Origin of the sequence: Bradyrhizobium sp. CCBAU 53340 (assembly GCF_015291645.1) — a bacterium.
Lineage (GTDB): Bacteria > Pseudomonadota > Alphaproteobacteria > Rhizobiales > Xanthobacteraceae > Bradyrhizobium.
On record NZ_CP030055.1, the window covers coordinates 228,752 to 284,490 of the forward strand.

The 55,739-nt window shown below is 63.8% G+C and carries 60 protein-coding genes (2 of these 60 running past the window's edge); 23 read left to right on the forward strand and 37 right to left on the reverse strand.

What is annotated here, in order from left to right; all coding sequences use genetic code 11:
- On the reverse strand, positions 1-57 hold the 5' end (the start) of the coding sequence (rsmI, locus tag XH89_RS01040; RefSeq protein ID WP_194465310.1) for a 16S rRNA (cytidine(1402)-2'-O)-methyltransferase. It extends 894 nt beyond the left edge of the window; only the first 57 of its 951 coding nucleotides appear in the window; the start codon lies at positions 55-57; the stop codon falls past the left edge of the window.
- 358 nt (positions 58-415) lie between these two features.
- On the opposite strand from rsmI, the gene XH89_RS01045 reads away from it, so the two are divergent.
- Entirely contained in the window at positions 416-1,648 is a 1,233-nt protein-coding gene (locus XH89_RS01045) for a penicillin-binding protein activator (RefSeq protein ID WP_194465311.1), read from the forward strand.
- A gap of 104 nt (positions 1,649-1,752) precedes the next feature.
- On the opposite strand, the gene coaA is transcribed toward XH89_RS01045, so the two are convergent.
- From coaA to hisB, 7 genes are all read right to left on the reverse strand, one after another.
- Positions 1,753-2,709, reverse strand: coding sequence for a type I pantothenate kinase (gene coaA, locus XH89_RS01050; protein ID WP_194465312.1), 957 nt, complete (start codon positions 2,707-2,709; stop codon positions 1,753-1,755).
- A 37-nt stretch (positions 2,710-2,746) separates the two neighbouring features.
- A complete protein-coding gene (locus XH89_RS01055; RefSeq protein ID WP_194465313.1) occupies positions 2,747-3,070 on the reverse strand; it encodes a phosphoribosyl-ATP diphosphatase in 324 nt (107 codons plus the stop codon).
- A 78-nt stretch (positions 3,071-3,148) separates the two neighbouring features.
- Complete coding sequence (gene hisF / locus XH89_RS01060) at positions 3,149-3,922, reverse strand: imidazole glycerol phosphate synthase subunit HisF (RefSeq protein ID WP_057752035.1); 774 nt, start codon at positions 3,920-3,922, stop codon at positions 3,149-3,151.
- 3 nt (positions 3,923-3,925) lie between these two features.
- Positions 3,926-4,663 carry a 1-(5-phosphoribosyl)-5-[(5-phosphoribosylamino)methylideneamino]imidazole-4-carboxamide isomerase gene (gene hisA, locus XH89_RS01065; protein WP_194465314.1) on the reverse strand — a complete coding sequence of 246 codons (738 nt, stop codon included), beginning with the start codon at positions 4,661-4,663 and terminating at the stop codon, positions 3,926-3,928.
- Positions 4,664-4,823: 160 nt separating this feature from the next.
- Positions 4,824-5,474 carry an imidazole glycerol phosphate synthase subunit HisH gene (gene hisH / locus XH89_RS01070; RefSeq protein ID WP_194465315.1) on the reverse strand — a complete coding sequence of 217 codons (651 nt, stop codon included), beginning with the start codon at positions 5,472-5,474 and terminating at the stop codon, positions 4,824-4,826.
- Entirely contained in the window at positions 5,471-6,004 is a 534-nt protein-coding gene (locus tag XH89_RS01075; protein ID WP_194465316.1) for a DUF2628 domain-containing protein, read from the reverse strand. Before XH89_RS01075 ends, hisH begins: the two co-directional genes overlap by 4 nt.
- Positions 6,005-6,074: 70 nt before the next feature.
- Positions 6,075-6,668, reverse strand: a complete 594-nt coding sequence (hisB, locus tag XH89_RS01080) for an imidazoleglycerol-phosphate dehydratase HisB (RefSeq protein ID WP_194465317.1) — start codon at positions 6,666-6,668, stop codon at positions 6,075-6,077.
- A 254-nt stretch (positions 6,669-6,922) separates the two neighbouring features.
- Here hisB and hslV point away from each other — a divergent pair, with 254 nt between their 5' ends.
- The 5 genes from hslV to XH89_RS01105 all read left to right on the forward strand — a co-directional run bounded on the left by hslV (position 6,923) and on the right by XH89_RS01105 (position 11,259).
- Positions 6,923-7,483, forward strand: a complete 561-nt coding sequence (hslV, locus tag XH89_RS01085) for an ATP-dependent protease subunit HslV (protein WP_194465318.1) — start codon at positions 6,923-6,925, stop codon at positions 7,481-7,483.
- Between the two features lie 3 nt (positions 7,484-7,486).
- Positions 7,487-7,972: a GNAT family N-acetyltransferase gene (locus XH89_RS01090; protein WP_194465319.1), complete on the forward strand. Its 486-nt coding sequence runs from the start codon at positions 7,487-7,489 to the stop codon at positions 7,970-7,972.
- On the forward strand, positions 7,969-8,589 hold the full coding sequence (locus tag XH89_RS01095; protein ID WP_194465320.1) for a DUF2585 domain-containing protein: 621 nt from the start codon (positions 7,969-7,971) through the stop codon (positions 8,587-8,589). The genes XH89_RS01090 and XH89_RS01095 overlap by 4 nt, the downstream gene beginning before the upstream one ends.
- A gap of 52 nt (positions 8,590-8,641) precedes the next feature.
- Entirely contained in the window at positions 8,642-9,946 is a 1,305-nt protein-coding gene (hslU, locus tag XH89_RS01100; protein ID WP_194465321.1) for an ATP-dependent protease ATPase subunit HslU, read from the forward strand.
- A gap of 188 nt (positions 9,947-10,134) precedes the next feature.
- Positions 10,135-11,259: a hypothetical protein gene (locus tag XH89_RS01105; protein ID WP_194468328.1), complete on the forward strand. Its 1,125-nt coding sequence runs from the start codon at positions 10,135-10,137 to the stop codon at positions 11,257-11,259.
- Here XH89_RS01105 and XH89_RS01110 read toward each other — a convergent pair.
- From XH89_RS01110 to XH89_RS01120, 3 genes are read right to left on the reverse strand one after another with little or no spacing between them, the layout of a single operon-like run.
- Complete coding sequence (locus tag XH89_RS01110) at positions 11,256-11,846, reverse strand: Smr/MutS family protein (protein WP_194465322.1); 591 nt, start codon at positions 11,844-11,846, stop codon at positions 11,256-11,258. The two genes, XH89_RS01105 and XH89_RS01110, sit on opposite strands and share 4 nt — an antisense overlap.
- Positions 11,843-13,372 (reverse strand): murein transglycosylase A, encoded by a 1,530-nt coding sequence (locus XH89_RS01115; protein WP_194465323.1) that lies wholly within the window; start codon positions 13,370-13,372, stop codon positions 11,843-11,845. The genes XH89_RS01110 and XH89_RS01115 overlap by 4 nt, the downstream gene beginning before the upstream one ends.
- Positions 13,350-14,054 (reverse strand): Tim44/TimA family putative adaptor protein, encoded by a 705-nt coding sequence (locus XH89_RS01120; RefSeq protein ID WP_194465324.1) that lies wholly within the window; start codon positions 14,052-14,054, stop codon positions 13,350-13,352. Before XH89_RS01120 ends, XH89_RS01115 begins: the two co-directional genes overlap by 23 nt.
- Positions 14,055-14,464: 410 nt before the next feature.
- Between XH89_RS01120 and secB the strand changes: the two genes are divergently transcribed.
- Complete coding sequence (gene secB, locus XH89_RS01125; RefSeq protein ID WP_194465325.1) at positions 14,465-14,950, forward strand: protein-export chaperone SecB; 486 nt, start codon at positions 14,465-14,467, stop codon at positions 14,948-14,950.
- Between the two features lie 9 nt (positions 14,951-14,959).
- On the opposite strand, the gene dnaQ is transcribed toward secB, so the two are convergent.
- From dnaQ to XH89_RS01145, 4 genes are read right to left on the reverse strand one after another with little or no spacing between them, the layout of a single operon-like run.
- Positions 14,960-15,676, reverse strand: coding sequence for a DNA polymerase III subunit epsilon (dnaQ, locus tag XH89_RS01130; RefSeq protein ID WP_194465326.1), 717 nt, complete (start codon positions 15,674-15,676; stop codon positions 14,960-14,962).
- A gap of 41 nt (positions 15,677-15,717) precedes the next feature.
- Positions 15,718-16,317, reverse strand: a complete 600-nt coding sequence (coaE, locus tag XH89_RS01135; protein ID WP_194465327.1) for a dephospho-CoA kinase — start codon at positions 16,315-16,317, stop codon at positions 15,718-15,720.
- A 25-nt stretch (positions 16,318-16,342) separates the two neighbouring features.
- A complete protein-coding gene (locus XH89_RS01140) occupies positions 16,343-16,951 on the reverse strand; it encodes a Maf family protein (RefSeq protein WP_194465328.1) in 609 nt (202 codons plus the stop codon).
- The gene (locus tag XH89_RS01145) at positions 16,952-17,797 is read right to left on the reverse strand and encodes a pyruvate, water dikinase regulatory protein (RefSeq protein WP_188106956.1); all 846 of its coding nucleotides are present in this window, start codon (positions 17,795-17,797) and stop codon (positions 16,952-16,954) included. It abuts the gene before it with no gap.
- A gap of 460 nt (positions 17,798-18,257) precedes the next feature.
- Between XH89_RS01145 and hemJ the strand changes: the two genes are divergently transcribed.
- Positions 18,258-18,692, forward strand: coding sequence for a protoporphyrinogen oxidase HemJ (gene hemJ, locus XH89_RS01150; protein ID WP_194465329.1), 435 nt, complete (start codon positions 18,258-18,260; stop codon positions 18,690-18,692).
- Positions 18,693-18,939: 247 nt separating this feature from the next.
- Positions 18,940-20,205 (forward strand): transcription termination factor Rho, encoded by a 1,266-nt coding sequence (gene rho, locus XH89_RS01155; protein ID WP_008133567.1) that lies wholly within the window; start codon positions 18,940-18,942, stop codon positions 20,203-20,205.
- A gap of 107 nt (positions 20,206-20,312) precedes the next feature.
- Here the strand turns inward: rho and XH89_RS01160 are convergent, their stop codons facing one another.
- On the reverse strand, positions 20,313-20,579 hold the full coding sequence (locus XH89_RS01160; protein WP_194468747.1) for a hypothetical protein: 267 nt from the start codon (positions 20,577-20,579) through the stop codon (positions 20,313-20,315).
- Here XH89_RS01160 and mnmE point away from each other — a divergent pair.
- The 5 genes from mnmE (at position 20,521) to XH89_RS01185 (ending at position 26,869) form a co-directional block, all read left to right on the forward strand.
- Positions 20,521-21,879, forward strand: a complete 1,359-nt coding sequence (mnmE, locus tag XH89_RS01165) for a tRNA uridine-5-carboxymethylaminomethyl(34) synthesis GTPase MnmE (RefSeq protein WP_194465330.1) — start codon at positions 20,521-20,523, stop codon at positions 21,877-21,879. The genes XH89_RS01160 and mnmE overlap by 59 nt on opposite strands.
- A 406-nt stretch (positions 21,880-22,285) precedes the next feature.
- Positions 22,286-24,166, forward strand: a complete 1,881-nt coding sequence (gene mnmG / locus XH89_RS01170; protein ID WP_194465331.1) for a tRNA uridine-5-carboxymethylaminomethyl(34) synthesis enzyme MnmG — start codon at positions 22,286-22,288, stop codon at positions 24,164-24,166.
- Between the two features lie 150 nt (positions 24,167-24,316).
- Positions 24,317-24,949, forward strand: coding sequence for a 16S rRNA (guanine(527)-N(7))-methyltransferase RsmG (rsmG, locus tag XH89_RS01175; RefSeq protein WP_194468329.1), 633 nt, complete (start codon positions 24,317-24,319; stop codon positions 24,947-24,949).
- Positions 24,950-24,979: 30 nt separating this feature from the next.
- A complete protein-coding gene (locus tag XH89_RS01180; protein ID WP_194465332.1) occupies positions 24,980-25,834 on the forward strand; it encodes a ParA family protein in 855 nt (284 codons plus the stop codon).
- A 144-nt stretch (positions 25,835-25,978) separates the two neighbouring features.
- Entirely contained in the window at positions 25,979-26,869 is an 891-nt protein-coding gene (locus XH89_RS01185; RefSeq protein WP_194465333.1) for a ParB/RepB/Spo0J family partition protein, read from the forward strand.
- 319 nt (positions 26,870-27,188) lie between these two features.
- Here XH89_RS01185 and holA read toward each other — a convergent pair whose 3' ends face one another.
- From holA to leuS, 3 genes are all read right to left on the reverse strand, one after another.
- On the reverse strand, positions 27,189-28,217 hold the full coding sequence (holA, locus tag XH89_RS01190; RefSeq protein ID WP_194465334.1) for a DNA polymerase III subunit delta: 1,029 nt from the start codon (positions 28,215-28,217) through the stop codon (positions 27,189-27,191).
- Positions 28,218-28,279: 62 nt separating this feature from the next.
- Positions 28,280-28,831 carry an LPS assembly lipoprotein LptE gene (locus XH89_RS01195; protein ID WP_194465335.1) on the reverse strand — a complete coding sequence of 184 codons (552 nt, stop codon included), beginning with the start codon at positions 28,829-28,831 and terminating at the stop codon, positions 28,280-28,282.
- Positions 28,818-31,442 (reverse strand): leucine--tRNA ligase, encoded by a 2,625-nt coding sequence (leuS, locus tag XH89_RS01200; protein WP_194465336.1) that lies wholly within the window; start codon positions 31,440-31,442, stop codon positions 28,818-28,820. Before leuS ends, XH89_RS01195 begins: the two co-directional genes overlap by 14 nt.
- Before the next feature lie 194 nt (positions 31,443-31,636).
- Between leuS and XH89_RS01205 the strand changes: the two genes are divergently transcribed.
- Positions 31,637-32,671 (forward strand): diguanylate cyclase, encoded by a 1,035-nt coding sequence (locus tag XH89_RS01205; RefSeq protein ID WP_194465337.1) that lies wholly within the window; start codon positions 31,637-31,639, stop codon positions 32,669-32,671.
- A gap of 79 nt (positions 32,672-32,750) precedes the next feature.
- Here the strand turns inward: XH89_RS01205 and XH89_RS01210 are convergent, their stop codons facing one another.
- Positions 32,751-34,454 (reverse strand): diguanylate cyclase domain-containing protein, encoded by a 1,704-nt coding sequence (locus tag XH89_RS01210; protein WP_194465338.1) that lies wholly within the window; start codon positions 34,452-34,454, stop codon positions 32,751-32,753.
- A gap of 111 nt (positions 34,455-34,565) precedes the next feature.
- Between XH89_RS01210 and XH89_RS01215 the strand changes: the two genes are divergently transcribed.
- Positions 34,566-35,255, forward strand: coding sequence for a YggS family pyridoxal phosphate-dependent enzyme (locus XH89_RS01215; protein ID WP_194465339.1), 690 nt, complete (start codon positions 34,566-34,568; stop codon positions 35,253-35,255).
- 157 nt (positions 35,256-35,412) lie between these two features.
- On the opposite strand, the gene XH89_RS01220 is transcribed toward XH89_RS01215, so the two are convergent.
- Both XH89_RS01220 and XH89_RS01225 read right to left on the reverse strand, forming a co-directional pair.
- Complete coding sequence (locus XH89_RS01220) at positions 35,413-36,198, reverse strand: 2-keto-4-pentenoate hydratase (protein WP_194465340.1); 786 nt, start codon at positions 36,196-36,198, stop codon at positions 35,413-35,415.
- A gap of 6 nt (positions 36,199-36,204) precedes the next feature.
- Positions 36,205-36,774 (reverse strand): L,D-transpeptidase, encoded by a 570-nt coding sequence (locus tag XH89_RS01225; RefSeq protein WP_246767712.1) that lies wholly within the window; start codon positions 36,772-36,774, stop codon positions 36,205-36,207.
- Positions 36,775-36,976: 202 nt separating this feature from the next.
- On the opposite strand from XH89_RS01225, the gene XH89_RS01230 reads away from it, so the two are divergent.
- The gene (locus tag XH89_RS01230) at positions 36,977-37,663 is read left to right on the forward strand and encodes a response regulator transcription factor (protein ID WP_007598630.1); all 687 of its coding nucleotides are present in this window, start codon (positions 36,977-36,979) and stop codon (positions 37,661-37,663) included.
- Positions 37,664-37,723: 60 nt separating this feature from the next.
- The gene (locus XH89_RS01235) at positions 37,724-38,167 is read left to right on the forward strand and encodes a cyclic nucleotide-binding domain-containing protein (protein WP_194465342.1); all 444 of its coding nucleotides are present in this window, start codon (positions 37,724-37,726) and stop codon (positions 38,165-38,167) included.
- Positions 38,168-38,200: 33 nt separating this feature from the next.
- On the opposite strand, the gene xth is transcribed toward XH89_RS01235, so the two are convergent.
- The 12 genes from xth to XH89_RS01295 form a co-directional block, all read right to left on the reverse strand.
- Positions 38,201-39,016 carry an exodeoxyribonuclease III gene (gene xth / locus XH89_RS01240; protein WP_194465343.1) on the reverse strand — a complete coding sequence of 272 codons (816 nt, stop codon included), beginning with the start codon at positions 39,014-39,016 and terminating at the stop codon, positions 38,201-38,203.
- A gap of 223 nt (positions 39,017-39,239) precedes the next feature.
- Positions 39,240-39,995: an outer membrane lipoprotein carrier protein LolA gene (locus XH89_RS01245; protein WP_194468330.1), complete on the reverse strand. Its 756-nt coding sequence runs from the start codon at positions 39,993-39,995 to the stop codon at positions 39,240-39,242.
- A 153-nt stretch (positions 39,996-40,148) separates the two neighbouring features.
- A complete protein-coding gene (locus tag XH89_RS01250; protein ID WP_194465344.1) occupies positions 40,149-42,632 on the reverse strand; it encodes a DNA translocase FtsK in 2,484 nt (827 codons plus the stop codon).
- 9 nt (positions 42,633-42,641) lie between these two features.
- Complete coding sequence (locus XH89_RS01255) at positions 42,642-43,856, reverse strand: aminotransferase class I/II-fold pyridoxal phosphate-dependent enzyme (RefSeq protein ID WP_194465345.1); 1,215 nt, start codon at positions 43,854-43,856, stop codon at positions 42,642-42,644.
- A gap of 318 nt (positions 43,857-44,174) precedes the next feature.
- Entirely contained in the window at positions 44,175-44,579 is a 405-nt protein-coding gene (locus XH89_RS01260) for a GFA family protein (RefSeq protein ID WP_194465346.1), read from the reverse strand.
- A gap of 206 nt (positions 44,580-44,785) precedes the next feature.
- Complete coding sequence (locus tag XH89_RS01265; RefSeq protein ID WP_194465347.1) at positions 44,786-46,234, reverse strand: ammonium transporter; 1,449 nt, start codon at positions 46,232-46,234, stop codon at positions 44,786-44,788.
- A 38-nt stretch (positions 46,235-46,272) separates the two neighbouring features.
- Positions 46,273-46,611: a P-II family nitrogen regulator gene (locus XH89_RS01270; RefSeq protein WP_027535364.1), complete on the reverse strand. Its 339-nt coding sequence runs from the start codon at positions 46,609-46,611 to the stop codon at positions 46,273-46,275.
- A 416-nt stretch (positions 46,612-47,027) separates the two neighbouring features.
- Entirely contained in the window at positions 47,028-47,630 is a 603-nt protein-coding gene (locus XH89_RS01275; protein ID WP_194465348.1) for an ATP-dependent Clp protease proteolytic subunit, read from the reverse strand.
- Positions 47,631-47,673: 43 nt separating this feature from the next.
- The gene (locus XH89_RS01280; RefSeq protein ID WP_194465349.1) at positions 47,674-48,030 is read right to left on the reverse strand and encodes an SRPBCC domain-containing protein; all 357 of its coding nucleotides are present in this window, start codon (positions 48,028-48,030) and stop codon (positions 47,674-47,676) included.
- 11 nt (positions 48,031-48,041) lie between these two features.
- Positions 48,042-48,356, reverse strand: coding sequence for a helix-turn-helix transcriptional regulator (locus XH89_RS01285; RefSeq protein WP_194465350.1), 315 nt, complete (start codon positions 48,354-48,356; stop codon positions 48,042-48,044).
- A 39-nt stretch (positions 48,357-48,395) separates the two neighbouring features.
- Positions 48,396-49,709, reverse strand: a complete 1,314-nt coding sequence (locus tag XH89_RS01290; protein ID WP_194465351.1) for an ammonium transporter — start codon at positions 49,707-49,709, stop codon at positions 48,396-48,398.
- A 132-nt stretch (positions 49,710-49,841) separates the two neighbouring features.
- Entirely contained in the window at positions 49,842-50,180 is a 339-nt protein-coding gene (locus XH89_RS01295) for a P-II family nitrogen regulator (RefSeq protein ID WP_028176997.1), read from the reverse strand.
- A 245-nt stretch (positions 50,181-50,425) separates the two neighbouring features.
- Between XH89_RS01295 and XH89_RS01300 the strand changes: the two genes are divergently transcribed.
- Entirely contained in the window at positions 50,426-51,316 is an 891-nt protein-coding gene (locus tag XH89_RS01300; protein WP_194465352.1) for a DUF4339 domain-containing protein, read from the forward strand.
- Positions 51,317-51,364: 48 nt separating this feature from the next.
- Here the strand turns inward: XH89_RS01300 and tesB are convergent, their stop codons facing one another.
- Complete coding sequence (tesB, locus tag XH89_RS01305) at positions 51,365-52,228, reverse strand: acyl-CoA thioesterase II (RefSeq protein WP_194465353.1); 864 nt, start codon at positions 52,226-52,228, stop codon at positions 51,365-51,367.
- A gap of 163 nt (positions 52,229-52,391) precedes the next feature.
- On the opposite strand from tesB, the gene XH89_RS01310 reads away from it, so the two are divergent.
- A complete protein-coding gene (locus XH89_RS01310; protein ID WP_194465354.1) occupies positions 52,392-53,612 on the forward strand; it encodes a ubiquinone biosynthesis hydroxylase in 1,221 nt (406 codons plus the stop codon).
- A 207-nt stretch (positions 53,613-53,819) separates the two neighbouring features.
- Here XH89_RS01310 and XH89_RS01315 read toward each other — a convergent pair whose 3' ends face one another.
- Positions 53,820-54,017 (reverse strand): Trm112 family protein, encoded by a 198-nt coding sequence (locus XH89_RS01315; protein ID WP_194465355.1) that lies wholly within the window; start codon positions 54,015-54,017, stop codon positions 53,820-53,822.
- Positions 54,018-54,074: 57 nt separating this feature from the next.
- Positions 54,075-54,605 (reverse strand): TetR/AcrR family transcriptional regulator, encoded by a 531-nt coding sequence (locus XH89_RS01320; protein ID WP_194465356.1) that lies wholly within the window; start codon positions 54,603-54,605, stop codon positions 54,075-54,077.
- A 105-nt stretch (positions 54,606-54,710) separates the two neighbouring features.
- On the opposite strand from XH89_RS01320, the gene XH89_RS01325 reads away from it, so the two are divergent.
- From XH89_RS01325 to XH89_RS01335, 3 genes are all read left to right on the forward strand, one after another.
- Positions 54,711-55,061 (forward strand): hypothetical protein, encoded by a 351-nt coding sequence (locus tag XH89_RS01325; RefSeq protein ID WP_194465357.1) that lies wholly within the window; start codon positions 54,711-54,713, stop codon positions 55,059-55,061.
- A gap of 207 nt (positions 55,062-55,268) precedes the next feature.
- Positions 55,269-55,559, forward strand: coding sequence for a PepSY domain-containing protein (locus tag XH89_RS01330; protein WP_194465358.1), 291 nt, complete (start codon positions 55,269-55,271; stop codon positions 55,557-55,559).
- Positions 55,560-55,563: 4 nt separating this feature from the next.
- A protein-coding gene (locus XH89_RS01335; protein WP_194465359.1) for a cytochrome b/b6 domain-containing protein crosses the window boundary here: on the forward strand, positions 55,564-55,739 show its 5' end (the start). It continues 352 nt past the right edge of the window; only the first 176 of its 528 coding nucleotides appear in the window; its start codon is at positions 55,564-55,566; its stop codon lies beyond the right edge, outside the window.

A 55,739-nucleotide genomic window follows, 5' to 3' on the forward strand; every position in this document is an offset into this window, starting at 1 on the left:
ACGCGAGGCGGCGTCTAGGGCTTCAGGCGTATTTATCGGGGCCGGCTTTGCGCGCATAATGAGTTCAACTTAGGCACGATCCGAAGGGCTGGGAACCGGTCCTCCGAAAAAGATCGTGCTGAGGCCAAGGGGTGAGGCAAGGGTGAAGAAGGACGAGAATGTGATCCAGTAGGGATCACATTCGAGAGGGAATGAAGCGCTCACGCCATATTCGCGGCGGAAACGCCGCCTTGATGCTGCGGTACGGACGGCCGGTGGCTGGCCAGGACGGGAGGAGCGAGGTGCTAAGCGGTCATTATCCTTTTGTTTTGGTTAACTATTTGCCGACAATATGCCTGAATCCGCGGCTTGTGTCGCGGCAAGCGTCAAGAGTGTCGTGACGGGCTGGCAACGGCCGGTCAGAAGAGAAGCTGCCATGCTGGGCCCGCGTGATCCAAAGTCTCCCGTTCCGGGGCCCCGTTTATCCGGGGCGACCCGGCGAAGCGCGCTTGGCCTGCTGCTCGGCACGCCCCTGCTGTCGGCCTGCGCCGGCGTGCAGCAGAGCCTCAGCCAGTTTTCCAACCCGTTCTCCAGCTCCTCGCCGCCGGCCCAACCGGCCGGTCCGCCGCAGCAGGCGACGACCGCGGGCACTGGCGGGGTCAAGGTCGGAGTGATCCTGCCGCTTTCGGCCGCCGGCAACGCCGGTCTCGCCGCGCAATCCATGCGCAACGCCGCCGAGATGGCGCTGGCCGAGTTCCAGAACCCGAACATCCAACTCCTGATCAAGGACGACAATGGCAGCCCGCAGGGCGCGCAAGCCGGCGCGCAGCAGGCGGTCGACGAAGGCGCCGAGATCATTCTGGGGCCGCTGTTCGCGCAGTCCGTGCCGGCGGTGGCGCAGGTCGCGCGCGCTCGCGGCATCTCGGTGATGGCGTTCTCGACCGATTCGAGCATCGCCGGTCGCGGCGTCTATCTCTTGAGCTTCCTGCCGGAGTCCGACGTCAACCGCATTGTCGAATATTCCGCCGGCATCGGAAAGCACTCCGTCGCCGTGCTGGTGCCCGACAATGCCTATGGCAACGTTGTCGAAGCGACCGTGAAATCGGCGGTGCCACGGCGCGGCGGCCGCATCGTCGCGTTCGAGAAATACGGCGCCGACCGCGCCACGCCGGCACGCAACGTCGCGCAAGCGCTCGGCAGCGCGGATGCGCTGTTCATCGCCGATGACGGCGATGCGGTCGTTGCGGTCGCGGATGCGATGACCGTAGCGGGCGCAAACCTGCGCAACATCCAACTGCTCGGCACCGGCCTGTGGGACAATCCGCGCGTCTATGCCAGCCCTGCCCTGCAGGGCGGTCTCTACGCCGCGCCGGATCCGGCAGGTTTTCGTGCTTTCTCCGGCCGCTACCGCACCAAATACGGCGCCGAGCCGATCCGGACCGCGACCCTCGCCTACGATGCGGTCGCCCTCGTTGCCGCGCTTGCGCGCACGCAGGGCACCGCGCGTTTCTCTCCCGACGTGCTCACCAATCCATCGGGTTTCGCCGGCATTGATGGCCTGTTCCGCTTCCGCGCCGACGGCACAAATGAGCGCGGGCTTGCGGTGATGAAGGTGACGACCGGTGGCGGTGTGGCCGTTGCCGGCTCGCCGAAGAGCTTTGGCGCGTAACGAGTTGCCGCCCAAGCGTTCCGCTTCCGGCAATCACTTTGGACAATGCAGATAGTCGGTGGGCTCGGCGCCATGCGCCTTTGCCCACCCGACGACATCACGATTCACAGCCGCCTGAGCGCCACGCTCTCCACGGCATGATCCGCCCCCTTCTTCAGGATCAGCGTCGCGCGGGGGCGGGTGGGTAGAATGTTGTCCTCGAGATTGGCGAGGTTGGTGCGCTCCCAGATCGCGGTGGCGGTGGCGATCGCCTCCTCGTCGGACAGCAACGCGTAGCGGTTGAAATAGGACTTTGGATTGGTGAACGCGGTGTCGCGCAGCGCCAGGAAGCGCTTGATGTACCATTGCCGCAGCGCCTCCTCCTCCGCGTCGATATAGACCGAGAAGTCGAAGAAGTCGGAGACGACGGGCACCGCCTTGCCGTCGCGCGGCAGCTTGCCGGTCTGCAGCACGTTGACGCCCTCGACGATCAGGATGTCGGGCTGGTCGACCTCGGCCCATTCGTTCGGCACGATGTCATAGGTCAGATGCGAATAAACAGGCGAGCGCACATGGCGGCGGCCCGACTTGATATCGGACAGGAAGCTGAGCAGCAGCGGCAGGTCGTAGCTCTCCGGAAAGCCCTTCTTCTGCAGGATGCCTTGCTGCTCGAGCAGCGCCTTCGGATAGAGGAAACCGTCGGTGGTGATCAGCTCGACCTTCGGACGCGGCGACCAGCGCGCCAGCAAGGCCTGGAGCACGCGGGCCGTGGTGGACTTGCCGACCGCGACGGAACCCGCGACCCCGATGATGTAGGGCACCTTGCGGTCCCTGATATTGAGGAATTGGCGCTCGGCGTAATACAGGCGCTGCATCGCATCGACATAGATCGACAGCAGGCGCGACAGCGGAAGGTAGATGTCCTCGACTTCCTTGAGATCGAGGCGATCGTGCAGCGAACGCAGCCGGTCGAACTCGCCCGGCTCCAGCGTCATCGGCGTATCGTCACGCAGCCGCGCCCACTCTTCGCGCGTATAGACGCGGTAGGGGTTATATTGCTGCTCGGGTGCGCGGATATCCATGTCGCCGCCTTCTCCGTTGCGATCTGATCGGCCTGATCTAGCCGCCTTTGCGCGAAGCTTTCTCTTCCAACCCTGACATATTCGTGCGCTTGTCCAGCGCCGCTTCCACCTCTTCCAGCTTTACGCCGCGGGCCTTGAGCAGCACAAGGAAATGGTAGAGCAGGTCGGCACTTTCGGCGATCAGATGCGCGCGATCGTTTTCGACTGCTGCGATTACGGTTTCGACTGCCTCCTCACCGAACTTCTTGGCGCAATGCTCGGCGCCCTTGTCGAGAAGCTTGCGGGTATAGGAGCCCTCGCCACCGGAGGCCGCGCGGGCATCGATGGTCTCGGCGAGGTCGTGGATAGTGAAACGCGGCATACGGAATACTCAGAAACACATCCGGCCAGACAGGCCATTTCCCACCGGCCTGTTTAGCATTTTTATCAACGGGAGTCGTCAGGCATCCATGCGCATGGGCAAGCCCCGCCGCGCCATGTGCTCCTTGGCTTCGCGGATGGTGAATTCCCCGAAATGGAAGATGGAGGCAGCCAGCACGGCGGTGGCGTGCCCGTCGCGGATACCATCGACGAGGTGGTCGAGATTGCCGACGCCGCCCGAGGCGATCACGGGAACGGGAACGCTGTCGGCGATCGCCCGCGTCAGCGGGATGTCAAAACCCTGCCTGGTGCCGTCGCGGTCCATCGAGGTGAGCAGGATTTCGCCAGCCCCGAGCGAGACCACCTCCTGGGCATATTCGATGGCGTCGATGCCGGTCGAGTTGCGCCCGCCATGGGTGAAGATCTCCCAGCGGTCGCCGCCCGGGCGCTTGACCCGCTTGGCGTCGATCGCGACCACGACGCATTGCTCGCCGAACTTTTCGGCGGCTTCCTTGACGAACTCGCGCCGCGACACCGCAGCGCTGTTGATCGAGACCTTGTCCGCGCCGGCGCGCAGCAGTGTCTTGATATCGTTGACCTCGCGCACGCCGCCACCGACGGTGACGGGCATGAAGCAGGCCTCCGCCGTGCGCCTGACGACATCGAGCATGATGCCGCGGTTCTCATGGGTCGCGGTGATGTCGAGAAAGGTCAGCTCGTCGGCGCCGGCGGCGTCGTAGGCAATCGCGGCCTCGACGGGATCGCCGGCATCGCGCAGATCGACGAAGTTGACGCCCTTGACGACCCGGCCGTCCTTGACGTCGAGGCAGGGGATCACACGCACCTTGAACATGTGTCAGCTCCTGCGCGCGTCGCGGATCAGGGTGAGGGCGGCAGCGGGATCGAGCCGGCCGTCATAGAGCGCGCGGCCGGCGATCGCACCGGCGAGCTTTTTCGCGCGCGGCGCCAGCATCGCCTTGACGTCCTCGATCGAGGCGAGACCGCCCGAGGCGATCACCGGGATCGAGATCGCGTCGGCAAGAGCAATGGTCGCATCCAGGTTCAGCCCTTTGAGCAGGCCGTCGCGCGCGATGTCGGTGAAGATGATGGCGGCAACGCCGGCATCCTCGAAGCGCTGTGCGATCTCCAGCACCGTCACCTGCGAGGTCTCGGCCCAGCCTTCGACCGCGACCTTGCCGTCGCGGGCATCGAGGCCAACAGCAACGCGGCCGGGGAATTTTTTCGCCGCGGCTTTCACCAGCTCAGGATCGCGCACCGCCGCGGTGCCGATGATGACGCGGGTGATGCCCTTGTCGAGCCAGGCTTCGACGGTCTTGAGATCGCGAATGCCGCCGCCGAGCTGCACCGGGATCTTGATCGTCTTCAGCATCGCCTCGACGGCCTGCGCATTGACAGGCTTGCCGGCAAAGGCGCCGTCGAGATCGACGACGTGGAGATACTCAAAACCCTGCGCAACGAAGCTCTGCGCTTGAGCTGCGGGATCGAGGTTGAACACGGTGGCGCGCGCCATGTCGCCTTGCTCGAGGCGCACGCACTGGCCGTTCTTGAGATCGATGGCAGGAAAGAGAATCATGTCAGACCTTCTGCCGTCCCGCGCTTGGGGACGGAACTGTCACCTATGCACTCCGTCATTGCGAGAAGCGAAGCGACGAAGCAATCCAGGCTGCCGCCGCGGAAAGATTCTGGATTGCTTCGCTGCGCTCGCAATGACGAGGTGGAAACCGAAGCGACCATCACGGTTTCCATCGCAAAAAGTTCGAGATCAGGGCCAGCCCAAAGCGCTGGCTCTTCTCGGGGTGAAACTGCGTGCCGATGGCGGTGTCCTTGCCGACGATCGCGGTGACGGGACCGCCGTAATCGGCGCGCGCGAGGACATCAGCCTCATTGGCCGCGTTGAGGTGATAGGAGTGCACGAAATAAGCGTGCTGGCCCTTGGGACCGAGCGGCAGCTTGTTCAGCACCGGATGCTCCTGCAGCAGCTCGAGCGTATTCCAGCCCATGTGCGGGATCTTCAGGCTCTCGTCACGCGGCGTGATCTTCTCGACGTCGCCGCCGATCCAGTTCAGGCCTTCGGTGATGACATGCTCCTTGCCGCGGCTCGCCATCAGCTGCATGCCGACGCAGATGCCGAAGAACGGCCGCGCCTTGACACGCACGGCTTCGGTGATCGCCTCGACCATGCCGTTGACGGCATCGAGGCCGCGCCGGCAATCGGCGAAGGCGCCGACACCCGGCAGCACCAGGCGGTCAGCCTCATAGGCTTGATCCGGATCGCTGGTGACGAAGACCTTCTGCGGATTTTCCAGGCTGCGCGCGGCGCGCTCGAACGCCTTGGCGGCGGAATGCAAATTCCCGGAACCGTAATCGATGATGGCGACGCTCATCTTGATGACCCTCCCGGTTCTGGAAACAATCCAATGATGCCGCCGGCCGGAATCGGCGGCGGGTTCGAAAATGGCTGACCCGGCACGCTGCGGGTCGGTGGCGGACCGCCGCGATCGACGGCCCATTGATCGTTGACGATGCCGCGCTGCTTTTCGCTCCAGCGCTCGAAGAAACGCCGCTCGGCGGTGTCGTGGTCGTCGGCGACGACGATGTCGAGCTGCCGCCACTTGCCGCGCGACAGGGTCCAGCGGCGCAGGCTCGAGGCTTCAAAACCCATCAGCAGCGCGACGATGATGTTGGCGAGGAAGATCGAGCGGCGACCGACCCCGAGGCTATGCAGTCCGGCATCGAACGCGGCGAGAAAGATGATCCAGCCGATCAGCGCCAGCCAGAGCCTGTTCCAGGCCAGCCAAAGCGGGCCAAAGATCATCGCCCAGAAATGGAATCCGTCGCGCACGAACACGAACTTGTCGGTCGCGCGCAGATCGGCCCCGCCTGGGGTGGGAGCATGAACTGTGTAGACAGGCATTTTCGATGCCCCGTTCTCGAGAATTGAAGTCAATGCCGGCGGCAGCGCTTGGCCACCGAGACGACAGATATCAGCCGCCAAGCGAGCCCTTGGTGGACGGGATTTCGCCCGCCGCCTTCGGGTCGATCGCGACCGCCGTGCGCAGCGCCCGCGCCAGGCCCTTGAAGCAGGACTCGGCGATATGGTGGCTATTATCGCCATATAGGGTCTCGACGTGGAGAGTCACGCCGGCGTTCATGGCGAAGGCCTGGAACCACTCGCGCACCAGCTCGGTGTCGAACTCACCGATCTTGTCGCGGGGGAAGTCGGCCTTGAACACCAGGAACGGGCGTCCCGAGATGTCGATGACCACGCGCGTCAGCGTCTCGTCCATGGGCATGTGCACGCCGGCATAGCGGGTGATGCCCGCCATGTTGCCGAGCGCCTGCTTGACCGCCTGGCCGAGCGCGATGCCGGTGTCTTCGGTGGTATGGTGATAATCAATGTGCAGGTCGCCCACCGCCTTGACCGTGAGGTCGATGCGGGAATGGCGGGCGAGGAGATCGAGCATATGGTCGAAAAAGCCGATGCCGGTCGCGATATTGGCCACGCCTGATCCATCGAGGTTCACGGAGACCTCGATGTCGGTTTCCTTGGTCTTGCGCTTGATCGTCGCGGTGCGCATTGAAAGCTGGCTTTCGCTTCGTTTTGAGCATGATCTGACCCGGAAAATCGGTACCCACTTTTCCGGATCATGCTCGGGGCCCGAAAACGCCAGTCTCTTAACAGCCAAATGACGCCTTCGCTACTGCGGGAACGGCCGGCCGGGCCTTTACTTCTGCCTATGGTGAGCGAAATTCGGCCCGGAACGGCCCGTTGTGCCCCTGTTGTCGCCTTGCCCCCGACCGCCTAAATCAGGCCGGACAACGAGGATCATTCATGCAGGATTCCCAGAACAGCCCGCCGGTCTGGCACGGCACCACGATCTTGACGGTCCGCAAGGGCGGCAAGGTGGTGGTCGGCGGCGACGGCCAGGTCTCGATCGGCCAGACCGTGATCAAGTCCAACGCCAAAAAGGTCCGGAAACTCGGCAAGGGCGACGTGATCGGCGGCTTTGCCGGCGCCACCGCCGATGCCTTCACCCTGTTTGAGCGGCTGGAGAGCAAGCTCGAGCAATATCCGGGCCAGCTGACCCGGGCGGCCGTGGAGCTTGCCAAGGACTGGCGCACCGACCGCTACCTCCGCCGGCTGGAGGCCATGATGATCGTGGCCGACAAGGACGTCTCCCTGGTGCTGACAGGCACCGGCGACGTGCTCGAGCCCGAGGCCGGCGTGATGGCGATCGGCTCCGGCGGCAATTACGCGTTGGCCGCGGCCCGCGCCCTTGTTGACACCGACAAGGACGCCGAGACCATCGTCCGCCGCTCCCTCGACATCGCCGCCGACATCTGCGTCTACACCAACCGCAACGTCACTATCGAAGCGCTGTCCACCGGTTAGGTCGTGGAGACCGGCTACACCTTCCGCCCCCTGACCACCGCCGATCTGCCGCTGGTCCGGCGGTGGCTGGGCGAAGCCCAGGTATGCCAGTGGTGGGGCGATCCGGATGAACAGTTTGCGCTGGTGAGCGGCGATCTCGACGAACCGGCGATGGACCAGTTCATCGTGTTGGCCGGCAACCGGCCGTTCGGCTATCTTCAATGTTACCGCCTGACCGCCTGGAATACGGGCTTCGGGCCGCAACCCGAGGGCACGCGTGGGATCGACCAGTTCATCGGCGAAAGCGACATGATCGGGCGCGGTCACGGCTCGGCGTTCATCCGCAAATTTGTCGATGAGCAGTTCGGAAACGGCCTGCCGCGCATGGTCACCGATCCTGATCCGCTCAATGCACGTGCCCTGCGGGCCTACGAGAAATCAGGCTTCGTCCGCGACCGCATGGTCGAGACGCCGGATGGGCCTGCGCTGTTGATGGTGCGCGAGCCGTGACGCTGGCCCACAGGCACGAAAGCAAGCTCGAGATCCCGCCGCTCGCCTGGGTCGGTATCGCACTGTTGCTGCTGGCGCTGCAGGCTTCGATCCTGTTTGCGATGGGGCGGGTGCCGATCTGCACCTGCGGCTACGTCAAGCTCTGGCACGGCGTGGTGAACAGCTCGGAGAATTCCCAGCACATCGCCGACTGGTACAGCTTTTCGCACGTGCTGCACGGCTTCCTGTTCTACGGATTGACGTGGCTGTTGCTCTCGGGACGCTTTTCCCTTTTGCAGCTCTCCTGGCCCGCCCGGCTGATCGTCGCCATGCTGATCGAGGGCGCCTGGGAGATCGTCGAGAATTCGCCATTCATCATCGAGCGCTACCGCGCCGGCACGATCTCGCTGGATTATTACGGCGACAGCATCGTCAATTCGGTCTCGGACACGTTGTTCATGGTGCTGGGGTTCCTCACCGCGCGCGTGCTGCCGATATCTGCAACCATCGCACTGGGGCTCGCCTTCGAGATCATGCTGGCGCTGCACATTCGCGACAATCTGACGCTCAATATTCTGATGCTGATTCACCCGGTCGAGGCCGTGAAGCAATGGCAATCCGGTCCGCCGATCATCTGATGACCCAAAAAGCGGCTTGTCCCCGCCGGTTTCCAATCCTAGCTAAGGTGCCATGACAGACTTCTCTCCCCGCGAAATCGTATCCGAACTCGACCGTTTCATCGTCGGCCAGGGCGACGCCAAGCGCGCCGTCTCGATCGCGCTGCGCAACCGCTGGCGCCGGCAGCAGCTCACCGGCTCGCTGCGCGAAGAGGTGCTGCCCAAGAACATCCTGATGATCGGTCCCACCGGCGTCGGCAAAACCGAGATCGCGCGGCGATTGGCAAAGCTCGCCAACGCGCCGTTCCTGAAGGTCGAGGCCACGAAGTTCACCGAGGTCGGCTATGTCGGCCGCGACGTCGAGCAGATCGTGCGCGATCTCGTCGAGGTCGCGATCGCCCAGGTCCGCGAGAAGAAGCGCAAGGACGTGCAGGCGCGGGCCCAGCTCGCCGCCGAGGAGCGCGTGCTCGATGCGCTGGTCGGCGCCAATTCCAGCTCCGCGACCCGGGAATCCTTCCGCAAGAAGCTGCGCGCGGGTGAACTGAACGACAAGGAAATCGAGATCGAGACGCAGTCGTCAGGCGGCGGCATGCCGATGTTCGAGATCCCGGGCATGCCGGGCGCGCAGATGGGCGCGATCTCGATCGGCGACATCTTCGGCAAGCTGGGCGGCCGCAGCAAGACGCGGCGGCTGACGGTGGAAGGCTCGCACGAGATCCTCGTCAACGAGGAATCCGACAAGCTGCTCGACACCGACCAGCTAACGCTGGAGGCGATCAGCGCGGTTGAGAACAACGGCATCGTCTTCCTCGACGAGATCGACAAGATCTGTGCTCGCGAAGGCCGCGCCGCCGGCGACGTCTCGCGCGAGGGCGTGCAGCGCGACCTGCTGCCGCTGATCGAGGGCACCACGGTCTCGACCAAGCATGGCGCGGTCAAGACCGACCACATCCTGTTCATTGCCTCCGGCGCCTTCCACGTCGCCAAGCCGTCCGATCTGCTGCCGGAATTGCAGGGCCGCCTGCCGATCCGCGTCGAATTGCAGGCGCTGACCCGCGACGACATGCGCCGCATCCTGACCGAGCCCGAGGCCTCGCTGATCAAGCAATATGTCGCCTTGATGCAGACCGAAGGCGTCACGCTCGACATCACCGACAGCGCCATCGACGCGCTCGCCGACGTCGCGGTCGCCGTCAACTCCACGGTCGAGAACATTGGCGCGCGCAGGCTCCAGACCGTGATGGAGCGGGTGCTGGACGAGATCTCCTTCACCGCCCCCGACCGCAATGGCGAGACCGTCAGGGTCGACGCCGATTTCGTGCAGAAGCACGTCGGCGACCTCGCCAAGAACGCGGATCTGAGCCGGTTCATTTTGTAATTTCGAGCTGCCGCGCTATCAATCGGTTGTCGTCCCTGCGAAAGCAGGGACCCATAACCACCAGCGGTTATTGTTAGAACAGATAGCGGCTCCAGCTTTGGCTCAAACAGCATTCTGTGGTTATGGGTCCCGGGTCGCGCTTCGCTTGCCCGGGACGACGGCGGAGTTTGATGCGCCGCGGGGGCCAGGTGCCCGCTAACATCCTGAAAAATCCCTGGCGGCTCCTGCTCGCCATCGACGCCGCAATCATCGTCGGCGTGTTCGTCCACAAGATCCAGCTGCCGCCTTACGTCCCCTATATCCACCTGCTCGTCGACTACCATTTCGGCTTCATCAAGCGCGCGCTGATCGGGGCGGTTGTCGCGCTGTTCACCGACAAGGTGCCGGTGTGGCTGGTGTTCGCGCTGGGCGGCGCAACGTGGCTGGTGACGCTTGGACTTTACGCACGTCTATTCCAGAAGACGTTCGGCTTCACTGCGAAGACGCTGCCGCTGTTCGTCTTCATCGCGGGCTCGCCGTTCTTCCTGAAGAACTTCATGCACACGCTCGGCCATTTCGACATCTATGGCTGTGCGCTGGCGATCATCCTGCTGCTGATGCCGGCGGGCTCATTGCTGTTCGTGGCGACGGCGGCGCTGTTCTCGATCATTCTCATCCTGATCCACCACATCCATCTCCTGATGTATGTGCCGACGATCATCACCATTGTCGTCACCAGGCACTATCTCGTCTACGGCTGCAATCGCAGCAACGTCGCCTTCGGCATTGTCGCTTTCGTCATGGTCTCCGCGCTGTTCTTCGCCGCGCAATTCCTGGGAACGATGCCGATCCCGGAAGCGGATTTCGTCGCCTATCTGAAGACAAGGATGGTCGATCCGGCGCGCACCGATCTCTTGCAATTCGCCTACATCTGGTATCAGCCGCTGGCAAAGGAGATTGCGGACACCTGGGCCTGGCTGCCGCACAACAGCCTCGGCCTTCCCGTCTTCGCGCTGCTGATCTGGCTGCACGCGCCGCTGTGGCGTGTCTTCGCAAACCTGATCCGCGCGCTCGCACACGAGACACATCGCCACCTCGTGATCGCGGCGCTGATCGGCGTCAGCCTCGGCTATCTCGTGATGTTCGCGATGGTGTTCGACTATTCGCGCTGGATCTCGAACTGGGCGGTCTGCATGTTCCTGATGCTGCATGCGGTGAAGATGCTGCCGGCGAAGCACGAGACGCCACTGATCCCGGAAGAGGACCGGAAGACCAACATCTTCGGCCTGATCGTCACCCTGATCCCGCGCGTCGGAATCGTGCGGCCGTTCTAATATCTCGCCCGGCGGATCCGCACATAGAGCGCGCCCTCGCCGCCATGGCCGATGCTGGCTTCCTCGAACCCGACCACGAAGGCGCGGAATTCCGGCAGGCTCAGCCATTCCGGCACCTGGCGGCGAAGCACACCGCTTTCGCCGCCGCTGCGGCCCTTGCCGGTGATGACGAGCACGAAGGTCAGGCCGTCGTGATGGGCACGGTGCAGGAAGCCGGTGAGGGCGCGGTGGGCGCGCATCTGGGTCATGCCGTGCAGATCAAGCCGCGCCTCGATCTCGCTACGGCCCCGCGACAGTTTTGTCCGCTCGCGCTTGCCGAGCGGAGCCAGCGGCGGCATCGCCGGTTTTGACGGACGCGGGACCGGGGTGGCGGCCAATGGACGCGGCGACAGCGCGGGCTTTGCAAGATGCGCTGCAGGCGCAGGCTCGGCGCGCGACGCGGCGTGAAGCTTCGCCGCGCGGTGCTTTCGCAGCGGCTTGACCTGTTTTGCGACGAGGTCCCACAGCTCGCGGTCTTCCTCGCTTAAGCCACGACGGCGCGGCGAGGGACGCGGATCCAGCACGGGCGGACGAGACGATCGCTTCATTGCTGGTGGGAACGACTTTTCATGTGCCTGCGCGGTTCGCGGACAGGCTCTATCACAGGACGCGGTGCCGGCAATGGCACCGGCCCGGCAATGGCCACAGTCTCGTCCTTGCTGGGCGCTGGAGCGACCGGTTTGGCTGCGGGCGCTTGCGGAAACAGCTTTGCGATTTTCTCCGACGGCCGCGGATCCGGCACCGGCAGTCGCGCGGCACGCACATTGGGATCGAGGCTCTTCGGCACCAGCATCACGAAATGCATGGGATGGCGCAGCCGGCCCGAGACGCGGCCGGCCTCGGCGCCCGCGCCAAAATAGAGATCGGCGCGCGCAGGGCCGATGATGGCCGAGCCGGTATCCTGCGCGATCATCAGGCGATGGAACGCCGTCTTGGCGCGATCGGACTCGATCGGCAGCTCGCCCTCGATGAAAAACGGCGTGCCGTAGACGTGGAGTGACTTGTCGACTGCGATCGAGCGGCCAGCGGTCAGCGGGATGCCCTGCGCGCCAACGGCCTCGTCCTTGTCGGACAGATTGACCTCGTGGAAGAAGATGTAGGAGCGGTTCTGCCGCCGCAGCTCCTTGGCGCCGTCGGGGTTCTGCGTCATCCACTCTCTGATCTTCTGCATCGACATCTCTTCCTTGGGAATGATGCCGCGCTCGATCAGGACACGTCCGACAGCGGTGTAGGGATAGCCGTTGTAGGAATCGTAGTTGATTCGGATAGTGGCGCCGTCGTCGAACTTGATCCGCGCCGAGCCCTGGATCTGCGCGAACAAGAGATCGGTCGGGTCCTTCAGCCAGGCGATTTCGAGCCCACGGCCGGCGATCTTGCCGTCCTCGATCTCGCCGCGGTCGTAATAGGGCACGAGCTTGCGGCGGCCGATCTTGCGATAGACCGGCCCCTTGTTGGGCAGGCTGACGGAAGCCTGATTGAATCCGCGCACGAACAGGTTGGAGGGGCGGCGATAGACCGGCACGTTATAGACATCGGTCTGCGTGCGCGATCCGTCCAGCACCGGCTCGTAATAGCCGGTGACGAAACCGTCGGGCTCCCCTAGGCGCGAGATGCGCAGCGGCGAAAAGTTGGTCTCGAAGAAGGTCTTTGCGCTCGCATCGTCGATCGGCTCGCGCGATTTGGCGGCGCGACAGGGCTCGGCCAACGAGCCGGCCAGGGCCTTTTGTTCAAGAGCCTTGGGCTCGAGCGCGCCGGTTTGCGCATTGATCGAACGGCAACTGGCGCGGAACGTCTTGTAGGCCGCGAGATGATCGTCCTCGCTCCAGCCTTTCACGTCGGCCCAGGCCAGCGGCAGATATTGCGCGCCGGGTATTTCAAACGGAAGCGGGAGCTGCGGATAGGGCAAAGCCCTCGGCGGTATCGCGGCGACCTCGGGAATGCGATGATGATGGCTGCGGTAATGACGCCGCGCAGCCTCGGCGCCGAGCGAAAACGAAGCCAGCACGACGAGGCCCGCGCAAAGCGCCGTCGCGCCGTTCTTCAGAAGGATCTTAATTCGCGCTTCCGGTGCCAACCAGCTTCCAGTTCGGATCGCGAGAGGTGGTGTCGCGGGCGAAAGTCCAGATATCGGTGATGTCGGCGACCTTGTCGGCGTTGCCGTCGACGATGTTGCCGGCCTTGTCGCGGGTGACCGAGATCATCTGCGAGACGAAGCGCACGGTCAGCTGCGCCGTGCGGTCGCGCAGCTCGGCGCCGACCAGCTCGGCCTTGTCGATCGAGACGAAGCGGGTCTCGGTCTTCTGGTCGTTCTTCTCGCGTTCCCTGATCGCGGAATCAAAGCTCTCATAGACCTCGGACGACAAGAGGTCGCGCAGCGCGCGGCGATCGCCATTGGCAAAGGCCAGCACGATCATCTCATAGGCGCCGCGGGCGCCGGACAGGAAGTGACGCGGATCGAAGGTGGAATCCTTGTCGACGATGGCGTCGAGACCCTGGGCCAGCGCGGTGCCGGGCTCGGTCAGGCCTTTCCAGCGGTCGGAAGGCGGGGTCGGCTCGGCTGTCGGCGCCAGCGGCGGCTGATCGATCACCTTGCCCGGCATGGTCACGACGTTCTTGTCCGGAGCACCGCCGAGCGCATTGCGAGCTGTGCGGTCGAACGGCGGCCGCTCATTGCCAGTCCGCTGTCCCAGCACGCTACGCAGCCGCAGGAAGATAAAGACCGCCAGCGCAAGGAAGATGATGGTGTAGATATCCACGTCGTATCGCTTTCTGGTCTTTACTGAGGTCGTCTTTGAGGTCGCTGCCGGGGAAAATCGATCCGGCCAGTAGACCGTTCCATACCGGAACGGCAAGATGACATCATCATTTTAGGCCCGCGTGTCACGTCCGTCGGATGTAGGCACGAAACTTAGCCCGGCCAATGGCGCCTTTTGGCACAGCATCAAGTGTAGCGCGTTTTATGCTTAAGGGGAAACCCGATCGTGGGCGGAAATCGCGCATCTTCAAGCGTTTAACCTGCGGTTTGGCGTCCGGGGCGGGTCAAACGTCACAGTTGCAGAAAAGGCCGGATCGGCGCTCCGGAGCCGTTCGTCCTTGTGGAATGAGGCGGCCCTATGTTAGCCAACCGCCGCGAAATTCAGCCCCAATCGGGTAAGGAGATACTTTGATGACCAACGGTAACGGCACCCCTCCCGAGGCGGCCCAGGCTCCCCAGCTCAATGTGCTGGCGCAATACACCAAGGATCTCTCGTTCGAAAATCCGAACGCACCGAGCTCGCTGCAGCAGCAGAGCCAGCCGCCCCAGATCAACATCCAGATCAATGTCGGCGCCAACAACCTCAGCGAAACCGAGTTCGAGGTGACGCTGTCGGTCGAGGGCAAGGCCGAGACCGCGGGCAAGGTGATGTTCTCGTTCGAGCTCGCCTATGCCGGCGTGTTCCGCATCGCCAATGTGCCGAAGGAGAACCTGCATCCGCTGGTCATGATCGAATGCCCGCGCCTGCTGTTCCCGTTCGCCCGTGAAATCATCGCAACCGCCGTGCGCGATGGCGGGTTCCCGCCCCTGATGCTGGATCCGGTCGATTTCGTCGGCCTTTACCGCCAGAACATGGAGCGGCAGATGGCCGCCCAGCAGCCGGCCGGTCAGGCCTGACCGGCAAAACTACCCGGCCGGAGGCGCAACTGGAGCGGGCAAGAACTCGTTCCAGATCGCCTTGTCGCCCATCGTTGCAATGAAGGCCCGATGGGCCTCGCGCTCGGCGTCCGACACCCGCGGCGCAAGGGCTACCGGCCGCTGCCGCCGCGGTGCATCGCCGGCGGCATTGACGCGGATCTCCTGGGTTTCCGACGCCAGCAGCAGCTGCGATTGCCGCGCCCCGACCAGATCGACATAGACTTCCGCGAGCAGCTCGGAATCCAGCAACGCGCCATGCTTGGTGCGGTGTGAATTGTCGATCGCGTAGCGTGAGCAGAGATCGTCGAGCCGGTTCGACACGCCGGGATGCTTGCGCCGCGCCAGCAGCAGCGTATCGACCAGGCGCTCGCGCGGGATCGCCGGACGCTTGATCCGGTCAAGCTCGGCATTGATGAAGCTGATGTCGAACGAGGCGTTGTGGATCACGAGCGGCGCATCGCCGATGAATTCCAGGAAAGCGTCGACGATCTCGTGGAACAGCGGCTTGGTCGAGAGAAACTCGGCCGAGAGCCCGTGCACGGCAAAGGCTTCCGCCGGCATGTCCCGTTCGGGGTTGATGTAGACGTGATAGGTCTGTCCAGTCGGCATGCGGTTGAAGATCTCGACGCAGCCGATTTCGACCAGCCGATCGCCGCGCAAGGGATCGAGGCCGGTGGTTTCGGTATCGAGAACGATTTCACGCATGATTTTAAGACGCCGTGCAGGAAGCCGTAAAGGTCGGCGAATCAGCTTCGCCGCTGCGGCATCTTAGCGACCTCGGCCAGGATGTGCGTGATTTGCGCGCGCACCGGCTCAAGTCCGTGTGACGTATCCACCACGAAATCGGCCCGCTTGCGCTTTTCGGCATCGGGCGTCTGCTTGGCGATGATGGCGTCCAGCTTGGCCTCGTCCATTGTTCCCCGCGCCAGCACACGCTCGCGCTGCAGCTCCGGCGAGGTCGAGACCACGACCACGGCATCGACGCGCTTCTCGCCGCCGGTCTCGAACAGCAGCGGAATGTCCAGCACCACGACCGGGGCCTTGGCGGCTTCCGCGTCGGCGAAGAATTTCTGTCGGGACGCACCGAGCATCGGATGGACGATCTGCTCGAGCTGCTTGATCGCGGCGGGATCATGCACCACACGCGCCGACAGCTTTTGGCGGTCGACCTTGCCATTCACAGTGGTGCCGGGGAAGGCGGCCTCGATCGCCGGCGCCGCCTCGCCTTCATAGAGCTGATGGACGGCGGCATCGGCGTCGTAGACCGGCACGCCCGCCTCCGCGAATAATTTCGCGGTGGTGGATTTGCCCATCCCGATCGAGCCTGTCAGTCCGAGAATCCGCATCGGCGCCTAGCCATCTCTCAATCCGTCACATCGCAACTAGCCGCTCGCGCCGCAGGAACGCAAGCAGCGGCAAGAGCGGCAGGCCGAGAATGGTGAAATGATCGCCCTCGATGCGCTCGAACAGATGGATGCCGAGGCCCTCGAGCTGATAGGCGCCGACGCTCCTGGTGACGGCCTCACCAGCGGCGTCGAGATAGACCGAAAGCTCGCCCTCGGACATCTGCCGCATGGTCATGCGGGCGATTGAGACATAATCGAAGACAATCCTGCCGTCATGGGCCACGGCAACGGCGGAATTCAGCTCGTGAGTGCCGCCGGCAAGATCGCGCAATTGCGCCAGTGCCTGGGCGCGGCCCGCAGGCTTGTTGAACAGACGATCGCCTAGCGCCAGCGTCTGGTCAGCGCCGATCACATAGCTGCCGGGACGGAGCGCCGAAACCGCCTTGGCCTTTTCACGGGCCAGCAGCAGACCGATCTCGCGCGGGTTCGAAAGCTTTGACGCAGCCTGGATGCCGCGCTCGTCGATGTCTGCCGCCACAGCTTCGAATTCGAGCCCGGCATTGGCCAGCAGCATTTTGCGCGCGCCGCTCTGCGATGCCAGGATCAACGGAGATGTGCCGCGCCAGAGAGCCATTTATTCGGAGGGCCGGTTGCGCTGGCGATCGCTGTAAAGCTTCATGATCGCCGCAGCGGTTTCCTCGATCGAGCGCCGCGTCACATCGAGCAGCGGCCAGTCGTGCTTGGCGCTCAGCTTGCGCGCAAACGCGACCTCCTCAGTCACCGATTGCTTGTCGGTATAGGTGTCGCTGCCAGATCCGGATTCGGCACCCATCGAGAGCAGGCGGTTCTGACGGATCTGAATCAGGCGTTCCGGCGTCGCGTGCAGGCTCACCACCAGCGGCCGGGTCAGCGTCTCCAATTGCGCCGGCACGGGAATGCCGGGAACCAGCGGCACGTTGGCGGTGCGGATGCCGCGATTGGCGAGATAGATCGACGTCGGCGTTTTCGAGGTACGGGAGACACCGACCAGGACGACGTCGGCTTCCTCGAGCCCTTCGACATGCTGGCCGTCGTCATGGATCATCGTGTAGTTCAACGCGTCGATGCGCTTGAAATATTCAGCATTGAGCACGTGCTGGGCGCCGACGCGGCCCGTCGTCGCCGCGCCGAGATAAGCTTCGAACAATTGCATGACCGGGCCGATGATGGAGAGGCTCGGAACATTGATCGCCTTGCACTTGTCCTCGAGCCTGGAGACCAGATCCTTCTCCAAAAGCGTGAACAGCACGATCCCTGGCGCCTCCTCGATCTCGTCGAGCACGCGATCGAGCTGCTTCTGGCTGCGCACCAGCGGATAGACATGCTCAACCGGCGTGACGTTGGCGTATTGCGCGGCGACGGCGCGTGCGACCGTGATCAGGGTCTCGCCGGTGGAGTCGGAGACGAGGTGCAGATGGAAATAATTGTTCGAGGTCGGCACAAAAACTCTTTGAATTTCGCTGGGGCGGTTTGTGGATTTCTGTGGAGCTTAACCCCTCGGAAAGGGATGCGCGACACCAGGGGCGGGATAAGTGCCGATTTTCTTCACACTGCTGACCGTCAGGACAAGTCCGGCGCCTCAGGCAGACAGAAACGGGATTGCGCGGACAACCCCCTTGATAAGCTGCGGATGAAAACGCGCAAGCCTTTGAGCTCGGATGATTTATCCGGGCAGGCTAGAACCATCAGGGACATGTTGAGCGATGTGAACAAGCGCGCGCGGAGCGGCGGACTTCATTGCGTGAGTCCAATCCACGGTCACTCAGACTCAAACCTTTAAGAATCTAAGATTCTAGATTTGAGGAAGGCGCTACGGACAGATATGTGTGCAGGCGAGACCTTAACGAGTTCTTACTATCCCCAGACCGATCAATGGCTGGGCGCAAAGTCGGGCGGCGGACATGTTTGAAGACGTCTATCTCTGGATCAAGGCGCTGCATGTGATCGCGGTCATCTCCTGGATGGCCGGCATGCTCTATCTGCCCAGGCTGTTCGTTTATCACTGCGAAGCCGAGATCGGCTCGAAGCAGTCCGAAACCTTCAAGGTGATGGAACGCCGCCTGTTCAAGGCGATCATCAATCCCGCCATGATCATCACCTGGCTGGCCGGACTCTACCTCGCCTGGTCCGGCCATTGGTTCAGCTTCGGCTGGCTGCACGTAAAACTGGCAATGGTGCTGGCGATGTCCGCGGTCCACGGCTTTTTTTCCCGCTGGCTCAAGGACTTCGCGGCCGACCGGCGCCCCCACAGCCAGAAATTCTTCCGGATTATCAATGAGGTGCCGACCATCCTGATGATTATCATCGTCATCATGGTGATCGTGAAGCCGTTCTAGGCAGCAATCGTGAACGATCGCTCAGCGCTTCGGCTTGCGGAGTGGAAAGCGATTTTCTATATTATCGATATCCCACCCAACGCAGGCGGATGTGGTTGTGTCTGAGCTTTTCAGAGGCCGGACACCGCATCAGGTTTCAAGCCCCACCGGCACTTAACCTTGCCAGACCTGCGGACCTTACCTTCTCACGTCCGCATTTCAGAGCCTCCTCGCACCCCTCCCAAGGTTACCCCACAGGACCACCCCAATGCGGGAAATCAAACTCGAAGACCTCAAATCCAAAACACCCGCCGAGCTCGTCTCGTTCGCGGAGGAGAATGGGGTCGAGAATGCCAGCACCATGCGCAAGCAGGAGCTGCTGTTCGCCATCCTCAAGCAGCTCGCACTCGCCGAGACCGACATCGTCGGCCAGGGCGTCGTCGAGGTGCTCTCCGACGGCTTCGGCTTCCTCCGCTCGCCCGACGCCAATTATCTGCCGGGCCCGGACGATATCTACGTTTCGCCCTCGCAGATCCGCCGTTTCGGCCTACGCACCGGCGACACCATCGAAGGCCATATTCGCAGCCCGAAAGAGGGCGAGCGCTATTTCGCGCTGCTGAAGGTCAACACGCTCAATTTCGAGGACCCGGAAAAGGCCAAGCACAAGGTCAATTTCGACAACCTCACGCCGCTGTTTCCGAACCAGCGATTCCGGATGGAAATCGACGATCCGACGCGGAAAGACTTGTCTGCAAGGGTGATCGACATCGTCGCCCCGATCGGCAAGGGCCAGCGCGCCTTGATCGTCGCGCCGCCGCGCACGGGTAAGACCGTGCTGATGCAGAACATCGCGCATTCAATCACGCACAATCATCCCGAATGCTATCTGATCGTGCTTCTGATCGACGAGCGTCCGGAAGAAGTCACTGATATGCAGCGCTCGGTGAAGGGCGAGGTCGTGTCCTCGACCTTTGACGAGCCGGCCGTGCGTCACGTTCAGGTCGCCGAGATGGTGATCGAGAAGGCCAAGCGTCTCGTCGAGCACGGCCGCGATGTCGTCATCTTGCTCGATTCGATCACGCGCCTCGGTCGCGCCTACAACACCGTGGTGCCGTCGTCGGGCAAGGTGCTGACCGGCGGTGTCGACGCCAACGCGCTGCAGCGGCCGAAGCGCTTCTTCGGTGCCGCCCGCAACATCGAGGAGGGCGGCTCGCTGACCATCATCGCGACCGCGCTGGTCGATACCGGCAGCCGCATGGACGAGGTCATCTTCGAAGAGTTCAAGGGCACCGGTAACTCCGAACTGATCCTTGACCGCAAGGTCTCGGACAAGCGTACCTTCCCGGCGATCGATATCTCGCGCTCCGGCACCCGCAAGGAGGAGCTCATCACCGATCCGCAGGTGCTCAAGAAGATGTACGTGCTCCGCCGCATCCTGAACCCGATGGGCACCATGGACGCGATCGACTTCCTGCTCGACAAGCTGCGCTCGACCAAGAGCAATTCGGAGTTCTTCGACTCCATGAACACCTGAGTGCAGTGCAACAAGAGATCAGAGGGCGCCTCCGGGCGCCCTTTTCATTTGCAGGCTTTGCTGCGGGGAGAGTGCAGCATGGAAGCCGGTTTTTCGAGCGACATCGATTATCCTTTAATATGTTGATATCTCGACATAATACTTGAAATCTGACGAGCCTCGTTTTTCCCGAATGGCTTGGATTGCAGCAAAAATGCTGCGGATATATTGCGGTGCAATATAGTGTTTGCTGCGGGATTCGTTGCAGCAAAATCCTGCTCCTGGCCGGCAGAAACGAGACGTTTGCCTTTTCGCAGCGAGCCGGACAAATAAGCCATGCATCCGCGAGACCAGACCATCTTTGCGTTGTCGTCCGGCCGGGCGCCGAGCGCCATCGCGATCGTTCGGGTCTCGGGCTCGCAGGCAGCGGCGGTTCTGACCGCGCTTGCGGGCAAGCTGCCGGCACCGCGACAAGCCAGCCGGCGGCTGCTCCGTGACGCGACGGGCCAGCCGATCGACGATGCAGTCGTGCTCTGGTTTCCCGGCCCGACAAGCGCAACGGGCGAAGACGTTGCCGAATTTCACGTCCATGGCGGTCGCGCCGTGCTGGCCGCCCTCTTCGTCGCTATTTCTTTAATTCCGAATTCACGTGCTGCCGAACCCGGTGAGTTCACCCGGCGCGCGTTCGAGAACGGCAAGCTCGATCTCACCGAGGCCGAGGGGCTCGACGATCTCATTCACGCCGACACCGATCGCCAGCGCCGCCAGGCGCTGCGCCAGCTGCAGGGCCTGCTCGGCGATCGCGCGCGCGACTGGCGCGAACGCATCATCGAGGCGTCGGCGCTGATCGAGGCCGGAATCGATTTTTCCGATGAAGGCGATGTGCCCGCGGAATTGCGTGCGCCGGCAGTGAAAGCAATCAGATCGCTGCACGATGAAATCACAAAGGTCCTTGCGGCACAGGGACATTCTGAACGCCTGCGCGAAGGCCTAGTGGTCGCGATCGCCGGCGAGCCGAATGTCGGCAAGTCGACGCTGATGAACCAGCTCGCGCGCCGCGAGGTCGCGATCGTCTCGCCGCACGCCGGCACGACGCGCGACGTCATCGAGGTGCAGCTCGATCTCGATGGCTATCCGGTGACAGTGATCGATACCGCCGGCATTCGCGAAACCGACGATCCGGTCGAGCAGGAAGGTGTGCGCCGGGCGAGGGCACGGGCCGAAGATGCCGACCTCGTGCTTTGGCTGGTGGACGGACACAAGGTCGTCGACCCCGTGGCAATGCGTACCCTGTGGAAGCCGCGCGACAAACTCGATCTGTCCGGGGGGTCGGTCTGGATCGTGCGCAACAAGATCGATCTGACCGAGGCCGTGGGCGATCAGCCCGGAAGCCAGTTTAGGATCTCGGCGAGCCGGGGCGATGGCATTGCGGAGCTGGTCGATGCTCTCGTGAGATTCGCAGCCGAGTTCTTCGGAAGCACTGAGGGCGCATTGGTGACGCGGGCCCGTCAGCGGGAGCTGTTGAGCCGGGCATCGGACAGCTTGCGCCGGAGTCTGGAGCTTGTAGAAGAGGGCGAAGAGCTCGCCGCCGAAGAGCTGCGCGCCGCGGCTTATGCCCTGGGCCGGTTGCTCGGCCGGGTCGACGTCGAGGACGTCCTCGGGGCCATCTTCCAGAAATTCTGCATCGGAAAGTAGCGCTAGTTCTTCAATGTAGAACTAGAGCTTGTTCCGTTTCTTGTGTTTTTCACGTGAAACACTGGAGGTGGGTTCCGCATTGTTTCACGTGAAACGCCCGGAACTCAGCCGCTGTCATTGCGAGGAGCCCTTGCGACGAAGCAATCCAGAATCCTTCCGCGGTCGCATTTCTGGATTGCTTCGCTGCGCTCGCAATGACGGTGTCCGTAGTGGCGGCGTTAATCTATCGGGCGCCTGCTCAGTCGCCAGCGACCGTTTCACGTGAAACACCGGCTGCCAAACCTACTGTGCATGGGGTTGTTTTGCGCAAAGCCGCCCAGCTTCAGCCCAGCCCGTTTCACGTGAAACATCGGTCTTGCCCAGTTTCCACTTCCGGCTTTCCGGCCGCTGAGCTAGAAGTCCCGCCATGCGATCAGAGCGAGAGAGTTTCGACGTCATCGTTATTGGCGGCGGCCACGCCGGCTGTGAGGCCGCGGCTGCTTCTGCCCGGATGGGTGCGACGACCGCTCTGGTGACGCATCGTTTCTCCACCATCGGCGCGATGTCCTGCAATCCGGCCATTGGCGGTCTCGGCAAGGGCCATCTGGTTCGCGAAGTCGATGCCCTTGACGGTCTGATGGGCCGGGTCGGCGATGCCGGGGGCATTCAGTTTCGCGTTCTCAACCGTCGCAAGGGCCCGGCCGTCCGTGGTCCGCGGGCTCAGGCTGACCGGAAGCTGTACGCTGCCGCCATGCAGGCCGCGATCCAGCAGACCGAAGGTCTTTCCGTCATCGAGGGCGAGGCCGCCGAGCTGATTGTGGTCGATGGACGGGTCACCGGACTGCGTCTGGCGGATGGCCAGCAGCTCCGGGCAGGGGCTGTTGTCGTCACCACCGGCACCTTCCTGCGTGGTCTGATCCACCTCGGTGAGAAGAATTGGCCGGCTGGCCGGGTCGGCGAGGCGCCGGCGCTGGGCCTTTCGGCCTCCTTTGAGCGTGCCGGTTTCACGCTCGGACGCCTCAAGACCGGCACGCCGCCGCGTCTGGATGGTTCCACCATCGACTGGTCCGCGGTCGAAATGCAGCCCGGAGACGAGCCGCCGGAGCCGTTCTCGGTCATGACCGAGCGGATCACGACGCCTCAAATCCAGTGCGGCATCACCCGGACCACGTCAGCCACCCATGAGGTTATCAGGGCCAACGTCCATCGCTCCCCGATGTACTCCGGCCAGATCAAGAGCTCCGGACCGCGCTATTGCCCCTCGATCGAGGACAAGATCGTCCGCTTCGGCGATCGCGAGGGTCACCAGATCTTCCTGGAGCCGGAAGGTCTCGACGATACCACCGTCTACCCCAATGGCATCTCTACTTCGCTGCCGGAGGAGATCCAGCTCGCGATCCTCGCCAGCATCCCCGGCCTCGAGCGGGTGAAGATGGTCCGTCCGGGCTACGCCATCGAGTATGATCACATCGACCCCAGGGAGCTGGATCCGACCCTGCAGACCAAGCGGCTGCGCGGTCTGTTCCTGGCCGGACAGATCAACGGCACCACCGGCTATGAGGAGGCTGCCGGTCAGGGCATCGTCGCAGGCCTCAATGCGGCACTCTCCGCCAGCGGTGCGGCCCTGACCGTGTTCGACCGTGCTGACGGCTATCTCGGCGTGATGATCGACGACCTCGTCACCCGTGGGATCAGCGAGCCCTATCGGATGTTCACCTCCAGGGCCGAGTACCGGCTGACCTTGCGGGCGGACAATGCTGATCAGCGGCTGACGGAGAAGGGGATCGCACTGGGCTGCGTCGGCGCTGCCCGGACCCGGCATCATCGCGCCAAGATGGATGTCCTGAACGCCGCCCGGACACTTTCGAAGTCCCTGACCATCACCCCGAACGAGGCGATCAAGCACGGACTGTCCCTGAACCGGGATGGCCAGCGCCGGTCCGCCTTCGAGCTGATGGCTTATCCCGACATCGGCTGGAGCCAGGTCCGCGCCATCTGGCCGGAGTTGTCGGCGATCGATCCTGTGATCGCCACCCATCTCGAGATCGACGCCAAATACGACGTCTATCTCGAGCGTCAGAGTGCGGACGTCCAAGCCTTCCGCCGCGACGAGGGGATGGTGCTGTCGGACGTCGATTACGGCCTGGTCCCGGGTCTCTCGAACGAAGTCCGGGCCAAGCTGGAGAAGGCGCGGCCGTTCACGGTCGGCCAGGCCGGGCGGATCGACGGCATGACGCCGGCAGCGCTTGGCATCCTTGCGGCTTACCTGCGTCGTGAAGCACGAAAGACTTCCAAAGCAATCGCATAGGCGTTTCACGTGAAACAGCGCGGATCCGGCGGGGACAGACCGCTCTCCAGACGGCCCGGAGCAGGTGAGGGCGCCGCGCGTCGATCCGATCCGGCGCCGGCCCAACCGAAATTCGACAAAGCCAGCGCCAACGATCAGGCGCTCGATTCCATCATCGCTGCCGACAAGCGCGCGGCGCTGAGGCTCGCGCCCGTTTCACATGAAACGGAAGTCCGTCTCGACCGCTACATCGCACTGCTGCGGGAGTGGCAGGCCAAGACCAATCTGGTCGCGCCCTCGACCCTGCCTCACCTCTGGACCCGGCACATCGCCGACTCGCTTCAGCTGGTTGATCTCGCACCGACCGCAAGGCGCTGGGCCGATCTCGGCAGTGGCGGCGGCTTTCCCGGCGTCGTCCTCGCCTGCGCCATGGCGGGAAAGCCGGGCGCCAGTGTCCATCTGGTCGAGCGAATCGCCAAGAAGGCCGCGTTTTTGCGCGAAGCTGTTCGCGTCACCACATCTCCGGGAGTCGTACATCTCGCTGAGATCGGGGATAATGTGGATAGAATCACCGGCCCCGTCGATTGCGTCACCGCGCGTGCGCTGGCTCCGCTACATCAACTCATCGGCTTTGCGGAGCCGCTGATGCGCCAGGGCGCAAAGGCGTTGTTTCCCAAGGGTCAAGATGTAGAGGCTGAATTGACCGAAGCCGCTAAATATTGGAATATTCAGCCACAGCTCCACCGAAGCCGGACAGGCGATGGGTGGATCGTCGAGCTGAGTTCGGTTGAGCGGCGCGGGTGAGGCGCTCAGGGGTTGGGTTGGGGAATTTCAATGACCGTGATGGACGAGCCGCAGCAAGAGCAGACCTCTGAAGTCCCGCATGGCCACCCGCGTATCCTCGCGCTGGCGAACCAGAAGGGCGGCGTGGGAAAGACAACCACAGCGATTAACCTCGGTACGGCGCTCGCCGCGATCGGCGAGCGTGTCCTGGTCGTCGATCTCGATCCGCAGGGCAATGCCTCGACCGGCCTGGGCATCGACCGGCGTAACCGTTCCTGCTCGACCTACGACGTGCTGATCGGCGAATCGAGCCTGCGCGAGGCGGTGGTCTCGACCGCGGTACCCCGGCTGCACATCGCGCCCTCGACCATGGATCTCTCCGGCCTCGAGCTCGAGCTCGGCACCACGCAAGGGCGCGCCTTCAAGCTGCGCGATGCGATCGGCGCCCTCAACAACAACGTCTCGCCGGAAGCCGACTACACCTATGTGCTGATCGATTGCCCGCCCTCGCTCAACCTGCTCACCGTGAATGCGATGGCTGCGTCGGATGCGATCCTGGTGCCGCTGCAGTGCGAGTTCTTTGCGCTCGAAGGTCTGTCGCAATTGCTGCAGACGGTGGAGCAGGTGCGCTCGACGCTCAATCCGAACCTGTCGATCCACGGCATCGTGCTGACCATGTTCGACTCGCGCAACAACCTCTCGAACCAGGTCGTCGCCGACGTCCGCCAGTTCATGGGCGAGAAGGTCTACAAGACCATGATCCCGCGCAACGTGCGCATCTCGGAAGCGCCGTCCTACGGCAAGCCGGTGCTGGTCTACGATCTCAAATGCGTCGGCAGCGAAGCCTATTTGCGGCTCGCCACCGAAGTGATCCAGCGCGAGCGCGAGCTGCGCGTCACGCATTGACGGTGCCGTAGGGTGGGCAAAGGCGTCTTCGCCGTGCCCACCGTCTTCCGTGCATGAACAACTGGTGGGCACGCTTGGCTTTGCCCACCCTACGATTCGAAATTCAGTTCTGGAGTGCTTAGCGTGAATCCAAGGGAGCTGGCGATGGCCGACGAAGCGCGTTCGCGACTGGGCCGGGGTCTTGCGAGTCTGATCGGTGACGTCGGCGGCGAGGCCCAGCACGTCGACCGTCCGCGTGCGCAGCGCAAGGTGCCGATCGAATTCATCAAGGCCAATCCGCGCAATCCGCGCCGCACGTTTTCGGATACCGAGCTCAAGGAGCTCTCCGAGTCCATCAAGCAGCACGGCGTGATCCAGCCGATCGTGGTGCGCCCGGTGAAGGGCGCGCAGGACCGCTACGAGATCATTGCCGGCGAGCGGCGCTGGCGCGCCTCGCAGATGGCGGGCTTGCATGAAGTGCCGATCGTGCCGGTCGACATCAGCGACAGCGATGCGCTGGAATTCGCGATCGTCGAGAACGTGCAGCGCGAAGACCTCAACCCGATGGAAGAGGCGCAGGGCTATCACGCGCTCGCCAACGAGTTCAAACGCAGCCAGGACGAAATTGCGAAAGTCGTCGGCAAGAGCCGCAGCCATGTCGCCAACATGATGCGGCTGACCAAGCTGCCGGCCGAAGTGCAGGCCCTCATCGCCACCGGCGAATTGACCGCCGGTCACGCCCGCGCGCTGATCGGCGTGCCCGATCCACTTGCCGCCGCCAAGCGCATCGTCGCCGAAGGTCTCAACGTCCGTCAGACTGAGGCGCTCGCGCATGAGGAGGGCGTGCCGGAGCGCAAGCCGCAAAAGGCCCGCGCCACCGCCGGGGCTAAGGAAAAGGACCCCGATACGATCGATCTCGAGAAGCGCGTCAGTGACGCGCTCGGTCTCAAGGTCACGGTCAATCACCGCGACCCCGGCGGCTCGGTGCAGATCAACTACCGCAACCTCGATCAGCTCGACGAGGTGATGAAGCGGCTGGCCAAGGGCGCGCTGTAGACGCATCAAGTCTTAATCACCGTCACCCTGAGGCGGCCGCTTCTTCAGCGGCCCTCGAAGGGCGACGGCCCGGCTGCATCGGGGCCGTTCATCCTTCGAGGCTCCTCATGGGACGCTTTGCGTCCCATGTCTCGCACCTCAGGATGACGGATTGGACGTCGCGCGCCGTCATTGTGGACGCATCTGCTTCCATCGTCATTGCGAGCGCAGCGAAGCAATCCAGAATCTTTCCACGGAAAGACTCTGGATTGCTTCGTCGCTTGCGCTCCTCGCAATGACGGGAGAGAGCGACGTTGCAAAACCGAGAGAATGCGGGGGACTATCCCCGCCGCCTCGCATTCGCGGCGATTGCCATCAGCGTGCGTTGGGCGATGGCGGCGGCCAGTGTCGATTGCTTGCGGGTGTCGAGCGCGGCGGTTGCGAGCTGCTCGATGACAGCGGCAAGCCGTGCCACGCTGAAATTGCGCAGCGCCGTTTCGACCATGGGTTTTCGTGAAAAATGCAGGCGCGGAAAACCGCCGTCGAGCACTGCGGAGGCCGGTGTGCCGTCGGCGATGGCGAGCGCCGATTTGTGCAGCCACGCGGCCTGGCGCTGCGCGGCGGAGATGATCACGCCGGGATAGGTGCCCGCGATCATGGCCTTGGCGAATTCAGTCTCGACGATGTCGGGCCGACCGGCGAAGGCGCCGTCGACGATCGGATCAAGCTTCAGCTCGGAGGCATCAGCAACGACGGACATCACGTCGTCCAGCGTTATCTCGCCTTTGCCGTGGGCGTAGAGCGTCAGCTTGCGCAGCTCGTTGCGCGAGGCCTGGCGGTCGCCGCCGAGGAACGACATCAGCGCGGCGCGGGCATCCTGCGCGATGCGCAGATTCGCGATGCGGAGCTCGTCCTCCATCAGCTTCGCCAGATCGCGTTCGGTGTCGGGATAACAGCCGATCGCCACGGCGGTCTTGGCTTTCTCGCAGGCCTTGCGCAGCGGCGACTCCGGGCGTAGCTCACCGGCCTCGATCACGATGCGGCAATCCTTCACGCTCATGTCGGCCAGCGTGTCGACGCCGGCAGCGAAGCTGCGCGAGCCGGCGCGGATGCGGATGGCGCGGCGGCCGCCGAACAGCGGCACGGTCATGGCTTCATCGACCAGGCGCGACGGCTCGGCGGAGAGCTCGTCGCCGTCGAGCTTCACCAGTGAGAAGGGATCGTTGGGATCGTCGACGGCGGAGGCAATCAGCGCGTCGGCGCGCTCGCGCACGAGGCCGGCATCGGGACCATAGAGCAGGATGATCGGACGACCCGCATCGGGCCGGGCGAGGAAGGCGTCGATCTCTTTTCCGCGCAGCGCGACCATCGGGCCCAAATGGATCGAGAGTCCGGGCGCGCCCGCCAGGCGCTCCGGAATGACAGATGAGGTCAGGTGCCCGCGGTGAAGAACGCGGCGAGCCTTGTGTTGATGTTCTCGGCGATCTCGTTGGCGGCACGATCCTCGGCGTCACGCACCGCGCGGTTGCGGGCGAAGCGCTGGTAGGAGCCGGGCAGGTCATAGGACACGCGCGAGAACGTGGTGCCGGTCATCACCGATTTGCCCGTCGCAACCTCGATCAGATTGTACTGGCAGTCGATGCCGTAATTCTCGGTGTTCGGCAGGCCGGTATTGGGATCGACGATCAGCGACGTCTTGCTGGAGCTGAAACGGATATCTAGCCGGTGGGTCGGCGGCATGCCCGTCGCCGAACCGTAAAGCTTGAAGGCGAGGGCGTTGCGGACCTCGACGCCGACGCGGGCCTCGCGGGAGGCGTTGGCCTTGTTGATCGGCGGGAGCTCGACCCCCATCAGCTTTTCGCGCAAGCCGGGGGTGCCGTCGGTATGCTCGGCATACATCGGCTGGAAGCAGCCAGCCGTCGTCGCCGCCAAGGCGGCGACCGCGAGCAGGCGGGCTGCGGTGCGGATCCTAGCCGACAACATTCACGATCCTCTTGGGGACGATGATCACCTTGCGGACGGGCTTGCCGTCCAGCACCAGTTTTACAGCATCGAGGGCCAAAGCGGCAGCCTCGATTTCCGGATTCTGGGCCGCTGTTGCAACCGTGACCTCACCCCGTTTCTTGCCGTTGACCTGAACCACCAGGGTCACGGTGTCTTCAACCAGCAAATCGCGTTCGATTTGCGGCCAATTGGCCTCCGAAACCAGCCCGGACTGGCCCAAAACCTGCCAGCACTCCTCGGCCAGATGCGGCATCATCGGGGAGAACAGCTGGACCAGGATCTGGCTGGCTTCCCGGATCGCCCAGGCGAGATCAGCCGACGGCTGGCCGGGGCGCTGGAGCACCTCCGAGAATGTATTGGTGAATTCGCGGATATGGGCGAGGCAGACGTTGAAGTGCAGCCGTTCGACGCCTGTCGTGACCTTGTCGAGCGCGCCGTGGGCGGCCTTGCGCAACAGGAGCGCGTCGTCGCTGAACGAGGCCGGCCGGGCCGCGGGAGCAGCCTTGCCGACATCCGCCGCGTCGTTGACCAGCCGCCACAGCCGCTGCACGAAGCGCGAGGCGCCCTGCACGCGCTCGTCGCTCCAGATCACGTCGCGGTCGGGCGGGGAGTCCGACAGCATGAACCAGCGGGCGACGTCGGCGCCATAGGTCGCGATGATGTCGTCGGGATCGACCGTGTTCTTCTTCGACTTCGACATCTTCTCGATCGGACCGATCGCGACGTCCTCGCCGGTTGCGAGCAGCATCGCGCGGCGTCCGTTGCCGCCGACCTCGATCTTCACCTCGGCCGGCTGCACCCAGCTGCCGTCAGCCTTCTGATAGGTCTCGTGCACCACCATGCCTTGCGTGAACATGCCGGCGAACGGCTCGTCCAATGCGATGTGCCCGGTCGCCTTCATCGCGCGGGTGAAGAAGCGGCTGTAGAGCAGATGCAGGATCGCGTGCTCGACGCCGCCGATATATTGGTCGACCGGCAGCATGCGGTTGGCAACCGCAGGCGTCGTCGGCGCATTCTCGTTCCAGGGATCGGTGAAGCGCGCGAAATACCAGGACGAATCGACGAACGTGTCCATCGTGTCGGTTTCGCGTTGCGCCTTGCCGCCGCATTTGGGGCAGGTGACGTGCTTCCAGGTCGGGTGATGGTCGAGCGCGTTGCCCGGCTTGTCGAAGCTGACGTCCTCCGGCAGCACCACGGGCAACTGGTCGTCCGGCACCGGTACCACGTCGCATTTCGGACAGTGGATGACGGGAATCGGGCAGCCCCAATAGCGCTGGCGCGAAATGCCCCAGTCGCGCAGGCGGAAATTGACCTGGCGCTCGCCGACCGGCGCGTTGCCGCGCAGCTCGCCTTCGAGACGCTTCGCCACCTCTTCCTTCGCCTGCTCGATGGTCATGCCGTCGAGGAAGCGCGAATTGATCATGCGGCCGTCACCGTCATAGGCGGTGTCGGTGATGACGAAGGATTTCGGATCCTGGCCTTCGGGACAGACGACCGGCGTATTGCCGAGACCGTACTTGTTGACGAAGTCGAGGTCGCGCTGGTCGTGCGCGGGGCAGCCGAAGATTGCGCCGGTGCCATATTCCATCAGCACGAAGTTCGCGACATAGACCGGCAGCTTCCAGTTCGGGTCGAACGGATGCACCGCACGGATGCCGGTGTCAAAGCCCTGCTTCTCCGCGGTGTCGATGAGCGACTGCGCCGTGCCGATCTTCTTGATGTCGGCGATGAACTCAGCAAGCTTTGGGTTCTTCGCGGCTGCGGCCTGCGCCAGCGGATGGTCCGCCGAGATCGCCATGAACTTCGCGCCGAACAGCGTGTCCGGGCGCGTCGTGAAAATCTTCAGCTCGCTCTCGCCGGCGGGCGTGGTCGCCGCATCCAGCGCGAAACGGATCAACAGGCCCTCGGAGCGGCCGATCCAGTTGCGCTGCATCAGGCGCACCTTGTCGGGCCAGCGATCGAGCCCATCGAGCGCCGACAGCAATTCCTGCGAGTACTTCGTGATCTTGAAGACCCACTGGCTCATTTCCCGTTGTTCGACAATCGCGCCGGAGCGCCAGCCGCGGCCGTCGATCACCTGCTCGTTGGCGAGCACGGTCATGTCGACCGGATCCCAGTTCAGCTTGCGCTTCTCGCGCTCGGCAAGGCCGGCGGCGAGCATGTCCAGGAACATCTTCTGTTGATGCTTGTAGTAGCTGGGATCGCAGGTCGCGAATTCGCGGCTCCAGTCCAGCGACAGCCCGATCGAGCGGAGCTGCTTCTTCATCGCGGCGATGTTGTCGTAGGTCCAGGCCTTGGGCGCGACCTTGCGCTCGATGGCGGCGTTCTCGGCCGGCAGGCCGAAGGCGTCCCAGCCCATCGGATGCAGCACGTTGAACCCCTTGGCGCGCATGAAGCGGGCCAGCACGTCGCCGAGCGTGTAGTTGCGGACATGGCCGATATGGATGCGCCCCGACGGGTAGGGGAACATCTCGAGCACATAATATTTCGGCCGCGAATCGTCGTTCTTCGAGACGAAGATCGCCTGTTCGTCCCATTGGCGTTGCCAGCGCGGTTCGGCGTCGCGGGCGTTATAGCGTTCGGAGGTCATGGAATCGTTTGCGTTTTCGTGGTTTCGGCGGCCTGAAGAGGCCGGACTAGGCCATAGAAGTCCTCGGGGGGTCAATGGGTTGCCGCAACCGGCGGTGCCTCGCAGGGCTGCCCCGCAAAAGTACGGATGAGGGTATTCGGATCGGATTAAGGGGTCGGTGCGAGGTTGGCCACCAATAGCACCCGCGCCAGGCGATGGAATCCAGTTTCGACGATCCCGATTATGACTATGCCGCGTCCATCGCCGGACGGGCGATGCGAAGCATGGAAGAACAGCGGATTCCGCTGACGCCGACCAATTTCGCGATCTGGTTCCAGTATTACGCGGACGGCCATGACGATCTGCGCAATGCCGTCGACCTTCTGATCGACCACAACCGCCCCTTCGACTCCAGGACCAATCAGGACCTGTTCGAGACGTATATTGCGCCCCATGTGAGCGCCGTCGTGGTCGATACGTCCGAGCGGCTCCATGCCCTGATGGCAGCGGCGAAGGAGTTTCTGGCCACCGCGATCGCCGACAATCGCTCCCAGATGCAGGTGATCAGCGAAGTCGCCGACCAGGGCCAGGCCAGCGTCGATCCAAAGGCGCTGGTTGCCCAGCTCATGAACGAGCTGGCGCGGGCGGCCACAAGGGCGACGCGGCTCGAGGCCGGCTTTGCGGAAAAGACCCGCGAGCTCGACGTCATCAGAGATTCGCTCTCCAAATCCGAGGAGCGGGCGAAGACCGACACGCTGACGGGTCTTGCAAACCGGCGGGCGCTGGACGAATTCCTGCGCAAGGCGCAGGCGACGGCGAATTGGGGCGTGCTGCTGCTCGACATCGACCATTTCAAGACATTCAACGACAATTTCGGCCACGGCGTCGGCGACCAGGTGCTGCGTTTGATGGCCAAGGTGTTGCGCGAAAAGGTCCGCACACAGGATCTGTCGGCCCGCTATGGCGGCGAGGAGCTGATTGCGGTGCTGCCGGATGCCGATCTTGCGGCGTGCATCGATATCGCCGAGCGTATCAGGCGCGCGATCGCGGAGTGCACCATCACGCGACGCTCGACCGGCGAGGTGCTGCCGAACATCACGGTTTCAATCGGTGTGGCGCAATACCGGGTGGGTGAGCCGATCGCCGATTTGATCGAGCGCTGCGATCGCGCGCTCTACCTCGCCAAGGGCGGCGGCCGTAATCGCGTGGTGACGGAGAATGAGCTCGATCGCGCCGACGCTGCGGGCTAGCTTCTTGCGAGCGAGACGATAACGGTGCGCTGCCTCGCCTCGCAAACGGGGCGAGCTAGCTGAAACAGCGGCGCGTGTGCTAGGCGCTGGCCACCATCACCACGGCTGCCGTGCGGCTCTCGATCGCCTGTACGCCGTGCTCGACGACATTGTTGCGGCCGCGATGCTTGGCGGCGTAGAGCGCGGCGTCGGCGGCTTCGATCAGGTCGCCCGGACGCAAGGCCTCGTTGGGCCGCGTCGCCGCGACGCCGATCGACACCGTGACCACCATGTGGGCCGAGGTAATGTGCGGCAGGCAGAGCTGCAGCACGGCCGCACGGACCTGCTCGCCGATCTTCACGGCGCGCATCACGTCGGTGTTCGGCAGCAGCAGGCAGAACTCCTCGCCGCCATAGCGCGCGGCAAAGCCCATCGTGTCGGCGGCGATGCCGGAGAGCGACTCGCCGAGCCGGGTCAGGCAGGAATCGCCTTCGAGATGGCCGTAGGTGTCGTTGAACAGCTTGAAATGATCGACGTCGATCATCAGAAGCGCGAGTTCGCTGCCATATTGCTGCGCGCGCATCCATTCGAAGTCGAGCCGGCTTTGGAAGCCGCGGCGGTTGGCAAGTCCCGACAGCATGTCGATCGAGGCCATCACCGTCAGGCGATCGTTGCTCGCGATCAGCTCGCGCTCGCGTTGGCTGAGCTGGGCGGCCATTGCGTTGAACGCGCGCGCCAGCGGTACGAATTCGGATGGCAGGCTCTTGCGCGCGGCGCGGGCCGACAGATTGCCTTCGCCGAGACGCTTGGCCATGTCGGCGAGCATCTCGATCGGCTTGATCACGAGCTTCTCGGCGGCGATCAGCGCGCCGAGCAGCACGAACACGACGACGAAGGCGAGCTGCAGATAGGCGGTGCGGATGTCGCGGTTCACCGCGGCGGACACCTTGTCCTCGTCGATGCTGGTGATCAGGCGGGAATTGGTGCCTGCGATGCGGATGAAGCTGACGGCGCGCCGCGATCCATCGGCGGCGAGGAACGACAGCGAGCCTTCGTCCTGGTCGGAGCGCAGGGCCATGTCGGCGATCGCAGACATCAGCGGCATGTTGTCGAGGGGACGACCGACCGCGCTGTGCTGGTCGGCGGGCGCGGCCAGCACGGTGCCGGCGCTGTCGACCAGCACCGCCGAGATGCCGGCGCGGCCGCCCAGATTATTCATCACCTTCGACATCCAGTCGAGATTGACGGTTGCGAGCACGACCGCGTCGGCAACGCCGCTGAAGGCGGAGACCGGATAGACCGCCATGACCGTCGGCGACTGCACCGGCCGTGACAGGATGAAGTCGGACAGCACGAAGCGGCCGGTCTCCTGCGCCTGCTGGAAATAGGGCCGGTCGGAGAGGTCGAGGCCGACATACATGTTGTTGGTTGCGCACTGGATGCGGCCGTCCTGGCCGGCGATCAGCAGCGTGCGGATCCAGGGCAGGCTCGTCGGCAGGCTCGCGCGCAGCACGTCGCAGCTCTTGCTGACGCCGCCGGCGGAGGCGCGGATGAAGGCTTCCGATTTCAGGATGGTTTCGACCGAGGAGATCACCTCGCGCTGCGCATCGGCGCTGTGCCGTGCTACAGTGGTGAATTCGGCGGTGGCTTGCGCGATCTGTTTGGTGCGGGCGTCCTCGAGCGAGCGGATGCGCTCGAGCATCAACGGCGCCACCAGAATCACCGCGAGCAATGCAAGCCGGGCCCTGATGCCCAGGACCTGCTTGAGTTTTGCCCGTTTGCGGTTGAAACTGACGTTTGCCATCTGCGCGCTACCCACCCCGCGCGCCAAGGTAAAGCGAAGGGTTCAAAAACCCTTTCTTGAACTTGGTAAAATTGGAACTACCTCCGTTAAGGTCACGGCCCAATCGACATCATGACAGACAACAATGCCGCGCCGGTAACCGGCGATTCACCAAATGCGCTCGCCGCGGTCGAGGCGGAAATCGCGCGTGCCTGCAAGGATGCGCGGCGCGATCGCGCTTCGGTAACGTTGATTGCCGTGTCGAAAGCTTTCGCGGCGGATGCAATTATCCCGGTTATCGACGCCGGACAGCGCGTGTTCGGCGAGAATCGCGTGCAGGAGGCCAAAGGCAAGTGGCCGGCGTTAACCTCCAGATACCCTGACATCGCACTGCATCTGATCGGGCCGTTGCAGTCCAACAAGGCGAAAGAGGCGGTGGCGCTGTTCGATGCCATCCATTCCGTCGACCGTCCGAGCATTTGCCAAGCGTTAGCCAAAGAAATCGAATCCCAGAACAAGCACCCGCAACTTTTCGTCCAGATCAACACTGGCGAGGAGCCGCAGAAGGCGGGCGTGGCGCCCGGCGAGGCCGACGCCTTCCTTGCAAGCTGCCGCGACACTTATGGCCTGACGATATCAGGCCTCATGTGCATCCCGCCAGTGGACGAGCCGCCGGCCGCGCATTTCGCGCTGACCGCGAAGATCGCGGCGCGCAACGGACTGCAGAATCTGTCGATGGGCATGAGCGCCGATTATGCGACCGCCATCATGTTGGGTGCCACGCATGTCCGCGTGGGAAGCGCGATCTTCGGGCATCGGTAGTGCCGTTGGCAGGGACCGTGCGCGGCAACCGCTCTTGAATTCGTCATTGCGAGCGTAGCGAAGCAATCCAGAGTCCCTCCGCGGAAAGATTCTGGATTGCTTCGCTACGCTCGCAATGACGCGTGGAGAGAGATGCACACGGCGGCGCGTGAGGTGCTTACGCGAACCTCACCGACACCTTCCCCAGCACGCCAAAATCCGCGGCAAGATGGTCGCCGGCCTGGATCGGCAGCGGTGGATGGCAGGTGCCTGTGGTCACCACCTGCCCTGCGCGCAGTGTAATGCCAAGCTCGCGCAGTTCGTTGGCGAGCCAGGCGAGTGCGACGCGGGGATCGCCGAGCACGTTCTTGCCGTGACCGATATAACGCTCGCCGCGCAGCGTGATCTGCGGCCGCTCCTCGACGAGATTCATCGCGCGCCAATTCGCCGATGTCGCCGCGCCCAGCACGAACAGATGCGCGCAGGCATTGTCGGCGATTAGCTGCGCCTCGCCGGCACTGGCGAAATCGACGAAGCGCGAATCCGGAATTTCGATGGCGGGATGCAAGGTGTCGACGGCGGCAAGCACTTCATCGACGCCAAAGGGCGAAGGCCGCGGCGCCAGATCGCGTCCCATGCGGAAGCAGAATTCCGGCTCGCCGACGCGCATCGCGTTGCCCTTCATCGACGCGGTGCCGCCATCGGCGATCACGGTGTCGCTCATGATGCGACCGGCCAGCGGTCCTGATACATTGATGTGCTTCTGCCCGGCTTCGCTCGTTGCCGCGATCTTCCAGCCGAACAGCTTGCCGGGCGATTGGTTTTCGAGCACGGCCTGCACGGCGTAACCCTCGGCACGGCTCTGCGGCCGCAAGCGTGCCTCCAGGGCGTCGAGCTTGCTGCCGTTGCGCCAATGTTGGACGAGGACGCGCGAAGCGGCCGTGATCTGATCCTTGTCGAGCATTGACCCTCACCCGATGATGATTTTTGTTCCTGGTCCGATCAGCCGCAGCAGATGTCGCATTGCGGATTTCGTCATGGAGACGCAGCCCGCGGTCGGACCGAAATTGTCGCGCGCCAGATGCAGGAAGACCGCGCTGCCACGGCCGGCGATGCGCGGCCTCGTGTTATGATCGATCTCGATGATGAAGTCATAGAGATGGTCGACGCGCTTGAGCCGGTCGCCGCCCTCGCCCACCCCGCGCCTGATCCACCGGTTGTAGTGGCGATCATCGGGGTCTTCGCACCAGGCGTCCGTGCCAGTGATGATACGCGCCGGCAGAAACGTCTTGGGACGGCTGTGCCTGTCGCCCCGCCACCACAATTGCCGGGGCCGAAAGCTGCCTCTGGGGGTGCCGCCATCGCCCTCGCGCTTGTTGGCCAGAATACCGCCGCGCCCCAGCGCCACCGGAATTGTCAGGCTGCCTGCGGTCAGCCAGCCCCGGCGCGGATTTCCGGCGGCGGCCTTAACGCGGATCGCGGAGAGCGGCCCGGCGGCCCGATTCCTGGTGTAACTAACTGACACAGCTTTGTTTTTCATATGAATGCGCGATGTCGAATTCATTACAGGACATTCATCAAAACGCCCTGCTATTCTGGGTTAGAGTAATTCCGGCTTGTGAATCGGTAACAGCCCACTACTTCAACACGAACAACAATAAAAACAGCGACCCCTAAACTTCCCATCACGGCCAGGTGCGGCATGCATGCGCGCCCGTCCGACCCCAAAAGGATGATCCCCTATGGCCAATGCCCGCAAGATCCTGATCGTGGATGACGATACCGATCTGCGCGATACGTTGGTGGAGCAATTATCGCTACACGAAGAATTTGAAGCCTCCGCCGTTGATACCGGCGCCAAGGGCGCCAGCGCCGCAAAGGCCAACGCCCCCGATCTCGTCCTGATGGATGTCGGGCTCCCCGACACCGATGGCCGTGAAGTGGTCCGCTCCCTGCGCAAGGGTGGCTTCAAGGCGCCGATCATCATGCTGACGGGGCACGACACCGATTCCGACACGATTTTGGGCCTGGAATCCGGGGCCAACGACTATGTCGCAAAGCCCTTCCGCTTCGCCGTTCTGCTGGCCCGCATCCGCGCCCAGCTCCGCCAGCACGAGGCCAGCGAGGACGCGGTGTTCTCGGTCGGCCCCTACTCCTTCCGCCCCGGCTCCAAAATGCTGACCGCGGCCAATGCCCGCAAGGTCCGCCTCACCGAGAAGGAAACCGCGATCCTGCGCTTCCTCTACCGGGCCGGCCAGATGCCGGTCTCGCGCGAGACCCTGCTCCAGGAGGTCTGGGGCTACAATTCCGGCGTCACCACCCATACGCTGGAAACCCACATCTACCGCCTTCGCCAGAAGATCGAGAAGGACGCCGCCAACCCGGAGATCCTGGTCACGGAAGCCGGTGGCTACAAGCTGGTGCCGTGATACGTTCCAGGAACGCGCGATTCGTCGTAAATTAGCGCGTTCCTCGAGCCTCGGACCTGAATGTCAATCGACGATGACGTAGCGCTGCTTGAGCGTGTCCCGACACTGCGCCTGTTGGGAGACGCCTCGTTGCGCATGCTGGCGATCGGCTCCGAGCAGCGCGACTTCGTCCGCGGCGACGTCCTGTTCAATCTCGGTGATGATGCTGACGCCGGCTTCGTGGTCCAGCGTGGCGCCTTTCGCGTCGATGACGGCGCCGGTGCCGAGATGATCGCAGGCCCCGGCACGCTGATCGGCGAGCTCGCGCTGGTCGTGCCGATGAAGCGGCCGTCGGGCGCGGTTGCGCTGGAGCATTCCTCCGTCATCCGCGTCGCGCGCAGCCTGTTCCAGCGCGTGCTCGAAAGCGATCCTGCAGCCGCGGTCCGCCTGCGCGACGAGTTCGCGGTCCGCTCCAGCCAGATCGCCAGTGACATCTTGATCGCCGGCGCGAAGCTCAGCACGTAGGTCCCCGTCGTACTGGCTTTCGATATGGCGACGTCAGATGTCCAGCGTCACCGTCACGGGCACATGGTCCGACGGCCGCTCCCAGCTGCGGGCATCGCGCAGAATCCTGAAATCCTGAACCGCATCCTTCAGCGCGCGCGACACCCAGATGTGGTCGAGGCGCCGGCCGCGATCGCCGACGGTCCAGTCGGCGGAGCGGTAGCTCCACCACGTATAGACCTTTTCCGACATCGGGATGCGGTCGCGCGCGACGTCGACCCATTCGCCGGCCTCGAGCGCCGCCTTCAGCTTCTCGGTTTCAACAGGCGTGTGCGAGACGACTTTCAGAAGCTGCTTGTGCGACCACACGTCGTTCTCGTGCGGCGCGACGTTGAGATCGCCAACCAGGATGTGGCGGTCTTCCCCACGAGGATGCAGCGGCTCGCACGCTTTCATCTCGTCGAGGAAGCGCAGCTTGTGGTCGAATTTTTCGTTGAGCGCGGGATCGGGAATGTCGCCGCCGGCGGGCACGTAGAAATTATGCAGCACCAGCGGCTTTGCGATTGCAGCCTTCTCGCCGAACGACACCGAGATATGGCGCGAATCCACCTTGTCGCAGAAGGTCCTGATATCAGTGGATTCAAACGGAATCTTCGAGACGATAGCGACGCCGTGATAGCCCTTCTGTCCGTTCAGCGCGACGTGCTCGTAACCGAGGCGCTTGAAGCGCTTCAGCGGAAAGGCGTCGTCGATGCACTTGGTCTCCTGCAGACACAGCACGTCCGGCCGCGCGCTCTTGAGAAACTTCGCGACCAGGTCGATGCGCAGCCGCACCGAATTGATGTTCCAGGTTGTCAGGGAAAGACGCATGGGAGCTGCGTCTTAGCAAGCTCTCGTGGGGTGGGCAAAGGCGCAACGCGCCGTACCCACGATCTTTTGGCTGCGAAGGGGAGAACGAACTCTCTCGTGCCCCGGACGCTGCGCGGCACGAAGTGACGCGCTGCAGAGCCGGGGCCCATGTGCGCGGCAATCTGGGTCCCGGCTCTGCGCCGCACCGCTGCGCGCTGCGTCGCGTCCGGGACACCGGACCGACCTATCCCGGCGCCGGGCCGTAATTGGTGAAGTCGATCTTGAACATGCTCGGATCGAGCTTCTTGCCCGCATCGAGATTGTAGACCGCAATCGTGGTGTCGTAGCCCTGCGGGTCGGTGACGGTCCATTGCTTGAGCTGGCCGTCCTTGGCGCCGATCATCAGCAGCAGGCGGCTGGTGCCGACCAGCGCCTGCTTCTCCTCGATGGTGACGCTGATGAAGAGATCGTCTGCGGTGACGTTGACGACGTTGGTATCCTTCATCAGATCGATACGATCCGACAGCAGGAAGCGCAGCGGCGTCTGCGACAGCGGATAGACATCCTGCGTCGCGAGCTTGCGGTCGCGCACCACGACCGACGATCCGTCGGCGATGATGTCGATCGGGCTCGGCGGATCATATTCGAAGCGGACCTTGCCCGGCTTCTGGATGTAGAAATCGCCCTGCGTCTTGCTGCCGTCGGGTCCGACCTGGACGAAATTTCCGACCAGCGTCGACAGCGAGGACAGATAGGCGCTGACCTTGGCGGCCTGCGCCTTCTGCTTGTCGTCGAAGGTCTGGAAGATGCTGCTCGGCACGTTGCGGCGCGGATCGGGAATGACCGGGTTCGGCGGCGCCTGCGTTGCGCCGGTGAACGCCGGTCCGCCCGACGGCGGGGCAGCGTCACGGCCCTTCGGCGCCGGCTTCGGCACGGGCACGTTCTGTGCAAACGCCGCGGCGGTCACCATCGCGGCGGTGACGAGAAGCGCGCCCGCCACGCGCGCACTGCGCGCAGCAAAGGAGGCTGCGAATCGAATGTCCGGATGTCTGGTCAACGCGTCGTCCTGTGTGGCTGGGCGTCGTTTTAGCGTGATTTCGGGCAAAAGCAGAGATCGATTTTGCGTGAGAATATCATTTCGAGGCGATGCGCCTCACATATGGCTGTCTTCTTCCTCGACCAGAATCTCGCGCTTGCCGGCGTGGTTGGCGGGACCGACGATCCCTTCCAGTTCCATGCGCTCCATCAGCGATGCGGCGCGGTTATAGCCGATTTGCAGGCGGCGCTGGATGTAGCTGGTCGAGGCCTTGCGATCGCGTTTGACGATGGCAACGGCCTGCTGGAACAGATCGCCGCCACCATCCGCACCCATGCCGCTGGCGTCGAACACGGCGCCGCCGTCTTCGTCCTCGCTCGGCTCTTCGGCCGTGACCGCTTCCAGATATTCGGGCTGGCCCTGTGTCTTGAGGTGGCGCACCACCTTCTCGACTTCCTCGTCGGAAGCAAATGGTCCGTGCACGCGGCTGATGCGGCCGCCGCCGGCCATGTAGAGCATGTCGCCCTGGCCGAGCAGCTGCTCGGCGCCCATCTCGCCCAGGATGGTGCGGCTGTCGATTTTTGAAGTGACCTGGAAGGCGATGCGGGTCGGGAAGTTCGCCTTGATGGTGCCGGTGATGACGTCCACCGACGGACGCTGTGTCGCCAGAATCACATGCAGGCCGGCAGCGCGCGCCATCTGCGCGAGGCGCTGCACGGCGCCTTCGATATCTTTGCCGGCGACCATCATCAGGTCGGCCATTTCGTCGACGATGATGACGATGTAGGGCAGCGGATCGAGCGAGAGCTTCTCTTCCTCGTAGATCGCCTTGCCGGTCTCCTTGTCGAAGCCGGTATGCACGGTGCGCGTCGGCTCTTCGCCCTTGGCCTTCAATTCGAGCAGGCGCGTGTTGTAGCCGTCGATGTTGCGCACACCGAGCTTGGCCATGTTCTTGTAGCGCTCTTCCATCTCGCGCACGGCCCATTTCAGCGCCACCACCGCCTTCTTCGGGTCGGTCACGACGGGCGTGAGCAGATGGGGAATGCCGTCATAGACGGAGAGTTCGAGCATCTTCGGATCGACCATGATCAGGCGGCACTGGTCGGGCCGCAGCCGGTAGACCAGGCTGAGGATCATGGTGTTGATCGCGACCGATTTGCCCGAGCCGGTGGTACCGGCGATCAGCATGTGCGGGGTGCGGGCAAGGTCGATGATGACGGGGTCGCCGCCGATGGTCTTGCCGAGGCAGAGCGGCAGCTTCGCGACCGTGTCGGTGGCCTCCTTCGCCACCAGCAATTCGCGCAAATAGACCTTTTCGCGATGCGCGTTCGGCAGCTCGATGCCGATGGCGTTGCGGCCGGGCACGACCGCGACGCGCGCCGACAGCGCGCTCATCGAGCGGGCGATATCGTCGGCAAGTCCGATCACGCGCGAGGATTTGATGCCGGGCGCCGGCTCCAGCTCGTACAGCGTGACCACGGGACCGGGATTGGCCTTCACGATCTCGCCGCGCACGCCGAAATCCTGCAGCACGCCTTCGAGCGAGCGCGAATTGGTCTCGAGCTCGGCCTTGCTGAGCGGCTGGCGGTCGCCGGCCTTCGGCGCGGCCAGCATGGAGACGGAGGGAAGATCGAACTTGTCGGAGCCCTTCTTGGCCGCCGCCTTCGGCGCAGCCTTCTTGCGCGATGCGCGCGCGGGCGCCTCTTCTTCTTCCTCTTCCTCCTCTTCTTCTTCCTCTTCGTGCGCGTCCTCGTCGTCCTCGTCGTGGGACTGCGGCGAGATCGGGGGCGCGGCGCGGCCGCCGCCGAGATTGGGCTCCTGCCGGCTGAACGAGACCGCCTTGGCCTTCGGTCCGCTCGAGACCAGCGAGCGATAGGCTGCACCGAGCAGCCAGATCAGCCGCGCTTTCGTGCTCATCAGCGCGTGGAACAACCAGCCCAGCGACACCGAGCCGCGATCGCCCTCCTCGTCGTCGTCGAGCGGCTTGTCGTCGTCCTCGATCTCCGCGAGCTCGTCGTCATGCTGGCGCGCGCCGAGCCCGCAGGCGATCAGGAAGGTCGCGGCCAGCGCGGCGAACAGGATGGCGCCGAGCACGATGCGATAGATCGCGCCGGGCGGCCCGAAGATCACCGCGGGCGCTCGCACCAGCGCATCGCCGACCACCCCGCCGAGCCCGGTCGGTAACGGCCAGGCGCCGCCATGCGGCCAGCAGCTGACAAAACCGGCCGCGATCACCGTGCAGAGAATCCAGCAGCCGAGCCGCAGCGCCTCGCGGTCGAACGGGCGATGAGTCATCATGCGCCAGCCCCACACCGCGACCGTCAGGATCAGCATGATCGCGCCGAGCCCGAGGATCTGCATCGCAAGGTCGGCGCCGATGGCGCCGGCATAGCCGAGAATGTTGCGGATCGGGCGCGAGGTGGCGTGGCTGAGGCTCGGGTCCTGCACCGACCAGGTCATCAGCGCGGCAGACGCGGCGCCCGCCAGCGTGACCAGGCCGAGGCCCGTGAGCTCGCGCATACGCCGCGCCAGGCCCTCACGGATCGAGGGCGGTAGATGGCCGACCAGAGGAATCACACGTTCGATTGCCGACATGCTCATGGGCCCCGCCTAACCCAGAGTTTCGACCAGCCGGTGCAGCGCCTGCGCCGTGGTCTCACTATCCTGCACCAGCGCCAGCCTGATATAGCCGGCACCGGGATTGAAGCCGTCGGGCTGTTGCCGCGCCAGATAGCTGCCGGGCACCACGCGCACGCCTGCTTCCTTGAAGAGTTTCAGCGTCACCGAGACGTCGTCGCCGATTTCCGACGTGTTGAGCCAGACGCAGAAGCCGGCGTCGGGCCGGCGATAGCCGTAACGATTGCCGATGATCTGGTCGGCAAGATCGAACTTGATCCGGTAGAGCCGGCGATTCTCCTCGACATGCGCCTCGTCGCCATAGGCAACGGTCGCGACATGCTGGAGCGGCACCGGCACCTGCGGCGCTGCGATGTTGCGCAGCTCCAGGAACATGCCGATGAATCTCTTGTCGCCGGCGGCGAAGCCGACGCGCAGGCCCGGCAAATTCGAGCGCTTCGACAGCGACTGGAACGCAGCCACGCGGGTGAAATCGGCACCTGCGCATTCGAGCGCGCTGCCCGGTGCCTGGCGCGTATAGATCTCCGAATAGCACTCGTCGCTGAGGATCATGAAGCCATGGCGATCGGCGAGCTGCTTCAACCGGGTGAAGTAATCGCGCGAGGCGACCGAGCCCTGCGGGTTGGCGGGCGAGGCCAGATAGAACGCGACCGTGCGCGCCAGTGTCGCCTCGTCGATGGCGTCGAGATCTGGCAGGAAGCCGTTTTCGACCGTGGTCGGCAGAAAGACCTGCTCGCAGGCCGCGGCGCCGGCACCGGCGCCATAGACCGGGTAGAACGGATTCGGCATCAGGATCGCCGGCTTGCCGGGCCGCGGGCCGACATAGCGTGCAGCCGCGATCGCGGCGAGGAACAGCCCTTCCCGGCTGCCATTGAGCACGAGAATCTCGCTTCGGGGATCGAGCACGCGCGGCAGCTTGAAGCGCGACGACAGCCAGGCGCTCGCTGCGTTCCGGAACGGCTCGGTGCCCTGGTTCATCGGGTAACGGCCGAAATCGGCGATGTGCTTGGCCAGCACCGGGCCGACGAAATCAGGCACCGGATGCTGTGGCTCGCCGACTGCGAGCGAAATCAAAGGCTTGCCGGGCTGATGCGGCGCCAGCAGCTCGTTCAGCCGGACGAAGGGCGAGCGTTCGTTGTTGGAGCTTGCACTGGCCTGCGGCGCACGGGATGAAGCGGTCATGACCATTCTGGGCGCCAGTACTCTCGGAACGGCCGGTCGCGCGCGGGCGCCGGCGGGAAAGCGGTTCAGTTCACCATAGATAGGGCGAGGTTAAGACGCGATTAACCATCGGCCGGCCGGTCCGTCCAGAGCCGGAAAAATGGGGCCGGATAACAACGGGATGGCTGGACCAAACGGCGGGCGCCGGTTCCTTTACCTCTCCCGCTTGCGGGAGAGGTCGGCGCGAAGCGCCGGGTGAGGGCTCTCTCCGCAAAGGGATTGGTCCCGGTGCGGAGACAACCCTCTCCCCAGCCCTCCCCCGCAGGCGGGGGAGGGAGCGCACCTTCAATGCCCCGGCAGCTTCTCGAATGTCTTCATGCCTGACGGGATGGTGTGGAATTCCTGCATGTCGCAGGTGAAGATCGCCATCTGCGGACGGAACTGTGCCGGCTCGTCCAGCGTGCCGACCTTGACGACCGCTGCCGGCAGGCCCGGAACCTTGGTCACCAAATGGGTGCCGCATTCGGCACAAAACTCCCGCGTCACGGCGCGGGCGAGGTCCTTGCGGGTGAACTGCTTGGGTTGTCCGGTGATGTAGGTGAAGCCGTCCGCCGGCATCGCGATGAAGGTGTTGGGGGCGCCGCCCGAGATGTACTGGCACTCGCGGCAGTGACATTGGGCCTGCATCATCGGATCGCCCTCGGCCACATAGCGCACTTCGCCGCAATAGCATCCGCCTTCCAAACGCATGACGACCTCCCGGTTTGTTGTTCGTTGTGGTCGCTATTTCTGAGCCGGCAATCTGGAATGACAATCCTTTTCTCGATCGCACCGCCCAAAAAGAAAGGGGCCCCAGCTTGCGCTGGAGCCCCTCAACGGTCGGGGCATTGCCGGGTATGTGCCCAAACCGTAGGAGTGGACGCGATCCCCGAAGAGATCGCGCCCGGGAGGAGTCGTTACATGTTGTAGGCGCGTTCGGTGTGGTCGGTGATGTCCAGACCTTCACGCTCGCTCTCGACATTGGCGCGGAGGCCAACGATCACATCGACGACCTTGTAGAGGATCGCCGAACCGATGCCCGACCACACCAGCGTGGTGCAGACGGCTTCGATCTGCGAGATCATCTGCGCGGCGAAGTCGTAATCGGCAACCTTGGGCGGGATCGCGGTGTAGTCGATGATGCCAGCACCACCGAGAGCCGGATTGACCAGGATGCCGGTGCCGAGAGCGCCGACGATGCCGCCGATGCAGTGCACGCCGAACACGTCGAGCGAGTCGTCATAGCCGAGCGCGTTCTTCACGACGGTGCAGAAGAACAGGCAGACCACGCCGACCACCAGACCGAGGACGATCGCGCCCATCACGCCGGAGAAGCCGGCGGCAGGGGTGACGGCCACGAGGCCCGCGACGGCGCCGGAGATGACGCCGAGCACCGACGGATGACCCTTCACGATCCACTCCGCGAACATCCACGACAGCGCAGCGGCTGCGGTGGCGACGAAGGAGTTGGTCATGGCGAGCGCAGCGCCGCCGTTGGCTTCGAGGTTGGAGCCGGCGTTGAAGCCGAACCAGCCGACCCAGAGCAGCGAGGCGCCGATCATCGACATGGTCAGCGAGTGCGGAGCCATCAGCTCCTTGCCGTAGCCGGTGCGCTTGCCGATCAGCAGAGCGCCGACGAGACCTGCAATGCCGGCGTTGATGTGCACCACGGTGCCGCCTGCGAAGTCGATAGCGCCCTTCTTGAAGATCCAGCCGGCATCGGCGTTGATCTCGTCGAGCTTGGCCTGAGCCGCGGTCTTCGCCGCACCGTCAGCCGCTGCAGCAAGGGCCTTGGCCGCATCCTGGATCGCGTCCGGGCCGGGCCAGTACCAGACCATGTGCGCGATCGGGAAGTAGATCAGCGTCACCCAGAGCGGGATGAACAGGGCGATCGCCGAGAACTTCATGCGCTCGGCGAAGGCGCCGACGATGAGGGCGGGCGTGATCGCCGCGAAGGTCATCTGGAAGCAGACATAGACCAGCTCCGAGATGTTGGCATCGACCGAGAAGGTCGCAGCCTTCGAGTCGGTGGTGACGCCCATCATGAAGGCCTTGGAGAAGCCGCCGATGAAGTCGGAACCGCCGGTGAAGGCGAGGCTGTAGCCGTACACGGCCCAGATCACGGTGACGACGCAGACGGTGTAGAACACCTGCATCAGGACCGAGAGCATGTTCTTGGAACGAACGAGGCCGCCGTAGAACAGCGCGAGGCCCGGGATCGTCATCAACAGCACGAGGACCGTCGATGTCAGCATCCAGGCGTTATCCCCCTTGTTGACCGTTGGCTCGGCATAGGCTGCGGTCGCAGCGAACAGGCCGACTGCGAGAGCCGCCAGTCCCGCGCCATAGGGACGCTTAAACGTCATTGCATTTACTCCTGATTGAATTTTGGTTGAGCGCGAAATCAAAGGGCCGCGGCGTCGGCCTCGCCGGTGCGGATACGAACCGCATGGTCGAGGTTGATGACGAAGATCTTGCCGTCGCCGATCTGTCCGGTTTTCGCAGCCGACGTGATGGCGTCGATGGTCTTGTCGACCTGCTCGGAGGCGACAGCGACTTCGATCTTGATCTTGGGCAGGAAGCTCACGGCATATTCGGCGCCGCGATAGATTTCCGTATGGCCTTTCTGGCGGCCATATCCCTTGACTTCCGTCACCGTGAGACCGTGAACGCCAATGGCGGTCAGGGCGTCACGGACTTCTTCCAGCTTGAATGGCTTGATAATCGCCATAACAATTTTCATGGGTCCTATCCCCGCTTGGGCCCGGTCCGGACGTGGCCGGGCGTTTCTCGACTGGTTCGCCACGAGGGAGAAAGTTTCACTACGCGGGCACAGCCGGGCCCGTTAGAATCAAATGCCGTGCCAGATCGGGCGCTTTGCCTAACGGACTATGAAAACGGGTGTTTTCGCGTTTGGCTTGTATTGCGGTGCAGTGCGCTATTACGTCGCGCTCAATACGTGGTCAGCCCTGGTTAAAATGAAGGCACGACAGGCTGCCGACACAATGCTGCTTACGTGCCGGGCAGCAAAAAGGTATCCTATTACGGCGGCCCTCAACCTCGCGCGCGCTCCTGCTCACGGGATGCGCGCAAGGCAGCGACCGGATCGAACGGACGAGCTTGGCCAAAGGGGTTTGGGCCAAGGGCCGCGAACGGCGGTCAGGCCGCGTCGCGTTCTGCGAACACCCGGTCGACCAGGCCCCACTCGACCCCCTGCTCCGCGGTCATGAAGTGGTCGCGGTCCAGGGTCCGTTCGACCTCCTCCTCGGTGCGCCCGCAATGCTGCGCATAGAGCCGGATGATGCGCCGCTTGGTTTCCTGCATTTCGTTGGCATGGATCAGGATGTCGGATGCCTGCCCCTGGAAGCCGCCGAGCGGCTGATGCACGTGAAGGCTCGCATTGGGCAGCGCGGCGCGGTGACCGGGCTCGCCGGCCATCAGCAGGAAGGAACCCATCGAGCGCGCCGTGCCCATGCACAGCGTATGCACCGGCGCCTTGATGAATTGCATGGTGTCGTACATCGCGAGCCCGGAGGTGACCACGCCGCCATAGGAGTTGATGTAGAGATTGATCGGACGGTTCGGATTCTCCGCTTCCAGGAACAGGAGTTGCGCGCAGACGAGGCCCGACATCGCGTCATTGACCTCGCCGTTGAGGAAGATGATGCGCTCGCGCAAGAGGCGCGAGTAGATGTCGAAGGATCGTTCGCCGCGGGCGGATTGTTCGACGACCATAGGGACGAGCTGAAGCATGTCGCGCATCGGCGACCTCCCCTTTTCCGGTGATGATGACGTTTGGTTGGTGTCAGGCCGCCGCGCGCATCAGGCAGCAATTGCTGTTGGCCGGCTGCGGCGGTTTTGCGCTGATCTCGCAGGCTTGCTGGATGATGCGAAAGCGCGTGCCGCCCGACACGTTCGGCTCGATCCTGAAGATGACCTCGCTCTCACGATACGGCGGTTCGGAATCGCGCAGCCGGTAGCGCACCTCTTCGCCCGGGATCGATGTTTCAGGCTCGGCGCCCGCAAGGTCGCAATCCGGCAGCCAGCGCTCGCGCAATTCAGGAATGGTCACGGCGCGCCAGACTTTTGTCGGCGGTGCATCGAATTCGAATTCAAGCACCAGCTTTGCATCAGGGCGATCAGGCTTTGCGGCGTCGCTCATCGATCCAGTCCTTATTGATCCATGTCCTTCAGGAGGTCAGCGAGTGCGTCCATGCGCTGCGGCCAATAGGCACGGTAACGCGCAAGCCATGCGCCGATTGCGAGGATTCCGTGCGGATCGACTTCGTAATTGACAAAGCGGCCCTGCCGCTGCTCGCGCACGAGGCCGGCCGCGCGCAGCACGGCGAGATGCTGCGACATCGCCGGCTGGCTGATCTCCAGCCCATCGCGCAAGGCGCTGGCATTGAGGCTGCCGCCAGCGAGCTTCTCAAAGACCTTTCGGCGCGTCGGGTCGGCCAGCGCCTTGAAGATGTCGGCTTCGATCATGTTGACACATAAGCACGTGCTTATGTGTCGCGCAAGCGCTTATTGCAAGGCCTCGCCGTGCTGTGAAATGTCGAGCCCTTCGAGCTCGTGCTCCCGCGAGACGCGCAACGGCACGAACAGGCCGACCAGCTTGAGCAGGAGATAGCTGACGCCCGCGGACCAGACGAAGGTGACGGCGACGCCGTAGAGCTGGATCAGCAATTGCTGCGGATGACCTTCGATCAGGCCCGCCGTGCCGCCGATCGCGCTGGTCGCGAATACGCCGGCGAGCAGCGTGCCGGTCAGCCCGCCGATGCCGTGCACGCCGAACACGTCGAGCGAGTCGTCATAATTGAAGCGGTGCTTCAGCCAGGTGCAGGCCCAGTAGCAAATGACGCCTGCCGCGATGCCGATGACGATGCCGTGCCACGGAGCGACGAAGCCCGAGGCCGGCGTGATGGTGCCAAGGCCGGCGACCGCGCCCGAGATCATGCCGAGCACGGAAGGCTTGCGCCGGGTCGACCATTCGATCGCGCCCCAGGTCAGCGCACCCGAGCATGCCGCCAGATGCGTCGCGATGATCGCCATCACCGCGCGCGAATTGGCTGCGCCCGCCGAACCGCCGTTGAAGCCGAACCAGCCGACCCACAACAGGCCGGTGCCCATCACGGCGAGCGACAGATCGAACGGCGAGAGATTTTCAATGCCGTAGCCGTGACGGCGCCCCATCACCTTCGCCGCGACGAGGCCGCCGGTGCCGGCCGACAGATGCACGACGAGGCCGCCGGCGAAATCCAAGACGCCCATGCTGTTGAGGAAGCCGCCGCCCCACACCCAATGCGCCAGCGGAATGTAGACGAAGATGAACCAGGCAACCGAGAACAGGAGATAGGCGGAGAAGCGCATCCGGTCGGCGACGGAGCCCGCGACCAGTGCCACCGTGATGATGGCGAACGTCATCTGGTACAGCATGAACAGCGCTTCCGGGATCGTCTTCGCGGCCGGGTTGACGCTATCCATGGTCATGCCGGCGAGGAACCAGCGGTCGAGCGAGCCGAGCCACGGGCCATCGCCGACGAAGCACAGCGAATAGCCGAACGCGACCCAGAGAATGGAGATCAGCGTCACTGCGGCAAGGCTCTGCGCCATGGTCGCAAGCACGTTCTTCTTGCGCACCATGCCGGAATAGAACAGCGCGAGTCCGGGGATCGTCATCATCAGCACCAGCGCGGTGGCGACGATCATCCAGGCGGTGTCGGCCGTGTTGATCTCGGAGCTTGCTGCATGCGCCGGCGAGGTCAGAATCGAAAAAAAGGTCGACAAACATCCGACCGGCGCAGCCATCCCGGCTACGCGGCGCAACAATCCTGCCATGTCATTTCCCCCCGGCATCGTGGTGGCTTTGCACGCGATGGCGTCCCGGCCCGGTGCGATAGAAGATGAACCGAAGCGGTTTCGAGCGAAGTGGCTACCGCTTCGCGGAAAGAAAACGCCTCGAGCAGAGTTTCAGAGCGCGTCGCTGTCGGTCTCGCCGGTGCGAATGCGCAGTGCGTGGTCGATCGGCGTGACGAAGATCTTGCCGTCGCCGATCTGCCCGGTGCGGGCGGTCGCGGTGATCACGCTCACGGCCTTGTCGGCGACATCGGAGGCGACCGCGATCTCGATTCGCAGCTTGGGCAGGAAGTTCACGACATATTCCGCACCGCGATAGATCTCGGTGTGACCCTTCTGGCGGCCATAGCCCTTCACCTCGGTCACAGTCATGCCGTGGACGCCGATCGCTGTCAGGGCCTGACGGACCTCATCGAGCTTGAAGGGTTTGATGATCGCGACGACGAGTTTCATGGTCAGGCCTATTCCCCGGGATGCGCCGCGCCGTATGTCCCCGGCGCCGCATCAATCTGGCATCTTTCCGGGCAAATGGCACAAAAAACTTGCACATTGAAGCGGAAAAACGTTTGGCCAAGGGCGGTCATGTGAACGGGCGCCTCTGTACAGGGCATCCGTTCATCCATCACAATGCATTTTTGGCATGGATGCGGTGAACCCGCACCAGCCGAGCGGTACATAAGTATTTTGGGGGACGCGTCATGGCGAGTTGGTTCTATGCATCCGAGGGCAAGCAGCAGGGGCCCTATCCGGAAGGGCAATTCCGCGATCTGATCGCGCAAGGGATCGTGCGCCCCGAAACGCTGGTGTGGACCGAGGGCATGGCCGGCTGGCAGAAGGCCGCCGAAATTCCTGGCTTGATCTCCGGCGGCGGCGCGCCGCCGATCATTCCGGCCGGTGGGCCGCCGATGATGGGTGGCGGTGGCTATACAGGCGGCGGGAGCGCTGCCGGTGGATCGCTGTCGATCGATTTCGGCATCTGGGACTTCACGTGGCGCACGCTCGTTGCGACTTTCGGTTCCGCCTTCGTCATTCCCGCGCCCTGGCTGATCGTATGGTACATCAAGTGGTTGGTGCCCTGCGTTCGGGTGCCCGGACGGCCGAACCTCAGCTTCGAAGGCGGTGCGATGACAATCGTGCCCTGGTTCTTTGGCACCATCGCGCTCTTCGTCGTAGCAGGATTCACCGGCATCCGGTTGCTCAACCTGCTGGCGTTCCTGGCTTACATCGCCATCTACTGGCTTTTCATAAAATGGTTTGTGGCAAACCTCGCGTCGAACGGTCAGCCGCTCGGGCTCAGCTTTTCCGGCACCCCCTGGGCCTTTCTCGGATGGATGGTCCTGTTCTCCGTTTCCGTCATCACCATCATCGGCTGGGCATGGGTCTATGCAGCCTGGATGCGATGGTTCTGTCGCAACATCCAGGGCACGCGGCGTGAGATCGCCTTCGTCGGCAGCGGTCTGGAGATTCTGTGGCGCTCGATCGTGATCGCCATCGTCAGCTCTTTCATCATCCCGATTCCGTGGATGTATCGCTGGAAGCTGCGCTGGCTGGCCTCGCAGACGGTGCTCGCACCGCGCGGCTCGATGTAAGCACGATCCGAATAGTCCCGAGCGCGATTTATCGCGCTTGGGGCGCGATCAGCTCCGCCGCTCGCGCACGGAGCCTTCCTGCGCGACCGAGGCGACCAGCGTGCCGTCAGGCTTGAAGATCGAGCCGCGGGTCAGACCGCGGCCGCCCTGCGCGCTCGGCGAGTCCTGCGAATAAAGCAGCCATTCGTCGGCGCGGAACGGGCGGTGAAACCACATCGCGTGATCGAGGCTCGCCGGCATCATCCGCTTGTCGAACAGCGTGCGGCCATAACGCGCCATGATCGCATCGAGCAGCGAAAAGTCTGACGCATAGGCCAGCGCGCACATGTGCAGCGCCGGATCGTCGGGCAGCTTCGCCGCCGTCTTGATCCAGACATGGATGCGGCCGTCCTCGATCTTCTGGCCGAAGTAACGGCCGAGCTCGACCGGGCGCAGCTCGATCGGACGATCGGACTCGTAATAGCGGCGGATGAATTCAGGCATCTCGCGGAACATCGGCTGCTTCGCCACCTCCTCCGCCGTGAGCTTCTCCGGCGGCGGCACGTCAGGCATCTTGTCCTGGTGGTCGAACGCGCTCTCTTCCTCGGCGTGGAACGACACCATGATCGAGAAGATCGCGTTGCCGTGCTGGATCGCGGTGACGCGGCGCGTCGAATAGCTCTTGCCGTCGCGCAGGCGCTCCACCTGGTAGATGATCGGGATCTGCGGATCGCCCGGCAGGATGAAATAGCAATGCAGCGAGTGCGGCAGCCGGCCCTCGACGGTGCGGCAGGCCGCCACCATCGCCTGTCCGATCACCTGCCCGCCGAACACCCGTTGCCAGCTCGTCTTCGGACTGTTGCCGCGGAACAAATTCACCTCGAGCTGCTCGAGGTCGAGGATCGAAATCAGGTCGATCAGGCTCTTGGACATGACAGCAACTCTCTCAGTCGTCATTCCGGGCTCGCGCTTTGCGCGCCCCGGAATGACACAAGTGGGCGCCGTTCCGCCCTTGTTTCACCGCACTGTTTCGCCCACCTCAAGTCTGCTAGCAAGACCGAGAATTGGCCGGGAATTTTGGCAGGAAAGTCTGGGTATGTCGGTACAGGGTAGTATTGTCATTGGCGGCGGCGCATTTGCGGGCCTGGCGCTCGCGCTGGCACTGCGCCAGGGGCTCGGCCCCGAGATTCCCGTCATCGTCGCCGATCCTGCGCTCAGCACGCGGCCGAGCCGCGATCCCCGCGCGACCGCGATCGTCGCCGCCTGCCGCCGCCTGTTCGAGGCGATCGGCGCCTGGGACGATGTTAGTCGCGAGGCGCAACCGATCCTCGACATGGTCGTCACGGATTCCAAGCTGGAAGATGCCACGCGTCCGACCTTCCTGAATTTCGCCGGCGATGTCGCGCCGGGCGAGCCCTTCGCGCACATGGTCGAGAACCACCGCCTGATCGATGCGCTGGTCGTCCGCGCCGAAGCCGCCGGCATCGATCTTCGCGCCACGACCGTTGCGTCCTACGATGCCAGCGCCGATGGCGTCGACGTCACACTCGGCGATGGCAGCGTCATCGCGGCGAGCCTGCTGGTCGCTGCCGACGGCGCGCGGTCGAAACTGCGCGAGCGCGCCGGCATCGCCACCCATGGCTGGGAGTACGATCAATCCGGCATCGTCGTCACCGTCGGTCACGAGCGCGATCACGAGGGCCGCGCCGAAGAACACTTTTTGCCCGCGGGGCCGTTCGCGATTTTGCCGCTGACCGGCAAGCGCTCCTCACTGGTGTGGACCGAGCGCCGCAGTGAAGCCGCGCGCATCATTGCGCTCAGTGACGAGGCGTTTCACAGCGAACTCGAGCAGCGTTTTGGTTTGCATCTCGGCGAGGTCAAGGCGCTGGACAAGCCGCGCGCCTTCCCGCTGTCCTATTTCGTGGCGCGCTCCTTCGTCGCTGAGCGCCTCGCGCTGGTCGGCGATTCCGCCCATGTCATCCACCCGATCGCGGGGCAAGGCCTCAACATGGGGCTGAAGGATGTCGCCGCTTTGGCCGAGGTCGTGGTCGATGCCGCGCGGCTCGGCATGGATCTCGGCGGCGCCGACGTGCTCGAGCGCTATCAGCGCTGGCGCCGCTTCGATACCATGGCGATGGGCGTTGCCACCAACTCGCTGAACTTCCTGTTCTCGAACGAGTCGACCCTGCTGCGCACCGTCCGCGACATCGGCCTCGGCATCGTCGACCGCACCCCGCCGCTGAAGAACCTCTTCATCCGCCAGGCCGCCGGCCTCACCGGCGAGATCCCGCGGCTGTTGAAGGGCGAGGCGCTGTAGGAAAAGGCGTCGCTGCAAACTGCGCTCGTCGTCCCGGACAAGCGCGCCCCAAGCGCGCGCAGATCCGGGACCCATACGCCGCAGCAAAAGTTTTGCGAAGACTCGGAGTTACCAGCCTCCGCCATAACCACTCCCTGTGGTTATGGATCCCCGCCTTCGCGGAGATGACACCGAGAACGTGGTGCCGCCGCTGCGCCACATCACTCCTCAGTCGATCTTCCTTGCCTCTTCCGGCAACATGATCGGGATGCCGTCGCGGATCGGATAAGCGAGTTTTGCAGACCGCGAGATCAGCTCCTGCTTGCCTGCGTCGAATTCCAGCGGGCCCTTGGTCAGCGGGCAGACAAGGATCTCCAGCAGTTTTGGATCGACGCTGTTTTCGGGGCGTTCAGTCGGCGCGTTCATAGGGGTCTCCGGCGATCGGCTGCGTGTAGCATAGAATAATTCCCTCGCCCATCGCCGTCAGGCCGAGACCATCGTGTGGATCTCGTCGAGCAGTCCCTGGAGCCGCGCCGCCGGCACTGGCGCGGCCGACAGCGCGAAACCGAGAAATGTCCAGTAAAGGATCTGCGCGCGCGCCTGCGCGGCGGCTCTGGAGACGCCGCGTCGTTCCAGCAGCGCTTCGATATAGTCGAGCCGGCGGCGGTCGATGGCGCGGACGGCCGCCTGCGCCGCCGGGTCGAACGCCGCCCAGTTTCGCACGGCGCGCTCCAGGTCGAGCCGGGCGCCAAACGTCCTGCGCAGCAGCGCTTTCAGCGGCTCGTCGCTGCCGGCCTCGACACCGGCGATGATCTCCTCAGCCGCGATGTCCCGCCAGCGCTTCAGCACCGCCGCGTGAAACGCGCCGAGATCGGCGAAATGCCAGTAGAAACTGCCGCGCGAGACGCCCATGGCCCTTGCCAACGGGTCGGCCTTGAGCGCGGTGAAGCCGCCGTTGGTGAGCGCCTTGAGGCCCGCTTTGATCCAGTCATCGGCAGAGAGCTGCTCGGTCATGTCGGGGTCCGAAATCTCCGGCCATACATTAGTGTATTGACAGGCGGCTGACCAGCGTCTATCTCACCATACATATCTGTATGGACAGAATGTCGGAGTGCGTTGATGCGTGATCTCATGCTCCAGGGCGCCGGACTCCTCGCCATTGTCGTGGCGCTGGTCCATGGCTTCCTCGGCGAGGCCAAGGTCTTTCCCCGCGCGACCATCGAGCCGCCGCGGCTGCGCACCCTCATCCGCCTGGTCTGGCAGGCCTCGACCGTGGCCTGGATCGGCTGCGGCGTGCTGCTGATCGCAGCGCCCGGGATGGACTCAGGTGCCGCACGCCGCTGGATCGTCGTCACCATGATCTGCGTGTTCGGCTTCTCCGCGCTCGCCAATGCATGGGCGACGCGTGGCCGGCACTTCGGTTGGATGATGCTCACTGCCGTCGTGGCGATGACGGTGGCTGGCTACTGAATGCCGCACCAAAGGACGCGCAGCGGGACGCGTGAGGCTTAAGGCCGCAGCGCGCGGCCGAACATACATTGCGCGCGGAGCGCACTGACGTTTTGGCGACGGTTAGAATATCTCTAACGCCGCGGCGGTCCGCACCCCGATTGACTTCGCCTCCTCCCTGGCTTCCTTCGACCGCGCTTCGTGCCCACGACAGAGGAGGAGATATCAGTGAAGGTCATTCGCGTTCTTGCCATCGCAGTAACGGCCGGGATCGGCATGGGAATCAACGTGGGATCGACGGCGATGGCCGATGGCTTCAAGGATTGCACCAGGCTCGACAAGGCGTCGTGGAAGCCGGCGGGCGATGCGGAAGCCAAGGCCAAGGCCGCAGGCTATGAAGTGCGTCGCTCCAAGATCGAAGGCTCGTGCTACGAGGTCTATGGCGTCAAGGAAGGCAAACTCTTTGAGCTGTTCTACAGCCCGGAAGATCTCAGCCTGAAACACACGATCGCCAAGTAGGGCATTGGCTCAGGTGGCGGTGTGGGATCTTCCGCTGCGTCTGTGGCACTGGGTCCTCGCAGCGTGCGTCTTGGTGGCATGGTTCACGCCGACCGTCCATGACCGCCTTCATCGCATCGTCGGCTATGCGGTGATCGGGCTCCTCGTCTTTCGCCTGGTCTGGGGCTTCTGCGGCAGCCG

Coding starts and splice junctions, on each gene's coding strand:
- XH89_RS01045 (WP_194465311.1), top strand. CDS start 416: ATGCTGGGCCCGCGTGATCCAAAGTCTCCCGTTCCGGGGCCCCGTTTA.
- coaA (WP_194465312.1), bottom strand. CDS start 2,709: ATGGATATCCGCGCACCCGAGCAGCAATATAACCCCTACCGCGTCTAT.
- XH89_RS01055 (WP_194465313.1), bottom strand. CDS start 3,070: ATGCCGCGTTTCACTATCCACGACCTCGCCGAGACCATCGATGCCCGC.
- hisF (WP_057752035.1), bottom strand. CDS start 3,922: ATGTTCAAGGTGCGTGTGATCCCCTGCCTCGACGTCAAGGACGGCCGG.
- hisA (WP_194465314.1), bottom strand. CDS start 4,663: ATGATTCTCTTTCCTGCCATCGATCTCAAGAACGGCCAGTGCGTGCGC.
- hisH (WP_194465315.1), bottom strand. CDS start 5,474: ATGAGCGTCGCCATCATCGATTACGGTTCCGGGAATTTGCATTCCGCC.
- XH89_RS01075 (WP_194465316.1), bottom strand. CDS start 6,004: ATGCCTGTCTACACAGTTCATGCTCCCACCCCAGGCGGGGCCGATCTG.
- hisB (WP_194465317.1), bottom strand. CDS start 6,668: ATGCGCACCGCGACGATCAAGCGCAAGACCAAGGAAACCGACATCGAG.
- hslV (WP_194465318.1), top strand. CDS start 6,923: ATGCAGGATTCCCAGAACAGCCCGCCGGTCTGGCACGGCACCACGATC.
- hslU (WP_194465321.1), top strand. CDS start 8,642: ATGACAGACTTCTCTCCCCGCGAAATCGTATCCGAACTCGACCGTTTC.
- XH89_RS01110 (WP_194465322.1), bottom strand. CDS start 11,846: ATGAAGCGATCGTCTCGTCCGCCCGTGCTGGATCCGCGTCCCTCGCCG.
- secB (WP_194465325.1), top strand. CDS start 14,465: ATGACCAACGGTAACGGCACCCCTCCCGAGGCGGCCCAGGCTCCCCAG.
- dnaQ (WP_194465326.1), bottom strand. CDS start 15,676: ATGCGTGAAATCGTTCTCGATACCGAAACCACCGGCCTCGATCCCTTG.
- coaE (WP_194465327.1), bottom strand. CDS start 16,317: ATGCGGATTCTCGGACTGACAGGCTCGATCGGGATGGGCAAATCCACC.
- XH89_RS01140 (WP_194465328.1), bottom strand. CDS start 16,951: ATGGCTCTCTGGCGCGGCACATCTCCGTTGATCCTGGCATCGCAGAGC.
- hemJ (WP_194465329.1), top strand. CDS start 18,258: ATGTTTGAAGACGTCTATCTCTGGATCAAGGCGCTGCATGTGATCGCG.
- rho (WP_008133567.1), top strand. CDS start 18,940: ATGCGGGAAATCAAACTCGAAGACCTCAAATCCAAAACACCCGCCGAG.
- mnmE (WP_194465330.1), top strand. CDS start 20,521: ATGCATCCGCGAGACCAGACCATCTTTGCGTTGTCGTCCGGCCGGGCG.
- XH89_RS01160 (WP_194468747.1), bottom strand. CDS start 20,579: ATGGCGCTCGGCGCCCGGCCGGACGACAACGCAAAGATGGTCTGGTCT.
- mnmG (WP_194465331.1), top strand. CDS start 22,286: ATGCGATCAGAGCGAGAGAGTTTCGACGTCATCGTTATTGGCGGCGGC.
- XH89_RS01180 (WP_194465332.1), top strand. CDS start 24,980: ATGACCGTGATGGACGAGCCGCAGCAAGAGCAGACCTCTGAAGTCCCG.
- XH89_RS01185 (WP_194465333.1), top strand. CDS start 25,979: ATGGCCGACGAAGCGCGTTCGCGACTGGGCCGGGGTCTTGCGAGTCTG.
- holA (WP_194465334.1), bottom strand. CDS start 28,217: ATGGTCGCGCTGCGCGGAAAAGAGATCGACGCCTTCCTCGCCCGGCCC.
- XH89_RS01195 (WP_194465335.1), bottom strand. CDS start 28,831: ATGTTGTCGGCTAGGATCCGCACCGCAGCCCGCCTGCTCGCGGTCGCC.
- leuS (WP_194465336.1), bottom strand. CDS start 31,442: ATGACCTCCGAACGCTATAACGCCCGCGACGCCGAACCGCGCTGGCAA.
- XH89_RS01205 (WP_194465337.1), top strand. CDS start 31,637: ATGGAATCCAGTTTCGACGATCCCGATTATGACTATGCCGCGTCCATC.
- XH89_RS01210 (WP_194465338.1), bottom strand. CDS start 34,454: ATGGCAAACGTCAGTTTCAACCGCAAACGGGCAAAACTCAAGCAGGTC.
- XH89_RS01215 (WP_194465339.1), top strand. CDS start 34,566: ATGACAGACAACAATGCCGCGCCGGTAACCGGCGATTCACCAAATGCG.
- XH89_RS01220 (WP_194465340.1), bottom strand. CDS start 36,198: ATGCTCGACAAGGATCAGATCACGGCCGCTTCGCGCGTCCTCGTCCAA.
- XH89_RS01225 (WP_246767712.1), bottom strand. CDS start 36,774: ATGAAAAACAAAGCTGTGTCAGTTAGTTACACCAGGAATCGGGCCGCC.
- XH89_RS01230 (WP_007598630.1), top strand. CDS start 36,977: ATGGCCAATGCCCGCAAGATCCTGATCGTGGATGACGATACCGATCTG.
- XH89_RS01235 (WP_194465342.1), top strand. CDS start 37,724: ATGTCAATCGACGATGACGTAGCGCTGCTTGAGCGTGTCCCGACACTG.
- xth (WP_194465343.1), bottom strand. CDS start 39,016: ATGCGTCTTTCCCTGACAACCTGGAACATCAATTCGGTGCGGCTGCGC.
- XH89_RS01250 (WP_194465344.1), bottom strand. CDS start 42,632: ATGAGCATGTCGGCAATCGAACGTGTGATTCCTCTGGTCGGCCATCTA.
- XH89_RS01255 (WP_194465345.1), bottom strand. CDS start 43,856: ATGGTCATGACCGCTTCATCCCGTGCGCCGCAGGCCAGTGCAAGCTCC.
- XH89_RS01260 (WP_194465346.1), bottom strand. CDS start 44,579: ATGCGTTTGGAAGGCGGATGCTATTGCGGCGAAGTGCGCTATGTGGCC.
- XH89_RS01265 (WP_194465347.1), bottom strand. CDS start 46,234: ATGACGTTTAAGCGTCCCTATGGCGCGGGACTGGCGGCTCTCGCAGTC.
- XH89_RS01270 (WP_027535364.1), bottom strand. CDS start 46,611: ATGAAAATTGTTATGGCGATTATCAAGCCATTCAAGCTGGAAGAAGTC.
- XH89_RS01275 (WP_194465348.1), bottom strand. CDS start 47,630: ATGCGCGACATGCTTCAGCTCGTCCCTATGGTCGTCGAACAATCCGCC.
- XH89_RS01280 (WP_194465349.1), bottom strand. CDS start 48,030: ATGAGCGACGCCGCAAAGCCTGATCGCCCTGATGCAAAGCTGGTGCTT.
- XH89_RS01285 (WP_194465350.1), bottom strand. CDS start 48,356: ATGATCGAAGCCGACATCTTCAAGGCGCTGGCCGACCCGACGCGCCGA.
- XH89_RS01290 (WP_194465351.1), bottom strand. CDS start 49,709: ATGGCAGGATTGTTGCGCCGCGTAGCCGGGATGGCTGCGCCGGTCGGA.
- XH89_RS01295 (WP_028176997.1), bottom strand. CDS start 50,180: ATGAAACTCGTCGTCGCGATCATCAAACCCTTCAAGCTCGATGAGGTC.
- XH89_RS01300 (WP_194465352.1), top strand. CDS start 50,426: ATGGCGAGTTGGTTCTATGCATCCGAGGGCAAGCAGCAGGGGCCCTAT.
- tesB (WP_194465353.1), bottom strand. CDS start 52,228: ATGTCCAAGAGCCTGATCGACCTGATTTCGATCCTCGACCTCGAGCAG.
- XH89_RS01310 (WP_194465354.1), top strand. CDS start 52,392: ATGTCGGTACAGGGTAGTATTGTCATTGGCGGCGGCGCATTTGCGGGC.
- XH89_RS01315 (WP_194465355.1), bottom strand. CDS start 54,017: ATGAACGCGCCGACTGAACGCCCCGAAAACAGCGTCGATCCAAAACTG.
- XH89_RS01320 (WP_194465356.1), bottom strand. CDS start 54,605: ATGACCGAGCAGCTCTCTGCCGATGACTGGATCAAAGCGGGCCTCAAG.
- XH89_RS01325 (WP_194465357.1), top strand. CDS start 54,711: ATGCGTGATCTCATGCTCCAGGGCGCCGGACTCCTCGCCATTGTCGTG.